Consider the following 56,074-nt stretch of genomic DNA (forward strand, 5'->3'; position numbering starts at 1 on the left):
CAACTTCGTAGCCGAGCTTCGCCTTGCCAAAGAATAGGACTGCCAAATGAACACCACGCAAACACAGATGCGCCGTGAGGTGCTGGAAATCCCAGTGGCTGTAAATAACCTGTTGCAACGGGGCGGCGACGACATTCGCCGCGCGGCCGACGCCATGCGCGCACGCAATCCCAGCTTCATGGTTTCGGTCGCACGAGGCTCCTCCGATCATGTCGCGACCTACCTGAAATACGTATCCGAGTTGCTGACCGGAACCCCGATTGCATCCATCGGCCCGTCCATCGCTTCGATTTACAATCGCAAGCTGAACCTTGACGGCAGCATCTGCCTGTCCGTTTCGCAATCAGGCAAAAGCCCGGATATTGTCGAGATGGCGCGGATGGCGCGGGATGGCGGCGCCTTGTCGATCGCTATGACAAACAATCCGGACAGCCCATTGGCTCAGGTCGCTGACCACACGCTAAACCTACACGCAGGCACGGAAATCAGTGTCGCGGCGACGAAAACCTTTGTAAACTCGGCGGTTGCTGGCATCTGGTTACTGGCTGAATGGGCGGAAGACGACGCGCTTCGTGCCGCCATTCATGACCTGCCAAGCAAGCTGGAAAAAGCGGTGGAAATTGACTGGCCAGAAGCCCGAGCCTCATTGGGGTCGCGCAACTCTATCTTTTGTTTGGGGCGCGGGCCAGCTTACGCCATCTCGAACGAAGCTGCGCTGAAATTCAAAGAGACCTGCCAAATCCATGCGGAATCCTATTCTTCGGCCGAGGTGCTGCATGGGCCGGTATCGATCGTGGACCTCGGATTCCCTGTGATTGCCCTCGCATCGGCGGATGAGGCTGAAACCGCGCTCGCCAGTGTTGCCGACGAGATCGCGGCCAAAGGGGCCACGGTTTTTGCAACAAGCAAAAAAGTGCGGAATGCCACAGAATTGGCAGTTGCCCGAACAGGGCATCCGCTCACCGATCCGATCACGTTGATTGCGAGTTTTTATGCGATGGTAGAACAGGTTGCCGCATCGCGAGGTATCAACCCTGACGCGCCCCGCCACCTGAAGAAAGTGACCGAAACGGTATGAATGGCGTTAGACAAGCCTTTGTCGGAGCGCAGATTCATGACGGGCTAGCCCTGCATGTAGATCACGCGCTTGTCGTCGGAGATGATGGCTACCTTAGCATTCAACCGCTCGGAAGCCTACCTGCCGACTGCCCCACGCAAAAGCTGGGTGGCGGGTTGATCGCACCCGGCTTTGTTGACTTGCAGGTCAATGGCGGCGGTGGGGTCATGTTCAACGACGAACAATCGGTGGCGGTGTTGCGAAAGATTGCCGAAGCCCACGCGACAACCGGAACACAGGCGTTGCTGCCAACATTGATCACAGACACGCCTGAACGCACCCGCGCGGCGATTGATGCGGTGGAGCAAGCAATAGCCGAAAACGTCGCCGGAATTGTCGGCATCCACCTTGAGGGGCCGCATTTGTCGGTTGCGCGCAAAGGGGCGCATGACGCCAAGCTGATCCGCACAATGACGGACGAGGACCTGTCGGTGTTCCGGCACGCGGCTGACAGGCTGCCAAATGTCATGATCACGGTGGCGCCCGAAAGCGCCTCACCGGCGCAAATAAGATCAATGTCGGAGGCTGGCATCATGGTGTCGTTGGGCCATACCGACGCGGATTGCCAAACCTGCCACGCAGCGTTTGACGCAGGTGCGCGCTGTGTAACCCACCTTTTCAACGCGATGAGCCAGTTGGGAAATAGAGAGCCGGGCTTGGTCGGCGCAACCCTGGAGCGTGGGGATATCTATGCGGGCCTCATCGCGGACGGCATCCATGTCCACCCCGCTGCAATCCGCATTGCACTGGCTGCAAAACCGAACTCCGAAAGGGTGTTCCTTGTGACCGACGCGATGGCAACGGCAGGCTCATCCATCAAGAGTTTTCTGCTCAACGGACGTGAGGTATTCAGACAAGACCATCGCCTTACGCTGGCTGATGGAACACTTGCAGGGGCTGATCTGGACATGCCTCAAGCGCTTTCGGTCATGACCGAAACGGTGGGAGATGAGATGGTTTCTGCGGTGGCCCGAGCGACATCAACGCCCGCTGAGCTGCTTCGAGAACGCGGCGATGTCGGACGTCTTGGGCCTTCCTCCCGTTCAGCGCTTTACTTCGAAGACGGGTTTTCGAAGCCGAAGACATTGTCTTCGGCTGGTGCTGTGTAAGTTTTGCAGCATGTGCTTAGGCCACTTTCAGTTTAGTCCTGTTCGGAGCCCCAAGAGCGTCAAAGATCACCCCATTGCCACCTAGGCAGAAACAGGGTGCTCGACTTCGGCAAGCACCTGATCAAGCGTGATCGTAATCATATCCACATCCTCGGCCTCAATGGTCAACGGCGTGCGTATCTTCAGGATATTGTCCTTGGGGCCTTCACTCCCAATCAGGATACGGTGATCGCGCATACGGTTTTTGACATATGAGCAGATCGCCGTGGCCTCGGTGCCGTCGGGATTGATTAGCTCCACCCCCAAAAACAGACCCATCCCGCGCACGTCACCAACGCAAGCGTATTTCCGCTGCAGCGCTTGCAGCCCGCTCAAAAGCCGCCCGCCCATCACGCGAGCATTTTCCTGCAGGCCTTCGTCATCGACAATATCCAACACCTCCTTGCCCACCCGACAAGACAAGGTGGAGCCACCGAAAGTCGAGAAGAATTCGATCCCGTTGTCGAAGCTTTGCGCAATTTCCCTGGTCGTGACCAACACACCCAACGGATGCCCGTTGCCGATTGGTTTTCCCATCACAACGATATCGGGCAGCGCGCCTTGATGCTCGAAACCGAAGTAAAATTCGCCCAGCCGACCAAGCCCTGTTTGCACTTCGTCCGCGATGCAGACACCGCCCGCAGCGCGGATTTTTTCATAGACGGCGGCCAAGTAGCCCTTGGGGGGAATGATCTGTCCGCCGACCGACGGGAAGGTCTCGGCGATGAAGCCTGCCAACCCGTGCCCTTTACGGTGCAACGCAGCAATCGCCGGATCGACCAGATCAGCATATTTCTGCGCGCGATCCGGATCATCGCGCCGGTATGAACCACGGTAATCATCGGCAACTTCCACCAGCTCGACCCAATCAGCCTGCCCTACTCCGCCGGGTTTGTTGAACTTGTAGGCAGAGATACAAATCGCGCCGGTCGTGTTCCCGTGATAGCCATGATCAGGCGTGACCATGCCCTTGGCACCTGTGTGCGCCCGGGCCAAGCGCAGGGCCAACTCGTTGGCTTCGCTGCCGGAATTCACGAAGAAGCAGACCTCAAAACTCTTGGGTAGTTTCGACAGTATCTTGTCTGCAAAGGCAGTTTGCGCAGGATGCAAATAGCGGGTGTTAGAGTTAATTCTTTTCAGCTGGTCAGCGGCGACCTCCTGAATGCGTGGGTGGGCGTGCCCGACATGCGGCACGTTGTTGTAGGCGTCCAAATAAGGACGCCCCCATTCGTCAAACAAGTGATGCTGCCAGCCGCGGACCAGCATCAACGGATCGTCATAAGTAAGGCTGAGATTGCCACCGAAATGCTCTTTGCGATCAGCCAGAACTCCCTGCTTTTCCGTTGGATAGTAGCGAACCTTTTCGTCCGGCAGGTTCAACAGTGCCGCGGGGTTCGGACAGACGGCGCGCCATAGATACATCTCGTCAGGATCACCAACGCCGGGCCAATCGGCTTCGATCCCTTCGGTCGTGAGCGCCAGTTGGAAATGCACATGCGGCGCCCAGCCACCATTCATGCTTGGATCGCCCAACCGGCAGAACTCCTCGCCCTGCTCCACCATTTGACCGGGCTTCAGGCGGTCGAGGAACTCGGGATCAAGATGGCCATACAGGGTGTAGAATGGATCGCCCTCGGGCGTCTCGTGGCGCAAGATGATGACGCCCCCATAGTCCAGATGACCCGAGCGGTATTCTGCAACGAAAACCTCGCCGCGCAAGGGCGCGAACATTGGGGTGCCCGCATGCGTGAAGACATCCACCGCCAGATGCACAGTGCGCCTGTCGCTGGCTTTCCATGGCCCTTTGCGGAAGGCGGGTTCAGCGTAAATCAGGCGCGGTTCGTGATAATAACCCAGCCAGATGCGGCCCATATCCTCGAACTCCGCGCCCACACGGGCGGCTTCTTCCAATGGCAAATGGAACGGGTTTTGCGGCCAAGTAGAGTTTTCAACCGAAAGCGACCCCAATGGCGCGTCAGCAATCCCCTGTCCCATCAAAGGCGCAAAATTTCCGCGTTCCTGCTCCAACCAATCAAGAACCCGGCCGGCTCCCTCGACTACAGGCAACCCGCAGGCTGCCCGTAATCGGGCGTTCAGCAATCCGCGATGAAGTGTGTTGCCCTCTAGAAAGCGCCACGCGGACGCTTGCGAAATGGTTACATAGGGATCATCCGGGTTCTGCACTGCCATCAGTGTGGAATTCACGACACTAACCGCGAGCCGCATGCGCAGCAGCGGCCAAATCAGATCCACCTCTGCTGGCGTCAACGGGTAGACCTCGTGGTAGCCTGCGACAAGCGCGGCAAGAGCCGCCTCAGGGGTGTCATGCTCCAGCACGATATAGGCCGCAGCAATCGCCAGATCGCAGACACGCGGGGTGGCACACAAGTCGCCCAGATCAATCAGGCCGGATACTTGACGGGGTTCACTCAAATCACCCGTCACCATGATGTTGTAGTCATTGGCGTCGTTGTGAACGGCCTGTATGGGAAGCTTGGCGAGGACAGGCTTCATGCTAGAAAATCCCGCACAAATATCGTCGATGATCTGACGCCGAGCCGGGTTGTTGATGCAATCCAGCTTATCGCTGATCCAGTCCCCGCGCATCAGATCCCATTTGAATTCACGGTCTAACCCCGTGTGCTGGAAATCCTCCAAAGCCGATGCGAACCCTCCAAGCACGCGACCAACCTCATGGATCAGCGCGTCACTCTTGGGGGCAGCATTGGCATAGCATCGACCCGGGAGCTGGTTGAGCAGCCAGACAAGACGCTTTTGTCCAGTCTCATCAGGCAACGTTAGCAGAGACTTCCCATCGCCGGATTTGATCACCTGAGGGCAAGGAAGCAACGGATCACGAAGGGCGATATGTTCGAATGCCTTCACCTGCATGTCGACCAGCCAGCTTTCGCAATCAGGACGCATGACTTTCAGAACATATCCTTGGTCACGGTCACCGGTTGCGAGGAAATTCAGGTCATATTCTCCATCCAGACGGCTCAAGTCGCCTTCAATGGCCCAGTGATCTTTGAGCGCGGTTTGCCAATGTCGGAGTTGCTGCATTCCGATTTCCGTTTCTGTCATGATTTTCCGCTCCGACGCTTGAACTGCCCCATCGTGATGATCGTGCCGTTCGTGGCTGTCAAGAAACTAGCTGACCCGCGATGGTGAACGAAATTCATGCCAAAACCGGACCGCCTTGCTACTGTCATTCCCAAGCATCAGGTCGCCAAAAAATAGAAGCCTGCCCCATTTCTGCCACAATGTTTGACACAATTTTGACGAAAATACCTAAAAACAGTCAAATTTGGGCAGAGTAAATGAGCAGAACGTTGATAACGACAGGTATGGCCTTCGCGCTGATAGGCTGCACGACAGTCGGGCCAAACTACGAACAACCAACGATGGATTTGACGCCCCAGTTCGTTCTGGGCGGATCAGCAGCACTTCTGGATGGCAGGGCCGACCCTTGGTGGCAGCGCCTCAATGATCAACTTTTAAATGATCTGGTCGCCCGCGGCGCTTCGCAAAACCTTGATGTCCAATCTGCGATTGAACGCATAGCCGCCGCGAACGCCGCCTTGGGGCAAACCGGATTGAACGCAAAAACCGACGGCTCGATTTCCGCCAATAGTCAGCGGAGGGGCGTCAACGGGACGACTGACTCGACGCAAAACTTAGAGATCAATGCTGGATACGTGATTGATTTGTTTGGAGGAGTTGCGCGTGGCCAAGAGCGGGCTATCGCCACGTTTCATGCCTCACAGCTTGATGCCGGGACAATCCGTCTGGCGTATCTCGCAGATCTGACAAACAGCTATATACAAGCACGCTATTATCAAGAGGCCGCCGCGGTTACCCGTCAAACGATTGCCAGCCGGCGTCAGACCTTGTCCGTCGTGAACCAACGCCGTGCTGTTGAAGAAGCGACGGAGTTGGAGGTGCAGCAAGCGCGCTCGCTTCTGGCTTCGGCCGAAGCGTCGCTTCCAATTCTGGTTGCAAACTTCGAAATCAACGTCTTCCGAGCGGCAACCTTGGTGGCAGAACCGGCCGCTCCGCTGCTTGAACAAATGCAGCATGGCGCGCCGCAACCCCGCCCGTCCGGCGTTACTACGGTGGGTTTACCGGCTGATCTGTTGCGCAATCGTCCGGATGTTCGGGCAGCAGAACGCAACTTCGCGGCGGCGACGGCACAGGTTGGGGTAGCGCAGGCCCAGTTGTATCCGTCAATTGAGCTGGCTGGAACGCTGGGCATCGGAACCGTAGACCGGTGGTCTTTCGGCCCCTACGTATCAATTCCGGTGTTGAACCGTGGACTATTGCGAAGCCGCAAGCGGGTCGCTGAGTCTGCTGCGCGCGAGGCCGAACTGGCATGGCGCAAGTCAGTGTTAAACGCCGTTGAAGAGGTTCAGACAGCGATGACGCTATGTCGAAACTGGAACCTGCAAATTCAGCACCTTAGACGTGCCGCAGCCTCGTCAAAAGCCGTTCTAAATTTATCGCGTGAAACCTACGCGCTAGGATCCGTCACATTTGCAGAGGTCCTGGACGCGGAGCGCGAATATGCAAGGGATCGCTTAACGCTGGCAGATGCCGTTCGAAATTTTTCTGTCAGTTGGATGCAATTGCAAGTCGCGACAGGACGAGGGTGGAGTGTAGAGTCGTTCCGGACAATCAGCGAAATGCAAGCGCCTGACCTGACGTCTGATCCATTGGGCGTCGAAGCGGAGCGATACGCGGGTAACAACTGAAGCCAACACCTGATGCGTTATTCAAGATTGCTCCCGTAGGTTACGATCATGCCGTCAGCACCGATGGCATTGTGGCTTTTAGTCAAAGCCGGCACGACCCGCCAAAAGAGCGCGGCGCAGGCAAGAGACGGCTGGGAAAATGGCCCAGAGCGCTTTGAAATATATGAAAAAAGCTTGGTAACCTAACAATAGAGATAGCATTGTTCGTATAGGACTAGTCCGGGTAATTATAATCCCTGACAGCCTGCCAGACATCGCGGTTGATGGATTTCAGCTCTGCGATTGCCGCCTCAACATCCTCGGCAGCGGCTGCATCAAGTGCGTTAACCTGCCCCATCATAAGCTTATCTTTACGGTCGGCGATCCGCATTAGAATGGATCGCGGGTTCTCGCCGTCGCTGTCAAATGCATAAATACAATGATTATAGCGGTTGCGCAGAGCTGACTGACGTTGAATACGCCCCGTTAACGCGAGAATTCGGCTGCGTTCCTCCGGCTTGATACGCTCGAGCTTGGAAAGCCTCTCTACCATATCGATACGAGCCCGGGTGGTATTCAACGTAAGAAATACAACCGTGGCAATTTCCTTATCCATCCCCGAAAGTCCGGCGATCAGGTGAATCAGCAGGCTTTCCGTATTGGTCCAACTGTAGTTGAGCTTTCCGATCAACAGCAGGAAGGCGTCGAAATCGATAGGGCCGTCCGCCTTCACCATGCGCCTCGCCTCCTTAACCTGCAGGATCCCGGTGATGATACCAATTCGCAGCTTCGGTGCGGTTGTGAACGCCAAGCTTAGCAATGATATGGTGCATGTGTAATTTTACGGTGTGTTGCGAGAGTTGCAGCTCATCCGCGATGATCTTGTTCTGCTTGCCTTTCGCCGCGGCTTCCAGAACCTGCAATTCCCGCGCCGTCAGATGTATCGCGTCAGTTTTTTGGTTATCCTCGACCTCAGGCTGCGACGCTTTATGAGGTGTTGTCACATCCGACAAAGGCTGTTCACGGATAAAAAGTTCCGAGGGGAAATAGCTTTCACCCGACGCCAGAAGCCGGACAACCGACAACCAGAAATCGAGGTTCATATTCATCGGCAGAAAGCCGACTTTTCCCCAAGACGTTTCAATCCGTATACGGTCTGCAAAAGAACGCGCAATTTCAATATCTCTAAATGCTAAAGCGACAGTGGCCATCGGAAACGCCGCACGAAGTTGCGGCATAATCGTGGTTAAGCTCTCCTTCATCGACTCGTCCACAATTATGAGGCGAATAGATTGCGTTCGCGTTTGCCCCATCAAAAGTAAATCATTTACCGCGGCTGTTCGAATGCAACTGATGCAGGGTAATTCAGTTTCAACAAGACTCAATGCTGTATCGGAAAAGCTTAGCGGATTGCCTACGAACGCACATCCAACGGTCTTGGTATTCAGATTTTTTTCAGCGATTTTCATTTTGATTTACTCATATAACTAATAACTGACTGTTCTTATCGCCACCACACATGCGGTGTCGTCGTATCGTATAGCTCTGCTCCCGATTGCGTGTCGCTATTAAGTTTTTTCGCCCGAAGCACAAACCGCTGAGTGAGGCGACGCTAAATAGCTTTTGAGCCGCCCTAAAGCAGCCTCTTGGGTACTTCCAGTCATCGGGTAATTAGAGCTTCCCAGATGCACCCATTATTTGCCCAAAAAGAGGGCTCAATAAAAATTATTTCTTTCAAATGGCAGTCACTCAGCAACCCCCACCAGACTTCTTAACTGAACATTAATCTATCATGGTTTGCGGTAATTGTCCGCCACTTTTTCGCTTATGGGTGGCCTTAACCCCACTTCTGTCACGAATGCAGGCTGCTCTTTGTAGCTATTGAAACTGCGACTTGGATATAAACCCTTTGATACTGGCCGCGTGTTTTCTTTCCAAAAACAACGCAGTGCCATGAGTTGCCGTTCCTAATCCTATGTCCAGCTTTCCGATTACCCTGTCTCGGTAGAAACTTCATTTATCACGAATTCTGCGTGATGCCGAAGTTAGATTCGACGTCGGTTTCGGGCTCATCATCGGGACATTTTCCCGAATCACTACGATGCCGCCCTGCATTTAAAATTAAGCATCGGGGGTACTGCCAACGAGAAACTTTACATCACTGAACGGGTGAACCTTGGATCGAGCTATCGTCTGACGTTCCCAAAACCAAACTTCAAATCCAAACAGCATCTACACGTTGGTCGCATTATATAGAATGGCGGTCCCGTAGATGTCTTTTACGGAGGCACCAAAATGTCAAATAAAAACAACTTCATTTTCCCTTGGGGGCACAACGGCCACCAGGATCAGGACCAGGAACAAGATCAGGACCAGCTGCAAGCACAGGCTGAGCTACAAGCCCAGCTGCAAGGCCAAGGTCAAGGCCAAGGTCAATACCAGTCTTCCAACAGTGATAACGACAATGACAACGGAAATCACAACGGGAATGGTAACGGAAACGGCAACCTGAACGGCAATGGCAACCTGAACGGAAACGGGAATGGCAACCATAACGGCAACTCGAATGCCAGTTCGAACGGGAACGCAAACGGCAATGCCAACGGAAACCTTAACGGCAATCTGAATGGCAACCTCAACGCCAACCACAACTCCTCGGACACCGATGTCGACGTGCATGTCGGCGTTGATCTGGTTGGTTGGGAACCAAGTGACGATGATTTTGCCGATATCGACCTGACCGACTCGACCGCTGGCGACTTTGTTATGGCCAGAGGCGATGTGGACTACAGCCCCGGCGATGACATGAACCTTGAAGACATCCTGAACGATGCTCTGAACGGTGCTGGCAACGATTCAGGCACAATCAACGCGCAGTCCAACAAGTTGGTGGACAACGACACGCTGGACCATGTGTCGAACAATGGCACAATGACCCAAACCAACACCTCCACTGGCGGTCATGCGAGATCTGACGATGGCATCTCTGCTGGCGCAGATGGTGGCAGGGCCAACGGTTCAGCCAATGCTGACGGTGGCGGGGCCCTTGGTGGTCTTGGCGTCGGTGGTGCAGCTGGTGCAACTGGTGGCGCAAGCGGTAACGGCGGTCACGCCGGTGCAACAGGCGGCACAGGTGGCGCAGGTGCAGCTGGTACAGCGGTCGGCCTTGGTGTCGGTCTTGGAGGCGCGTCCTCCGGTGCTGGTGCAACTGGCGGCGAAGGTGGAGCAGCTGCTTCGCTTGCAGCCGGCTTGGGTGCCGGTACAGCATTGTCAGGTGCCAACGCTGAAGGCGGCGACTCTGGTATCGCTGGCGGTGTAGGTGCTGGGATCGGCGCAGCTGGTTCTGCTGCGGACAGCAGCAACACCGGTGACGCTGGTGCGATTGGTGCTGGACTTGGCTTGCTGGGTCTCGGACTTGCTGGTGCTAACAATGGCTCCACAGGCACCGCAGATGCAGATGCTCTGGGTGCCGGTCTTGGTGCTGGTCTAGGAGCAAGCGGTGACGGCGGCGACGCCGGCGCAATCTCCGGTGCAACCGGATTGGGTGCTGGATTGGCCAACGCAGGTGACTCTGCTGGTGGTGCTGGTGGCGACGCCGGTGCAATCTCCGGTGCGATGAACAGCTCAGCTGGCTATGGAGGCAATAATGCCGCCAATGGCGGCGCTGGTGGTGACGGCTATGGCGCTCACGCCTGGGGCGGTGACTCTGGCAATGCGTTCGGTGGTCAAGCACAGGTCGGTGGCGTTCTAGCTGGCGGCGGCTCTGGCGGCAATGGCGGTGACGCCTTCGCTGGCGGTGGCGGCGACGGTGGCAACGCTGGCATGTGGGGCTCGAACAACGGTGATGACGGCTTTGTCACCGGCGAGTCTTTCGCATCAGCGGCCTCGCAGATCGATACATCTGCGTTCAACCAGACCATCGTGCAAGGTGCCAACGTACTCGGCAACACTGTCGATATGACAGTTGTCGGTGGCTCGTTCAGCTCCAGCTACATCGGTGATGATAGCGATGGCGCATAAGCCTAAAAACTGAACCTGAGCCCGAAGAAATTCGGGCTCAGGATTTATAATTTCCAATTTCTCTATTTTTAAGAACGAACATAAAATTTTGCGCAAAAATAATTTCCGAACGACCCGAGGCGCGCACCCATTTTAACTCAAAGCGAGGCTGCGATGTTAATGGATAAAATGACCGAAATGGTCGCCCACATGATCGGTATATTTCATACCACCATGGAAGCTGAACGAATGCGGGAAGCCTATGACAAATTCAAGGCGTTAAAGGCCGCTGATCCAGACAACGACCCCTTGGAGGCGATGGGGATCAAGTTCAAAGCAAAACATGTGCTCGAAGGCTTCACGCCAAGCCTCCGCTATTCGGATGAAGCCCACTCTGCCCCTGCCGACGACATCAACACCCCCTTCTATTCGTCCGCAACCATAGCAACTGCCAAGCTCCCCTCTATCGCGCCAACCCCTTCAGAAACATCATCAATTGTAAATATAGCCATGGGCATCGGCCGTCCGCTGCTTCAGCTTGAGCCCCCTGGCAGCGTTGTCGTCATTACCGCGCAAAGCGCCTATTTAAGCGATAACGACATCATGATGCTGGGGTCTGGTGATACCCTTTTCACTGACACCGCAGAGTTCTTAGACCAGTTAGTACAGTATCAAACCATCGCGACGGCCATCGCCAGCCCGGTGACTGCCGAAATGATTACGCCCGGCGAAAACGCGGCACGCGATGCCATCAAACTGCATGAAAAAGTAACCACGGCTGAGGCCACGATGATGTCAGGCGTTCTGGCAACAATGCTGCACAATACCGATGCAATCGGGATGCACATCAATGGTGAGGTAGTCGAAGAAATTCCAACACTGAACGACCTGTGGCCAGCCTTTAAATCGGCCAATGCCGACGACGCAATAGACGCTTCAGGCGAAGACGGCGAACCGCTTGCAGATCAAGCTGCGACAGAACTTGAACTGAAAGATCCTTTCCAAGGGTTAGACAGTAGCGAGAATGACAATGGCCCTCCTGAAATCGAGGACGGCCATGCCGTTGTCGCCGGTGCCAACACACTGGTCAACGAAGTCCTGATAAATACGGCCTGGCTTGATGCACCGGTAATTTCGGTCATGGGAGACGTGGTAAATCTGAACGTGGTCTCGCAAGTTAACGTCCTTGTGGATCATGATACCGGCGCCTTTGACGACTTAATAACCTCTACATCAATGAACGCGGCGCATGTAGCGGCGACCGCCACCACTCCGGAACCCGAAGAGGGCGAAGAAGCAGACGATACAGCCGATCTGGGATTGCCTTCGAACTGGGCCGTGACAAAGATTGAAGGGGACTTGATCGCCGTCAACCAAGTCAGCCAATACAGTTTCGTCACTGACAACGATTGCGCAGAAATCACGTTTAACAGCGCGAACACGTATATCGGGCTCGGGGATAATTCGGTCATTAACCTGACCGACCTATCCGAACTTGGGTTCGGGTTTGACCTGATCATGATTGGCGGCAGCATGATTTCGGTCAACTGGATCAGCCAGATCAATGTCATGATCGACAACGATACGGTGATTTACTCCGGCGATACTCCCGCAGGGTTTAGTGGCAGTGACAACTTACTGTTTAACGGCGCGGTGATTAATTCCATAGGCATTGACAGCTACGGCGAGATGCAAGCGAATTTCGCAGCAGCAAGCGACAGCCTCGCCAATGGTGGCCTGACGATCGATGAGAGTGTGGCTCATGACAGCGTGTTCGAGGGCACTGAAATCCTCCGCGTTCTCTATATCGAAGGCGACCTGACGACGATCAACTGGATCGAGCAAACAAACGTGTTGGGCGACTCCGATCAGGTTCACCTTGCGATGGAGAATTTTGAGGCCGCGACGGGTGCCTCCGTGACTGTGACAGCAGGGTCAAATTCCACCATCAACGTCGCGACCATCAACGAATATGGCACGGATTCTACCGTTGCCGTGAACGGCGATGTCTATGATGACGCCTTGCTTTACCAAGCCGAGCTGATTGACACCGACGCAGACCCGCTAGGCGTGGAGATGCCCGCCCTGGCAACCGAAGCCGTCGCTTTTCTGGCAGACGACATGATGTCCCCCGACATGACACCCGCTGATGCAGAAATTGTAGCAACCGCGTCTGAAAGCACCGCATCTTCTGATGTGATGCAGTCGATGTTGGCCTGACAGGATATTAAATTTCATGACTTTGACCGAATTAACGAGACCCGCTGAGGCCCTACAAAAGCCAGATGGAAAACAAAAAAAGCGCGCGCCAAGCGGTTCACCTTCCGCGCGCAAACCAGACCCACTGCCTTTGACCGAAAAGCAACGTGTCTTCCCGGATAAACGGGTGGTTTTTGAGAGCAGACGAAAAACGGTGAAGGGCTTGGGTGGCGAACAGATTGACGGGGATACCGGTCCAATCTTGAACCAAGGCGGCGGTAGCAAACCCCCGGGTACGTCCGACGGTGGCAAGGGGGGCGGAGGTGGCGGTGGCGGCGGTTCTTCCGGCTTTCACAAACGCGCGGCACCTGATCAGTTCTTGCAGCAGCTCAACTCTGGAACACGGGTCGTCAAAAGAAACCTGATGTTCGTTATGATTTTGACCTGCGCAACAAATCTGCTGGTCTTGTCGATCCCGATCTACCTGTTCCAGATTTCCGACCGTGTCCTGACCAGCCGGTCGCTGGACACACTTGTCATGCTCACGGCGGTTATCGTTGGCGCAGTCGTCCTACAGGCAATTTTCGATGCCGTGCGCCGCTTCATCCTGATGCGTACCGCAGTTGAGGTAGCCGTAAGACTTGGCGCACCTGTTTTGAGCGCCGCAGCACATGCCTCACTTCACGACAACGGGCGGCAGTATCAAACCTTGGGTGATCTACAACAGCTGCGCGGCTTTCTCACATCCGGCACGCTAATCTCTTTTCTGGACGTGCCCTTCGCGCCGTTGTTTATCTTCGCAATCTTTTTGGTTCATCCACATCTTGGAATGATCGTGATCACCGCATCCGTGGTTCTGATGATTATCGCGCTGATCAACCAGAAGGTAACTGCCAAGCCATTCGCCGAGGCAAACTTGGCCCAGAGCAAAGCCAACATGCATCTGGATTCCATGTCCCGCAACAGCCAGATCATCAACGCATTGGCGATGGTTCCGGAGGCGGTAGCACTTTGGGGCAAGGACACTGCGGACTCGCTGCGTGCGCAGGTGCGCGCGCAAGATCGCAACATTGCATGGGCAGCAGTGTCGCGGGCATCACGACTGCTAACCCAGATTGCCATGCTGGGCTGGGGCGCGTTCTTGGCCATTCAAGGCGAGATCACAGGTGGGATGGTGATCGCGGCGTCCATCATCGCAGGCCGAGCGCTTGCCCCGATTGAAGGGTCGATCGAAGGCTGGAACGGTTTCATCTTGTCACGTTCGGCATATGGCAGGGTCCGTGCCCTAATGCAGAACTCCGTTCAACGGTTCGAAAAGCTGGTGCTGCCAAATCCGGAAGGTCGCCTCAATGTTGAACGTCTGCTGTTCGTGCCCGTTGGCACCAAGCAGGTCATCTTGAACGGGCTCACTTTCAGCCTGAACCCCGGTGAATCTTTGGGTGTTATTGGGAACTCTGGTGCTGGCAAGACAACGCTGGGCAAGATGCTCGTCGGATCAATCCTGCCAACGTCCGGCAACGTGCGGCTCGACCTGATGGACCTGCGCAACTGGGACACACGCCAGTTGGGTGAAAACATTGGCTATCTGCCGCAGGACGTCCAACTTTTCCCCGGCTCCATCAAGGCAAATATCGCGCGCATGCGTGCAGGCGCAAACGACGAGGATGTGCATCGCGCCGCAATGTTGGCCGACGTTCACGACATGATCGCGATGCTCCCGCACGGGTATGAAACGATGGTGCAAGCCGATGGCTCGCCGCTGTCAGGCGGTCAGAAACAACGCATTGCTTTGGCCCGCGCCTTCTTTGGCAATCCACGCCTGCTGGTGCTGGACGAGCCAAACTCGAACCTCGACACCGCAGGAGATCGCGCACTTGCGAATGCAATCAGACATGCAAGTCAAAACGGCATCACAGTGGTGGTCATCACCCAAAAACCATCTCTGTTGAGCGTGGTGGACAAGATCATGCTCATGGCGGATGGCAACATCGGCATGTTCGGTCATCGCCAGCAGGTTCTCGAACAGCTCGCGCAACGCAATAAGCCGGGTGGAAACCTCCCTCCGGCAAGCGGCGGCGCAGGAGGTCTTCCCAATGTCTAATGTGACCGTCTACACAGCCCAACCAGAATGGTATGACAACGTGCCGCGCTCCGTGACAAAACACATTGTCTTCGGCCTGCTGTTATTCGTCATCGCGTTTGGCGGGTTCGGAGTTTGGGCGCTGAAGGCGCCTTTGGCTGCCGCCGTTATCGCACAGGGCAGCTTCGTCGCCACTGGCCGCAACAAAATTGTTCAGCACCTTGAAGGCGGCATTATCAACGAGATCCTAATCGACGAGGGAGATACCGTTGTGAAGGGCGAGCCCATTCTGCTGCTCGATGAAACTGCGGCGCTGGCTACTGAACGCGAGCTTTTTCTGCGGCAAATTCGGCTTGAAGCGATGGAAGCCCGCATATTGGCGGAACATTCAGGAGCCGAGGAGTTGACCTTTCCGGCTCATATCGAGGCATTGCGTTCAGACTTCGACGTGGCCTCGATGCTGGATGGACAGACAATCACCTTCGATGCGGCCTCGCGGCAACTGCGCAACGACATTGCCCTGTTGGAACAAAGCATCGAAGCGCTGACCGTTCGATCATCAGGGTACAACTTCCAACTCGTTGCGACGCAAACGCAACTCGACATCCTCAGAGAGGACTTGGACAGCAAACAAGACCTCCTAGAGAGAGGGCTTATTCGCCGACCGGAAGTAAATGCACTTCGCCGCGCGATTGCAGAAGCTGAAGGGCAGACCGGACGGCTGATCGCAGAGAAGGATGAAATCGTCGAGGTGGTTTCTCGATACAAGGCCCAAATCGCCCAAACAATTAGCGAGCGCCAAAGTGTTGCACTTGATGAGTTGCAGCTTGTCCAATCCGAATTGGAGAGTGTCAGCGAACAAGCTCGCCGTGCCGAAAGCGTTCTAAAACGGTCCGAGGTGCTGGCACCGGTTTCAGGCACTGTCGTCACCCTGCACTATCACACGGCAGGTGGTGTGATCGAGAGCGGCAAACCCATCGCCGAAATTCTGCCCAGCGGGGAGCCATTGATTATTGAAGTGAGCGTCCCGCGCACAGAGGTCGACGTGGTACATCAAGGGCAAATGGCCACTGTGCGATTGACCGGATTGAATGCCCGCACAACCCCGATTTTGGAAGGAAAGGTCTTCTATATTTCGGCCGATGCGATCCTCGATCGCCAGCAGGAAGTCCCGCAAGAAGTCTATGTCGCACGCGTTTCCGTTTCGCCAGAACAATTGAGCCGCGTGAGAGGGTTCTCCCCGACACCGGGGATGCCAGCCGAGATCATGATCCAGACCGAAGCACGGACATTCTTCCAGTATTTGATCAAACCGATCACGGACAGCATGAACCGGGCATTCCGCGAGCAATAAGCTCGGGATGAACTCGACTGTCTGGGATAAAGTGGCGCGCTGGGGAGGATTCGAACCCCCGACCCCTTGATTCGTAGTCAAGTACTCTATCCAACTGAGCTACCAGCGCGCGGGGTGTGGGCGATGTAACCCTGCCCCCCCGCCATTGCAAGCCCATTTTAGCGACTTCCTGAAAGAACATTGGCTGCGGGTCTCGTTTCGTCGTTCCTCGGCACGTATGCTCGATTTTGCCTCTCCGAACCGGAACACTGGTGCAGCGTCTCAGACTATCACGCCGTCCTCACATAGACGCCGCCATAGCTCGAAGTCGTTCACGCCGAGCACGAGATTGCAGCTTTTGAAGTTCGCTTTTGGACGCATCGCTTTTACCGACACTCGCCACTGTCCCACCTCCGAACCATTCGTCTGTTTTATCACGAACAGCATCCCAGAATGTTTTCTCAGGAACGGGTTCGGGCTCCACCGAGCGGAAGCCCGCGACGCGCGCGCCCGGTTTCGCAACCTTGGCCTGCCCCGAGAACGTGTCGTAATTCTTGTCTACGGAATAATCACCCCGACCGACACCCAAGACCAATAGAAGCATAAAAACGCTCAGGCTAAACAGAGCCATCTTCCAAACAACTTTAGCGACCATTCCAGTGCCTTTCTACGATCCGTTATACAACACGCCTTTCGTCCGCGTGTTGTAGGTTTTGTGCCCTTCACGACGCAGCGCCAGTTTGCGTAGCTCGGCCTTTCGGTGCTTTGCTTGCCGCTCCGCTTCCGTGTCGGCCCCGAACCAAGCACGGACGCTCTCCACGAAGCTGACGTCGGTCGCATATGCGCCCTTTGCCGTCATCGAAAAGTTATGAGTACGCTCGCCGATCGTGGTGCTTTTGGTCCCATTGCTGTCGACGGTGGCATAGACCATTGGCGCCTCTTCGGCTTCCGTGATTGCGAAACCTGCCATGATCACCAACATGAAAGCAGCAGCAGTTCCAAGAATGACGTTTCTGTAAAAGTTGCCCATCTGTCGCAATCGTTCCCACATATCTCCTCCCGAGAGTATCACTCCGAAACTGGGCAGAAACGGGGCTGCGAAAGGGAATAGTTTGGGAAACTCTTTATTGGGCGGCTTGCTCGAACACGGCATTCTCTTTTGGCAAGAACAGCTGGAACTCGGTCCCCTGCGCGTCAGATCGTGTCAAAGTAAGCGAGCCGCCGTGCCCGCGCGCCAGCTCCGCTGCAATGGCCAACCCCAAGCCGGTACCACCTTTCCGAACGCCGCCTTCAAAGGCCGTAAACAGATGCTCTCGCGCTTTTGGCGGCAATCCGGGGCCATTGTCTGATACGGTCAGTCGCCACCCGTCGCTGGCCTCGTCAGCAAAAATCTCGATTATTCCGGGCTTGCCCGAGGCTTCCAGCGCCTGTCGCGCATTGCGTACGAGATTTCCAAGAATCCGGTAAATCTGTTCGGCGTCACAGCGCACCATCATATGCGCAGGGACATCCCAATCGAAACTGATGTCGCTGGTGGTGGACAATTGCTCGCTTTTCAAAACATCTTCTACGATATCTTCGACCGCAGTCATGGCGAGCTTGGGCGGTGCCTCGTCGACGCGGCCGAATGCAAGCGTCCCTTCGCACAGATTGACCGCCCTGCTCAAAGAGTTCACCAGTTTCGGGGCCGAGCGTTGCACGGCGGGGTCCTCCGACCGCTCCATCCGGTCGGCCAGTAAAGTGGCCGTTGTCAAAATGTTGCGAAGGTCATGGCTAATTTTGGCCACGGCTCCACCCAGCTGCGCCAAACGTTCTTTTTGTTTGAGTGAGCCAGTCAGACGGTTCTGTAGCTCGGCCAGCGTATCCTCGGCCGCGCGTAACTCGGTGATAGATGACGAAGGCTGTATCACCCGCCGCGCATCCTCTGGCGCCTGCGCATAAGCTTCCATGGACGAGACCACGCGCTTGATCGGGCGCACCATGAAACGGCGCACTGCCAGAAACAACAATGCCGCAGAGATAATCGAGATGACGGCAGACAAAGCCAAAACCCTTAGTCCGTAGTCAATCATCGCCGTTCTAAGTGGCTCTTGCGGCATAGCAACTTCGATCAGCGAGCCTGCAGCACGGGTCGGTGAGCCAATGACACGAATGACCCCTTCGGGCGGGTCAAACAACTGCTTCATCGCGCCTACAATCAGATACAATGCTGACGGATCGCGCAAATCCACCATGGTTGTCACTGGTCCAGGGACAGGTGAAGACAACACCAACTGGCTGGCTGCGTCGCGACGCAGCACGACGTTATAGACGCCGGCATTGTCTAACAGCTCTTTCGCCAGATCGGTCGTAATACCCTGATTTTGCGACGCCAGCACCGAGAGCGAAGCAATTTGAGACTTCTCCAACCTCGCCAAAAGGTAGTCCTGCCGGAACCGCGCCACGGAAGGCACGAAAATTAAAACCTCCGCGATCATCACAAAGATGATCGTCAGCAAAAGAAACCGACCTGAGAGCGAATTAATCAAACACTTGCCTCCACCGGGCGGGGTCTAGGGAATAAACTTTTGCACAAACCCAACAACTGTCTTCACCATATCGCTTTCAAATAGCCTTGGCGAGAAATAGGCACCCGCAGCCCGTTTGTTAACTTCTCCAAGCGTCGGATATGGGGCGACCATCCCCGCGATCTGGCTCATCTTCAGGTTATTGACCAGCGCGAGCGCCCAAACGCCAATCAAGTCGCCCGCGCTCGCCCCGACAATCGAGGCCCCGACGGGACGCCCCTTAACCACCATTACCTTTATCAAACCCGTGGTCTTTCCCTCGGCAATCGCGCGGTCGTTCTCGTGGAACGGAAAGCGGTAGACCTCGGCTTTATTGCCATGCTCTTCGCGCGCCTGCGCCTCTGTCAGGCCCACCTGCGCCAGTTCAGGATCGGTGTAGGTCGCCCAAGGGAGATGCCCTTGCTTGGCCTTCGATGGCAGTCCGAACAGGATGGAGCGGATCACCACACCGGCGTGATATCCGGCGACATGGGTGAATTGCAGCTGACCCGCAACATCACCAATCGCATAAATCTTCTTGTTGCTGGTCTTCATCGAGGCATCGACGTCGATCCCACGTCGGGAATACGCAACACCCGCCTTTTCCAGATCCATGTCATTGACATTCGCGGCGCGGCCGACGGCCATCAGCAGGTGTGTGCCTTTGAACACGCGGCCATCCTTGGCCTTTACAGTTATGTCACCGGCCTTGCCTGAAATCTCTTCGGCCAGCGCGTCTTCTTCAATAACCATGCCCTCTTCGCGCATCCGGTCTAATACGATGGCCGCCAGCTCAGGGTCATCCTTCCCCATCGCCTTCATACCTTCGATCACCGTCACCTTGGACCCGAGACGCAAATGCGCTTGCGCCATTTCAATACCGATAGGGCCACCTCCCACGATCAACAGGTGCTCTGGCAGCTCGCGCAGGTCCCATAAGCTTTCATTGGTCAGGTAAGGCACGTTCTCCAGCCCCGGTATAGGCGGCACGAAGGGGGAGGAACCGGTGGCAATAACGATGCGGCGGGCCGTGATCTCGTTATCGCCCGCCTGTACAGTATTTTCTCCGGTGAAGCGCCCGCGCTCGCGGATCACAGTCACGCCCAGCCCCTCAAAACGCTCTTCACTATCCACCGGAGCAATCGTCGCGATGACGTTGTTCACGTGGTCCTTTGCCGCAGCATAGTCGACCTTGGGCTTTACATCCGCGACACCAAACTTCGCACCGTTCCGCAACGCATGGGCCTGCTTGCCCGCCGCGATCAGCGCTTTGGACGGCACACAGCCATAATTAAGACAGTCGCCCCCCATCTTATGATCTTCCAACAGCACTACTTTGGCACCCATTTGCACGGCCCCTGCCGCGACGGACAACCCGCCAGACCCCGCGCCGATAACCAACAGGTCAGTTTTGATCTTTTTCATGTTCAAATACCTTCTTTGCCACGCAGGGCTTTCAAAGCGACCGGCAGCAGCGCCAACGCGCATAGCCCGAGGATTGGCAGTAGAATGTGGGGCTCGAAGATAATGCCCAGATTCGGGGTTTCACCCCGCTCGAAGACTTCACCCAAGCCCGCCCCCACGGAAGTGTAGACGATCGAGCCAGGAATGATCCCGAAGAAAGTTGAAATCACGAAGCGGCGCAGTGGTACATCCACCAGTGCCGGCACCAGATTGGCCACGAAAAACGGGACAGCAGGCACCAGCCGGATCAAAAACAAGACAGACCACTGGTTTTCGTCAATGCCATCCTTGATCCGCTTGACCATGCCATCGCTGCTTTCCATCTTGGCCGCGAGCTTGTCCCCAAAGCCCATGCGCGCAGCCGAGAAGATCATCGTCGCACCGATCGTCGCACCGATAATATTGTATAGAAAGCCCGGGAAAGTCGCGAACAAGAAGCCCCCGGTCAGGGTGGCAATCGCTGCGCCGGGAAGGGAAAACGCGACGATAACCACATAAATGGCGATGAAGCCGAGCACCGCCAGAAGGTAGTTGGCGTCGCGAAAGGCTATCAGCGCCTCCCGGTTGTCGCGCAACGCGTCAAAGCTGAGGTAATCGCGCAGTGTTATCGCCCCCAGCGCGGCGACGGCGACGATAATTAGAATCGGCAGCTTCTTTCGAAGGCCCGACATTTCGGTATGTGTCATCATGTCCGCCATGTGTTCCGGATTTCTGAAGTGTAAGTTGCTATGGTATTGGGCGAAAAGCGGCGAATAGGATACTCCTGCTCACGGGTGCTTGATCAAGGGTGATGAAAATACACCCCTGATGGCTATTTAACGCGACGTAGGTTACAACTTGGTCCTGAATTGTTGCAAAAAGGGGCAGGTTTGCCCGTTGACGCAGAACGCAGGGCTGTCTATGACGCAGGCTCTGAACACAAAAGGGTTCGAATCCATAGAGGATTTGCCCCCGATCCGCAGGAGCCTCGCTCATGAGCAAACGTACATTCCAACCGTCGAACCTGGTTCGCAAGCACCGCCACGGCTTCCGTGCGCGTATGGCAACCAAAGCTGGCCGTAAAATCCTGAACGCGCGTCGCGCGAAAGGCCGGACGAAGCTGAGCGCGTAAGCGCCCTCCTTCTTCCTTTTGACCTAGATGCCGCCGGAGGCCCACGTGACAGGACAAGACGTCCGCGTCGCGGACACGCCACCGGCGGCTTCCGTTCGTCTGGAGGTCATGCGCAAACGCGCCGACTTCCTGCGCGCCGCCCGTGCCAAACGCTCAGGCCAGCCGGGGTTTCTGCTGCAAGCCCGTGCTCGCGACGATGATAGCGCGCCCCGCGTTGGCTACACCTGCTCCAAGAAAATCGGCAATGCCGTCGCACGCAATCGCGCAAAACGACGCCTTCGCGAAGTCGCGCGATTGGTCTTGGGTGCGGAGGCCAAGCAGGGCTGGGACTATGTTCTTGTTGGCCGCCCGAACGAAACGATCACGCGCCCCTTTGGTCAACTGGTTGCCGACCTGAAGCGCGCTGTCGCCAAGGTTCACGCATGACCCCGCTGGCGTGGATTTGCGCACTTCCAGTGCGTGGCTACCGCGCGGTGTTCAGCCCATGGGTCGGCCATAACTGTCGCTACGACCCCACCTGTTCCGCCTATGCCCTCGAAGCGCTTAAGAAACACGGCGGCATCAAAGGGTCGTGGATGGCGGCAAAACGGATTGCCCGCTGCAACCCTTGGGGTGGCATGGGTGTGGACGACGTGCCCGACTAGGGCTTCAAGGCAAGCGTCCCAAGATTAGTGCGCGTTCTGGTGGGCAGCCCGTCTGCGGCGCCCCCTGCTATCGTCAAGGACGCGTCTTCAAAAAACCGCGTGTCCTCGAACCACCACCGGTGCGAATAGAGTTGTTCCGCTGTGTTGTTCGGAAAACCCGGTTTTATATGCCGATACCGCTCGGTGGCATACACATCAATATGCTCTCCAAAGACCAGATCAGGCATCCCGCTCAAGCCAACCCTCGGCTTGCCGTGGTAGGCCACTGCCAAGGTCAGAACTTCGTCATCATTCGAGTAATAGTTCGTGAGCCTTTTCGCGTGGTGACGCAGCACCAAAGCTCCGGCGGTCCCCTTCTCGAAATCCCGCCGATGGGCATCACCCGACGCCAGTAGTATCTGGTCCACTTTCCACGCCCCTGTGCCTGGACCATTCGTATCCCCGAAGCGCGCAAATCCATCTAGCGTTATGAAAGCACCCATCGAGTGGCACATAAGGTGCACGCGTGGTTTCCACGTCGATTCCAGCATGGGCAATATGCCACCCTCCACCAGATATTTCCCCACCTTGCCCGCCATCCGCAAGTCTCTGCCGTATGCGCTGGTCTTCCCGCGGCTTGGCCAGTCAAAGGAAATCACAGCCCCGCTGTAGCCCTGCCCCCGCAATCCGTCTTCAATCAACTTGTGTCGCGCAAGCATATCGCGCTGCTTGGTGTTGAAGCCATGCACATAAATCAACACGTCGTCACTCTGGGGCTCGGCCCGCGCGGCAGCTACGAAGGCATCGCGATCCAGCAGATGAGACGACCACTTGCCGTCCGGTCGCTGGCCTTGCACCGAAACGTAGCGGGTCAAACTGGACATGTTGTTGGTGAAGGTGTTGGTCTTTGTATTCAACGCGCGGCGAGAGAAAAATAAAGTCATTGCGCCCTCCAAATCTCAGCCAAGCTTAGCATCACAGGCGGCAAACTCAAAAAACTCTGCCCCTTCAGTCATACAGATGCATCTTCCTTTGGCTTCGCCCTCGCCCTATAAGCACGCCATGCTGGACAAACCTGACACCCCCGCCGAGCCGTTGGACGACATTCACGCGCTGTTTCACGGCGCGCCATCGACCACCGAGTTCAAAAAGTTGCGCAAGCGCATCATCCGCGACACGCGTCAGGCCATCAACGATTTTGGCATGGTTGAACGCGGCGCCAAATGGCTGGTCTGCCTGTCCGGCGGCAAGGACAGCTACACCCTACTTGCCGCGTTGACCGAGCTGCAATGGCGCGGACTTCTTCCTGTCGAGATTCTCGCCTGCAATCTGGATCAGGGACAGCCCAACTTCCCAGCAACCGTACTGCCTGAATTCCTTGAAAAGATGGGTGTTCCGCACCGCATCGAATATCAAGACACCTACTCCATCGTGAAGGACAAGGTGCCGGCGGGCCGAACTTACTGCGCCCTTTGCTCTCGGCTGCGTCGCGGTAATCTCTACCGTATCGCACGGGAGGAAGGCTGCTCCGCTGTGGTCCTCGGCCACCATCGCGACGACATACTGGAGACCTTCTTTCTCAACCTGTTTCACGGCTCACGCTTGTCAGCGATGCCGCCGAAATTATTGAACGAGGAAGGCGACGTCTTCGTCTACCGCCCGCTCGCTTATATCTCCGAGGCCGACTGCGAACGGTTTGCGCGCGACATGAACTACCCGATCATCCCGTGCGATTTATGTGGCTCACAAGACGGCTTGCAGCGTCAGAACATCAAGCAAATGCTGGATGCTTGGGAGCAGAAATCACCTGGTCGTCGACAAAAAATGTTCCGCGCGCTGACCAATACAAACCCTTCTCACTTGCTGGACCCAAGCCTGTTCGACTTTGCAGGTCTTATCCGCGATCCGGTAAAACTTGAGCAAAACCCTCCGGACTTGCTGTCCGACAGTTAACACGCTGAAAAGTATGCGTGCCTAGGCTCCCCTTGTTCGAATGCGAAAGGGTGAGCGATGGATCGCGTATGGGTACGGCAATTATTTAAATCTGGGGCACGGATACGGATCGGCCTTGCGAGCCTGCCAGTGCTGGCGGGATTACTTTACGCAACAGAGCAGTGGCACATGCTCGTGCTTGTCTGCTTCGCCCTTCCTGTTGTGCTTCTTGGGTTTCAATCCAGGCCTGTCGGCCCCTACCGGACCCAATTGCGAGCGGGAGGAGAGGCCGATATCGACGCGGCTCTCGAAGCGGCACTTGCCCAATCTGACAGCAATTACCGCTGCGCATCGGTCATGCTGGAATTGGACGAGGTGGAGACCTTGCGGGACACATGGGGCCTCGAGGGTGTCGAAGTCATCATGTCCACGGTGACCGACAGGCTATGCTCGGTACTGCGCACCTCTGATGTCATCGTTCAATTGGACACCAACCGATTTGCGATTTCATTGCCCAGTATCCGCGCGCCGGAACTCGGGGCTGTAATCTCTTTGATAGAACGTCTTCAGAAAACTGCGCGCGCAGCCATATCAATTGATCATGCGCATGCCTACGTCACTTTAAGCGCAGGGTTTTGCCTGGAAACGCGCGCGCCGGATCGCTCGGCGCGTTCCCTACGCCATTCAGCCCACATGGCGCTGTTTGAGGCAAAGTCCCAAGGCGTTGAAAACTCAAGAGGGTTTTCAGCAAACACACCTGACCTCAGAGAGGGAAAAAACGGGCAAAGTGAGGTGGTCAAAGCGCTGCAAAACGGCCAGATCGTTGCATGGTTCCAGCCACAACTGTCCACTGACACCGGCTTGGTCACTGGCTTTGAGGCTTTGGCGCGGTGGGAGCATCCAACACGCGGTGTGGTCGCACCCATCGAATTTCTATCCGACCTGGAAGCGGCTCATGCAATGGAGCTGCTGAGCGAAACCATGCTTCAGCACGCCTTGCGCGCGCTACGTGCTTGGGATGTCGCCGGGCACAAAGTGCCTTCGGTCGCGGTAAATTTCTCGACACAGGACTTACGAAATCCCAGCTTGATTGAGCGGATCAAATGGGATGTGGACCGGTTTGAAATGGACCCTGCCCGCTTGGTCATTGAAATCTTGGAAACCGTGGTGTCTGAGAGTGACGATGACATTATCACACGCAACATCAGGGCGTTAGGCGACCAAGGATATCGCATTGATCTGGATGATTTCGGCACCGGACACGCGTCACTCGCCAATATCCGGCGCTTTGCAGTGGACCGCATCAAAATCGACCGTTCTTTCATCACACACGCAGACGATGATCCAGAACAGCAACGCATGATCAACGCTATCATCAGCATGGCAGAACAGATGGGAATCGACACACTGGCCGAAGGCGTAGAAACCATAGGAGAGAAAAGCATTCTGTCACAGCTTGGCTGTACGCATATGCAGGGTTACGCAATCGCCCGCCCGATGCCGTTTGATCAAACACTGATTTGGCTCGCCGAGCACAAATCCCATCTATCCAAAACCAGCTACTTTCCCCGCCGCACAGGGTAGCAATGCCGATATATCAACCGCGATTATAAGTCCAAAAACACGGCATTTAGGCCAATACCGCTTGACCTTTCGGTTCCCAGCCTATTGAACCGGCCTGACTTAAAATGACAGGTGGCGGCCCCCTAATGGACGATCAAAACAAGAACCTCATTCTTGCAACTGCGCTCAGCTTTTTGGTGATCCTAGGGTGGTTTTTCTTCTTCCCGCCGGAAGAGGCCACGGTTGATCCAAATGCGACGCCTACCGCCGTTGTGCAATCCGACGGCTCGGCGGTGCTTCCGCCCGCGTCCACCGCGCCCGCGGTTGCCCCTGTTTCTGTGGCTGCGACCCGCGCGACCACGTTGGCCGAAAACACCCGCCTGAAAATCGAATCCCCAAGTCTAAGCGGCTCCATCTCGCTCACCGGCGGTCGCCTTGATGATTTGTCGCTGTCGACCTATCGCGAGACGCTGGAGGCTGATTCCGAGAACGTAACTCTGCTATCGCCCGTCGGAACAGAAAACGCCTATTACGCGCTCTATGGATGGGCGCCTTCCGGCGCGCTGACCTACGAGCAAGTGCCTGGCGCCAACACACAATGGGCCCTTACCGAAGGTGAAACCCTCGCCCCCGGCGCCCCCGTCACCCTGACATGGGATAACGGCGCAGGCTTGATTTTCAGCCGTGTCTTCTCTGTTGATGAAAACTTCATGTTCACCGTCACCCAGAAGGTCGAAAACGCCACTGGCACCGCGCAACGCATCCAGCCTTATGGCATCGTTGCCCGCCACGGCGAGCCCGACATCCAGCCGTTCTTCATCGCGCACGAGGGCGTGGTTGTAATGGCGGACGGTGTGTTGGCTGAAATCGACTACGATGACATGCCGGAGTTCCCGACCATCGCCCGCGAAGCCGCGAACGCGGAAGTGACCGAAGTCGGTGCAAATGGCTGGGTTGGATTTGCCGATAAATACTGGATGACAACGCTCATTCCGGACGGCACAACGCCGTTCACATCGGTGGTTAAATATGTTCCCGGTGCGGATATCTACCAAACCGAAGCCCGCCTTCAGCCGGTCGACATCGCTGCAGGTGCCACTGCTGAAGTGACGACCCGCCTGTTCGCTGGTGCGAAGGAATGGGAAGAAATCAAGGCGTATGAGGCCGACGGAGTATATAACTTTATCGACAGTATCGACTGGGGTTGGTTCTTCTTCCTTACCAAGCCGATTTTCGCGGTGCTGCACTGGCTCAATACCATCATCGGCAACATGGGCTGGTCAATCATCGCCCTGACGCTGCTGATCAAGGCCCTGCTCTTCCCGCTGGCTTATAAATCCTACGTCTCGATGGCGAAGATGAAAGAACTTCAGCCGCAAATGGAGAAAATCAAGGAGAAGGCCGGCGACGATCGCCAGAAACTCCAGCAGGAGATGATGGAGCTTTACAAAAAGGAGAAGGTAAACCCGGCCGCCGGTTGTTTGCCGATCTTGCTGCAAATCCCGATCTTTTTCTCACTCTACAAGGTGATCTTCAACACAATCGAACTGCGCCATGCTCCATGGATCGGCTGGATCCGCGACTTGTCCGCTCCCGATCCTTCATCGATCCTGAACCTTTTCGGCGCGCTGCCTTACGCGACACCAGAGCCGGGTTCGATCTTCTTCATCTTCTCGCTAGGTGTGCTGCCGATCATCCTCGGCATCTCCATGTGGCTACAACAGAAACTGAACCCAGCTCCCGCTGACGCAACACAAGCAATGATCTTTGCTTGGATGCCTTGGGTGTTCATGTTCATGCTGGGCAGCTTTGCGTCCGGTCTGGTCATCTACTGGATCGCAAACAACGTGATCACATTCACCCAGCAATATACCATCATGCGCACGCAGGGGTATAAGCCGGATGTGTTCGGAAATATTATCTCTGGCTTCAAGCGGGACAAAAAACCGACGAGTGAGAAAAAGTGACCGTAACCCTCGCCCATATCTGGCGGCACCCCGTCAAATCGCATGGGCGGGAACCGCTGTCAGAGGTATCACTCAACGCCGGCCAGACCATGCCATGGGACCGCACTTGGGCGGTCGCCCATGAGGGTGCGCGTACCGACGGTAGCGAGTGGGCTCCGTGTGCGAACTTTTCACGCGGATCAAAAGCCCCCAAGCTGATGGCTATCAATTGCAAATTGGATGAGGCAACGGAGATTGTGACCTTGTCTCACCCCAATTGCGAGACGATATCCTTGCATCCTGAACGGGACGCAGCACAGCTCGTCGCTTGGGTTCGCCCCTTGATGCCCGAAGATCGCGCGCAATCGTCTCATGTTGTGCGTGTCAAAGATCGCGGCATGACAGACACCCCCTTCCCGTCCATCTCCATCGCAAACATCGCCACTCACCGCGCAGTTGAGGCCAAACTGGACACGTCGCTGTCCATGCAACGCTGGCGTGCCAACCTATGGTTGGACGGTTTGGAAGCCTGGGACGAGTTTGACTGGATCGGGAAAACCCTCCGCATCGGCGAAGTTGAATTTGCCATCGAGGAACGTATCACCCGCTGTCTCGCCACCACCGCCAACACGGAAACCGGTGAGCGAGACGCAGATACCCTCGGCGCGCTCAAATCATGGGGTCACCAAGATTTTGGCATATACGGCGTGGTCAAGAACTCCGGCACGATCCGCCAAGGCGACAAGGCAGAACTCATATGACCAACTTCACCTTCCAAGTTGCCGAAGATCCTACACCCGAAGAAGCTGAAAAAGGCCGTGTCCTTTTCGCAGGGGAAACCGATTTCCTCAAGGGCGTCGTCGCGATGGACGGAATGCCACCGGCTGACCGTCTCGAAGTCTGCTTTGCAGGCCGTTCCAATGTGGGGAAATCCAGCCTGATCAACGCGCTAACAGGCCGAAAATCGTTGGCACGGACGTCCAATACTCCCGGTCGCACGCAAGAGATCAACTTCTTCACGCTCGCCGAAAGCCACTACCTGGTAGACCTTCCTGGCTATGGATTTGCGGAAGCCCCGGTCGCTATTGTGCAAAAATGGCAGCGCTTGTTGAAGGCATACCTGTCCGGTCGCCAAACTTTGCGCCGTGCTTTCGTGCTGATCGACTCGCGTCACGGCGTGAAACCGGTCGACGAAGAAATCCTGTCTTTGCTGAACAAATCCGCGGTGACCTTTCAAGTTGTGCTGACAAAGACCGACAAGCTCAAAAAGGGTGAGCTCGACAAAGTCATCACCCAAGTTAGCACTGCGTTGCAAAAGCATCCTGCCGCCTTCCCCGAGATCGTTTTGACCTCGTCCGAGAAGGGCATTGGCATCCCGACCCTACGCCACATTATCGGCACGTTGGTTTAACGCGCCACCGCTTGGCAGCAACAACGTCACACGGTAAACTTATCGAAATTCGCAACCGACCGGCTCAACATGAAAAAGCAGACTGCAATGAACAGTAACTGGATTGAAACCGCACAAACCCTGTCGGCCGCATTGCCGTATTTGCAGCGATATGACGGGGCTATTGTGGTGATCAAACTAGGTGGTCATGCCATGGGCAGCGATGAGGCGATGGACCTGTTTGCGCGCGATGTGGTGCTGATGCAGCAGGTCGGGGTGAACCCTGTGATCGTCCATGGCGGTGGTCCGATGATCAACGACATGCTGGCGCGGCTTGGTGTTCAATCCGAGTTTGTGAACGGCAAACGCGTCACTGATGCCGCGACAGTTGAAGTTGTCGAAATGGTACTTTCCGGATCCGTCAACAAACGCATCGTGCAGGCGATCAACCGTCAAGGCGGGCGCGGCATTGGTCTTTCGGGCAAGGACGCGGGCATGATCCGCTGTGAGGCCGCCAAACCCGAGCTGGGATTTGTTGGCGAACCCATTGAGGTAAAACCCGATGTGCTGCGCCAGTTGTTCGAGGCCGAGATTATTCCCGTCATCGCCCCGATCGGCTTTGGCGACGAGGGCGAGACGTTTAACATCAATGGCGACACCGCAGCCGGTGCCGTCGCCGCAGCACTCAAGGCCGACCGCCTGTTGCTGCTAACAGATGTGGCCGGCGTCAAGGACGCCACCGGTGAAGTGGTGACCGAACTGACCGCGTCCTACATTCGCAAGCTGACTGCTGACGGTATCATTGCGGGTGGCATGATCCCCAAAACCGAAACAGCGCTGGCGGCACTTGACGGCGGGGTCCGCGCGGCGGTCATCCTCGACGGGCGTGCACCCAATGCGTGTTTGTTGGAATTGTTCACTCCACACGGCGCTGGCTCGATGATCCGGCAGGACAGTTAACCCTTACTTATCTGAATATTGCGCCCATGTTACCCTAGCGTCAGCTTAGGTTAATTTTGGATGTATCTATTATGAGTGATGCGACCTCCCAAGACCCGCCTCAAAAGGCGGAAAAAAAGACATTTCTTGCCCACTTCCTCTCCTTCATTCGCCGCCCGATCGAGTACGGGTTAATTGGCGCTGCCGCCGTATTGGTGATTTGGCTCGCAGATTCACTTCATGTTTTACCGTTGAAATTCAAAGGCCTGGGAACAGAGGTGGAGTTTGGTAAGAAAGAAAAGACCGTACTCAACAGCAGTGCCGATCAAGTGGCCGCACTTGAAAATCGGGTGCATAAAATGCAGGGCGAGCTTGCCAAAGTCGTAGATGCAGTACGGGACCAACGCAGGTTGGATGTCACCGCTGCAGCCGTCGTTGCACTGCCTGAGGACGCCGGAAACGTGTCAAAGGCGACCCTGAGCAATGAGAAAATCGTGCAAGGCACAGGGACTGTTTGGCTCGGCGCTTTCGATCCCATTATCGGGCGTTGGACCGAACGCTCTGTCACCGAACCCGGTGGCAATCTAGCTGCTCCCGAAGCCTTAAACGGGATAGAAGTGACCTTCGAGATTGACGTGAACGTGCGCGATGGATTGCCCGAAGCAAACCCGAGTTACTATGGCGCAATCGCGAAAAAGGGTGTCGCCAAGAAGGGATTTACCGCCACGATCGTTGGCGATCCCGTGCGCTACGTTCGCCCCACCGGCATACAATATTGGGCAGTCGTCGCGCTCAGCTATGTCGAGGCGTCCGAAGTTTAGTGATTATCACGCAGATTTGCCCACTCTGCGGCACGGCACCCCTTGTCAGTTGAAGCCAGCGCCGTAGGTTGAGCCTCATGGAAAACGAAGCTCTCATTCGCCTCGCAGTTTTTGCAGGCTTGTTCATGTTGTTTGCGGCACTGGAAAGCGTAGCGCCTCGTCGTGACCGCACCCAGACGCGCAAGGCGCGCTGGACGACCAACTGGGCAATCATCATCATCGACACTGTCACCTTGCGCGCGATGGCAATCTTCCTGCCGCTGCTCGCGGTGGGGGCCGCGTATGACGCCGCGAACAATGGTTGGGGCTTCTTTAATGCCGTCGATTGGCCCGCTTGGCTGGAGGTTACACTCGCCATTCTGATTCTCGACTTTGCCATCTGGGCCCAGCATCTCATAACCCACAAGGTGCCGCTGCTGTGGCGGCTGCATCAGGTCCATCACGCCGATGTCGATATCGATGTGACCACAGCCATCCGCTTCCACCCTGTTGAAATCGCATTGTCGATGTTGCTGAAAATTGGTCTCGTCTACCTCATGGGCCCTGCGGGTCTTGCCGTGATCCTGTTCGAGATTATTCTAAACGGCACTGCCATGTTCAACCACGCCAATATCAAGCTGCCCCTGTGGCTCGACGCAATCATGCGCACGGTGCTGGTGACGCCGGATATGCACCGCGTTCACCACTCTGTTCACCGCACCGAGCATGACAGCAATTATGGCTTCTCCCTTTCGATCTGGGACCGCATGTTCCGCACCTATATTGCTCAACCGGCCGAAGGGCATGATGAGATGAAAATTGGCCTGCGTTGGCAAGATGATCGTCCCTCCAAAATCGGCTGGTCGCTTGCCCTGCCGTTTCGAAACAAGTGACACTGGATGGCCTTCAGGCCCAGTGTTCTGCCGTAAATCTCGACATTCTAGGGGCGTTCCACCCCGAATTGGAGGACCTTGCCCCTGAGAGATGCGGCACACTTGTCCTTCTTGGCCCCAAAGAACCGGGTTTCTGGAACGCCTTCACCAACAGCCCCGAGTGGCAGGACAAATCGCCTGATCCAATGGACCGCTGGTCCACACGTATCGTCACCACACTTGCAAAGCAAACCGGCGCAACTGCGCTATTCCCCTTTGGCGGCCCACCCTATCAGCCATTTTTCCGCTGGGCTCTCGCCTCTGGTCACGCATGGCAAAGCCCCGTCTCCCTACTTGTGCACGCTCAGGCGGGGTTAATGGTTTCCTACCGCGGTGCGCTGGCCTTCCGAGAGCGGTTGGAGTTACCGCCCGCCCCCTCCAAGCCATGCGACACCTGCACCGATCAGCCCTGCCTAACCGCCTGCCCGTCACACGCGCTGACCGGCGCAGGCTATGACGTTCCCAAATGCCACGCCTTCCTCGACACCGACGCAGGCCGCGAACACCTAACCAACGGCTGCAACGTGCGACGTGCTTGCCCGCTGTCACAAAGCTATGGCAGGGTGGAGGAACAGTCGGCGTATCACATGTCGATCTTTCATAAGGGGGCCACTGCTTGAAACTCATCCTCACCCGCCACGCCAAATCCAGTTGGGACGATCTGTCACTGGACGATCATGACCGACCCTTGAACGAAAGGGGCCAGTCAGCAGCGCAGCGGATGGGCAAGTGGATCGAAAGCCGCCGCCACGTGCCGTCACAAGTTATTTCCTCCGACGCCTCCCGCGCTCGGGAAACTGCCGAACTGATGATTGATGCAATGGGTGGAGCTCCGAGCCTGACATTGGATGAGGGCCTTTACCACGCCTCCCCCGACACTGTGTTGGCCCGCATCCAGCGCGCACCCAAGGGCGACCTGATGATCGTCGGTCACAATCCCGGTATCGCGGCGCTTGCGGCGCTGATCGTCGATGTGCGCCCAGCGCATGAGCGCTTCGGCGTCTATCCGACCACCGCCACTCTGATCATGGAGGTTCCCGTGGAGGATTGGGCGGACCTGAAATACGGCATGGCGCGTGTTGTCCAATTCATTGTTCCGCGGGAGTTGAAAGAACTCAACACCGCCTGAAAAGGCCTGCTCGAACGAAAAAAGGCCCCGAACATCGTCGGGGCCTTTTTTGTGTCTTGTGTGAAGTGTGTGAAGTTTAGTGGCCGAGGATCTGGCTCAGGAACAGCTGGGTCCGTTCGCTCTTCGGGTTGTTGAAGAATTCCTCCGGCTCGTTCTGCTCCACAATCTGGCCCGCATCCATGAAGATCACGCGGTTAGCAACCTGACGGGCAAAGCCCATCTCGTGAGTCACGCAAAGCATGGTCATGCCCTCTTCCGCGAGCTCGATCATGGTGTCGAGCACCTCCTTGATCATCTCGGGGTCAAGCGCCGAAGTCGGCTCGTCAAACAGCATGATGCGCGGCCGCATGCACAGCGAACGGGCAATCGCCACGCGTTGCTGCTGACCGCCGGAAAGCTGGCCGGGATACTTGTCGGCCTGCTCCGGAATCTTCACTTTTTCAAGGAAGTGCATTGCCGTTTCCTCGGCTTCCTTCTTGGGCGTTTTACGCACCCAAATCGGGGCCAGCGTGCAGTTCTCCAGAATGGTCAGGTGCGGGAACAGGTTGAAGTGCTGGAAGCACATGCCAACCTCCGACCGGATCTTGTCGATGTTTTTCAGGTCCGATGACAGCACGGTCCCGTCCACAACGATTTTGCCTTTCTGGTGCTCTTCCAGTGCGTTGATGCAGCGGATCAGCGTTGATTTACCCGAGCCCGAAGGCCCGCAAATCACGATCCGTTCGCCACGCTGCACCGTCAAGTCAATGTCGCGCAGCACATGGAAGGTGCCGTACCACTTGTTCATGTTGGTGATCTCGATCGCGACTTCGTCCGAGACCGTCATTTGAGATGTTTGAGCCATTGTTCAGGTCTCCTTAATGGTGGCTGGTGTTGAGCTGACGCTCGAGCCACTGGGAATATTGCGAGATCGAGTAGCAGACGACGAAGAAGAGCAGGGCACCGAAGCCGTACACTTCCCAATAGACACTGGTCCACTCGGTCGAGTTCTGGATGGGGCCACGGATCATGCCCACAAGGTCAAACATCGAAATGATTGAAATCAGCGTGGTGTCCTTAAACAGCCCCACTGCGATGTTCACGATGCCCGGGATCGAGATCTTCAAAGCCTGTGGCAGGATGATCAGGCGCGTGGCCTGCCCATAGTCCAACCCAAGGCTGTCTGCCGCCTCATACTGCCCTTTTGGCAGGGCTGCGAGGCCACCGCGGATCACCTCGGCAATGTAGGCCGCCGAGAAGAGCGTGATCATGATGATCACCCGCAAGATCAAGTCGAAGTTGGAGCTTGGTGGTAGGAAATATGCCAGCATCACGTTCGCCACGAACAGCAAGGTAATCAGCGGCACGCCACGGATAAACTCGATGAACACCACACAGACGCCTTTGATCAGCGGCATCGGTGACTGACGGCCAAGGGCCAGCAAAATGCCCAGCGGGATCGACAGCGAAACACAAATCGTACCGAGCAGCATGTTGAGCATGAAGCCCCCCATGTCACGCGATGCGACTGCTTGCAGCTCAATCGGAATGATCGAGTTCAATGCCATCCAAATCGGGCTTAGCAGGTAAACGAAGGCCAGATATCCGAACAGCAGCGAGGCCACGATCGAAACCAACCCGCCATCCTCATAGCTGTTGTAGATTGCATAGCCCACGAAGATTCCCATAGGCACGCAGAACACAAAGGTGAAGATTGCCATGATCCAGAACACGCCATAGGCGACTTGTGAGATCACCCCCTCGGTTCCGACAGAGTTCGCGATGAACACCAGCTCCTGCGCCCCGATGAACAGCAGGTAAGCCAAGCCGGCCCCACAGATCACACCGATAACGCCTGAAACGATCTGACGGTTGTTCACCGGAATTTGGGACGAGATCAGGCGGAAGACCAACATGGTTGCAATAATCAGCCCAAGGATGGTCAGCGGCAGCCATAGCGAGCCACCCCAGATCAACCAGAAAGCCAGGAAGGGGTAGAAAGCGGTAAACATCAGCAACTTGCGTGGCAGCGAGCTAAACAGCGCAGGCGCGGCGGCCACCAACAACAGCAGAAATGCCAACAAAATACGCCAATAACCCTCTGGTGGATATTTGAAGCCGAAGACCAGGTGGTCCCATCGATCAACCAGAACCGCGAAACATGCACCGGTTCCTTTTCCGGCTTCACGTAGAATATCAATACATTCCTTGCGGCTACTGGCCTCCCAGACCCCGTTGTAAAACCACGGGAACACGAAGATGGCAAACCGCACCACGACATACAGCGCAAGCAAGGTCAGGACCGTATTGAAGACACCGGAGAACAGGTTCTCCCGAACCCATTTGACCGCGCCGGCTTCCAGCGCCGGTGGCGGCGATTGCGGGATTTCCGTTTCACGAACGAAGGCGACGGATTGAGCGTGTGTATCAGACATCTCAGCGCTCCTGCAATTTCATGGTGTTGTTGTAGATGTTCATGATGAACGAGATCGACAGCGAGATGATGAGATAGAACAGCATCAGCAACAGCACTGACTCAATGGCGCGGCCGGTTTGCAGCAAGGTGATGCCACCCAGCGTACCCGTCAGGTCCATATAGCCCACCGCAATCGCGAGCGAGGAGTTCTTGGTGATGTTGAGATATTGCGAAATCAACGGTGGAATGATGACGCGCAAGGCTTGTGGCAGAACGACAAGGTTCATGATCCGGCCCGGACGAAGTCCCAATGCCGCTGCAGCTTCGGTTTGGCCTTTGGATACCGCAAGGATACCCGCTCGCACGTTCTCGGCAATGAAAGCCCCCGTGTAGATCGACAGTGCGAACCACAGGGCAATCAAGGAGCCCAGAATGGTGATGCCACCCCGGAAGTTGAACCCTTTCAAGGCCGGATATTCCAGCGAGATAGGCGTACCCAAAACAAGCTGCGCCAGGATCACCGGAATGAAGAGAAGCGCCAGCGATGGCCAGAATGTCGGGATCAGCCTGCCGTGGTCAAACAACTGTTTGCGCGCGTAGCGGCGGAACAGAAATATGCCGATAATCGAGGCAATGAAGACCCCAACCACCAGCAACGACCCCGAACCCCAAATCGGTTTGGGCAAGTAGACACCTCGGTTGGTGACTGCAATGGAGTCAAAAAGCCACATGGAGGCCGTTGGTTCGTCCCCACGAAATGCATTCGGAGCCGGTGCGGCGTTGATCATGATCGAGAAGATGATCAGGATCCAGATCAGAACGGGCACGTTACGGAAAATCTCGACGTAGAATGCCATGATCTTGCGCACCAGCCAGTTCGGCGACAAGCGCAGCACGCCCGCAACCACCCCGATGATGGTGGCCGTGATACAGCCCAGAAACGCAACAATAAGCGTATTCAGCAGCCCAACCATCGCGGCACGGCCGTGGGTATCTTGACTGTCATAGGAAATCGGGCGCTGGTTGATGTCGTATCCGGCCTGCGCGCCGAGGAAGTCGTAAGAGATGTTCAAACCGGCTTCCGCCAGGTTGCGCACGAGGTTGCCACCAATGAAGGCCATGGTGGCGATGATGGCCACGAGCGCGATGAACTGAAATGTGAGAGAGCGGTAGCGCGTGTCGTTCAACAGCATCGAAAGCCGGAACGACTCCTTGTGGGGGTCGGCTAATGTCGTCATCTGGGACGTTCCCTGTCTTGGCCGGCGCTTTAGAATTGCACGTCATTTGCGCGTGCGGCGCTGCCAGCTCTTTTTTAGTTGGTCTGTTGTCGCAAGATAGGAAAAGGGCGCGAACTATGCCGCGCCCTTCCCCAAATGTTTTTACCGGAACGGTGGCGAGTAGATCAGGCCGCCGTCGGTCCACTGTGCGTTCAAGCCACGGGCCAGACCGATTGGGGTCGCAGCACCGATGTTTTGCTCGAAGATTTCGCCGTAGTTACCAGCAACACCCAGCGCAGCTTTTGCCCAGCCAGCGTCCAGACCCAACATGGAGCCCAGTTCGCCTTCGGTACCCAGCAGACGGTTGATTTCCGGGTTCTCGGTGCCAGCAGACAGCTCTTCGAGGTTCACAGACGTCACGCCCAGCTCTTCAGCTGCGATAAGTGCGTTCAGTGTCCAACGCGAGATATCAGCCCATTCGTTGTCGCCGTGACGGACCAGTGGGCCCAGCGGCTCTTTCGAGATGATTTCTGGCAGCAGAACATGTGCCGATGGATCTTCGAAGTTTGCACGCTGAGCAGCCAAAGCAGATGCGTCAGTGGTGTAAACGTCACAAGCGCCAGCGATGTACTGCTGAACAGCTTCTGCACCGGTTTCGATTGGAACTGGCTCATAGGAGATGCTGTTCGCGCGGAAGAAATCCGCCAGGTTCAGCTCGGTAGTCGTACCGGTCTGGATACAAACAGTCGCGCCGTCCAAGTCTTTTGCGGATGCAACGCCCAGCTCTTTTGGAACCATGAAGCCTTGGCCATCATAGTAGTTAACGCCAATGAATTCGAACTTCAGGTCGACGTCACGGGAGAAAGTCCAAGTGGTGTTGCGAGCCAGCAGATCGATCTCGCCAGAAGCCAGCGCGGTAAAGCGTGTCTTGCCAGTTGTCGGAACAAATTCCACTGCATTGCCGTCACCCAGAACAGCAGCTGCTACAGCGCGGCATACAGCCACGTCGAAACCTTGCCATACGCCGGATGCGTCTGGCTCCGCGAAACCTGGAACGCCAGTCGTCACACCGCAGTTCAGCTTGCCGCGTGCTTTAACTTCGTCAAGCGTGGCTGCCGATGCGCCGCCAGCAATGATGCCAGCAACGGTCAGGGCGCCAAGAAAAACGGATTTTTTCATGTTTACCTCTTCCTGATGGTCCACTCCTTTGCGGAGTGGTTTTTCCGACCGAGTGAAGGTCGGGAGCGATACTAAAGGAAGCAAGTTCCTTCGGTGAGCGTGAATAAGGCCAAATCAGCGCTAGAACGTCAAGTTAATATGCCAAGGTGACCCTTGGTAAGGCACAGCAATTCCACGAGAAAACAGAGCGTTTCCGCAAAAAGTCGCGCAAAGCGTCAGATTAAGGGCCAATTCGGCCCTATCTTACGCACATAACAGATAAAAGGCCTCAGCACGCATCAGGTCCCGTTTTTTCAACGCCGCCTGTGCTTCGGCCTCATCATCGGCACCCCATTGCGCAATTTGCCACTGCTCATCGATTCGGCTGACATCCCAAGCCTGCGTTGAATCCAGGCGTCCACGGATCACCGCCAGCCCAAGAACCAGCGATCCGGTTATCGCCACCAAATCGTGGAATGCCGTCAGACGGAACGCATCCAGTTCCGAGACGTGTCCATGCAGCGTTTCAAGCGCTTTGGAGTTTTGCGGCTTGTGCATAACCCCCGTGCGCAATTGAAGCGGTGCACGTAATTCTGTCGCCGACCAGTCAACCAACGGATCCCAACTCTCGGCTTGTTTGGCGACCAACTCCGCAGGGCTTTCCGCGCGGTAGCATAACAAATCGCTATCACCATAGGCTGCCAGCATGTCGACCACCTCTGCATGCTGCGTCGCTACTTTATCAAGCGCTGCGTTCGCCGCGCGGGTCACCGGCATCGACAACGGGTCTATCTTGTCGACCTGCGCCTCCCATTCCGTCTTCATCGCCTCGGCCATCGCCCGCGTCGGCACGACCACAGGCGTCTTGAGCGGTGTGCGCACCGGACGCCCGTCCAGGTGCACGGCAAAGCCGCCCTCCACCGCATCAGCAGTGACAGATTTCCAAAAGCGTTTCGCGGCCCATTCGCTCATGGCGTCTCACTCCAAATTCCGGTTAGGGCGGCATCTAAATCCGCGTAATCTTCAATGACCACATTTGCGCGTTTGCGCAGCGTCTCGGGCGTATGATAGCCCCAGCTCACGCCCACCGACGCCATTGCCGCATTGGCTGCCATATCCATGTCATAGCTTGTGTCGCCGATCATTACCGCATACGCGGCCTCGACGCCGGCGTCATACATGCAGCGCTCCAGCATTGACGGATGCGGCTTCGACGGGTGGTCATCCGCCACCTGCGTCGTCACGAAAAAGCGGCGCAGGTCATGGGCATCCAGCAGGTGGTCCAAGCCCCGACGAGACTTGCCCGTAGCGATCCCCAGCAGCACGTTATCCTGCGCATACAGCCGCTCGATCGCCTCCAAAGCACCTGAGTAAAGCGGGCTGCTTTGGGTGCTGTCACGCAGCTTGCGCGAGGTCATGAACGACGTCTTATACCCCTCCACCAGCGCGTCGCCATGGGTGGGATAGAGCGCGGGCGTCAGCTTCTCGAACGCCGCGTGCAGCGACAGCCCGACAATGCCCAGAATATCCGCCCGAGACGGCACCGCTTCGCCAATTGCCTCGAACGTGGTGGTCATGGCCGAGACGATGTCGTCCTGACTATCCACCAACGTCCCGTCTACATCGAAGACAACCAGCTTCAGCTCTGCCATTGCTCATCCGCGTCGAAAGGATCATTTGGCACGTCATTCTCGGACCAGCCGAGGAAATCCCACGACCGCTGCATATGATCCGGCAACTCCGCCTCAATGCGGATCATTTTGCCCGTCACCGGATGCTCGAATTCCAACGATCGCGCGTGCAGGTGCAGCTTTTTGCTGATCTCGTCGCCCAGCTGCGCCCCCCAGCCGTCGCCCATATTCTCCTGCCCCGAGCCGCCATATTTGCCATCGCCAACAATCGGATGCCCCATCTCGGCCATATGCGCGCGCAGCTGGTGCGTGCGGCCGGTAATCGGCACCAAGGCCATCCACGCCGCCCGCTGCCCCAGAAAACACAGCGTCGCATAGTCGGTCTGCGCGCGTTTCGCGCCGGGCGTATTCGCCACTTCGCGCGGGTGGACGCAGTGCATCTTCTCGCCCTCGCCGCCCTTGCCATGGCCCGGAGCCTTCACCAGCCCGTATTTGATCGTCCCGATCTTTGGATAGGGAACCCCTGCGACCATCGCCCAGTAAATCTTGCGCGTGCCGTGATGCCTGAACGCCGCCGTCAACGCCGTGGCCATTGCAGGTGTGCGCGCCAGCACCAAAACGCCCGACGTGTCCTTGTCCAACCGATGCACCAGTTTCGGCGTGTCATGGCGATCAAAGCTCAGCGCCGCCGCCATGCCGTCCACATGCCGCGTGGTTTTAGAGCCGCCCTGCACTGCCAAACCGGCAGGCTTGTTCAGCGCGATGATGTGGTCGTCCTTGTAAATCACGCAGCCGCGGATCATCTCCGCGTCGGCCTTGGAGACATGCGGCATGCGCGTTTGCGCTTCCATATCCTCCTCGCTCGGCAGCGGCGGAATCCGCACCTCTTGGCCCGGCCCGACGCGGGTGTTCGATTTCACCCGACCGCCATCGACGCGGATTTCGCCCTTGCGGCACATCTTCTCGATACGGCCCTGCGGCACATGCGGGAATTGTTTGCGGAACCAGCGGTCCAGCCGCTGCTCTGCCTCGTCGGGGCCAACTCTAAGGGTCTGAACCTTGCTCATGCGAATAGTCCTCTGGCGATCATCACGCCTGCGATCAGTCCGGCGATGGACAGGATTACGGAAGCCAGCACGTATAGACCGGCAGCGCCCGTCTGGCCACGCTCAAAAAGGGTGTATGCCTCTAGGGAAAAGGCGGAAAACGTGGTGAACCCGCCCAAAATGCCCGTCATCACGAAGGGGCTGAGATGCGTGTTCGATGTCTTGGCTGCAAACACCACAAACAGACCCATGGCAAAGCTGCCGACGATGTTCACCGTTAGCACGCCCACCGGAAACCCCGGACCCGTCAGCTTGAAAATGCCAACGCCCGCGAGGAACCGCAAAGCGGCCCCGATGGCCCCGCCAAGGGCGACCTGAAGAGTGGTATAAAACATGCGCGTTCTCTCTGCCCTGTGCCGCGCAGAGTCAAGTTCAGCGTTTCGCCCGAAGCTTGGTGAAGTAATCTAGCCGCCGCTTCAACTCCCGCTCGAACCCGCGCTCCACAGGGGTGTAATACACCCCGCGCTTCATCGTCTCGGGGAAGTAGTTTTGCCCTGAAAACCCATCCTCCGCGTCGTGGTCATAAGCGTAGCCGTCGCCATAGCCCTGATCCTTCATCAGCTTCGTCGGCGCGTTCAGGATATGCTTCGGCGGCGGTTCCGAGCCGGTCTTCTTCGCCGCCGCCATAGCATTCTTATACGCCGCATAGCCCGCGTTCGACTTCGGCGCGAGCGCCAGATAGGTGACCGCCTGCGCCAGCGCCAACTCCCCTTCGGGCGAGCCTAGCCGTTCATAGGTCTCCCAAGCATCAAGACAAACGCGATGCGCGTGCGTGTCCGCCAGCCCGATATCCTCCACCGCCATCCGCGTGATCCGTCGCGCCAGATAACGCGGGTCTTCGCCCCCCGTCAGCATCCGCGCGAACCAGTACAAGGCCGCATCCGGATCCGAGCCACGCACCGACTTATGCAGGGCCGAGATCAGGTTGTAGTGGCTATCTCCCGACTTGTCGTATTGCGCCGCGCGGCGCATCAGCCGCTTGCCCAGACTTTCGGTGTCCAGCTTGCCGTCGATTTTCCACGCGCTCACCTGCTCGATCAGGTTCAAAAGCGACCGCCCGTCGCCATCCGCCATTTCCAGCAAAGCGGCCCGCGCGTCAGGGCCCAAAGGCAGCCCGCGCCCAAGGTCTTTCTCCGCCCGCTGCGCCAGCCGTTCCAGATCAACCAACGACAGACGCGTCAGCACCAACACCTGCGCCCGTGACAGCACAGCGGCGTTCAACTCGAACGAGGGGTTCTCGGTCGTGGCCCCCACCAGAAGGATCGTGCCGTCCTCCATGTAGGGCAAAAAACCGTCCTGCTGCGCCTTGTTGAAACGGTGTATCTCGTCGACGAACAGCAGCGTGCCCTTCCCGTTGTCGCGGCGCATACGCGCGGCATCGAATATCTTCTTCAGGTCCGGCACACCGGTGAAAATCGCGCTGATCTGCACGAAATGCAGATCGGTTTCATCCGCCAGCAGCCGCGCGATGGTGGTCTTGCCCACCCCCGGCGGCCCCCAGAAAATCAGCGATGACAAAGCGCCGGAGGCCAGCATCACCCCAAGCGGGCTGTCCGGCCCCAGCACCTGTTCCTGTCCGATCACCTCGCCCAGCGTTTTAGGCCGCAAACGATCCGCCAAGGGCTGCATCTTCGACGGCTCTTTCGCGCCCGTATCGAACAGGTCCGGCATCAGATACGGAACCTGTAGGAAAACCGCTGCCCGCCGCGCAGGCCGTCAATCCGCCAGTTGCGCGACCGCATGTCCGACACATCCTCCACATCCGCCGTCGACATGATCGCCTCGCCGTTGATTTCCAGCAGAACGTCGCCCGCACGCAATCCCACACGAGCCAGCGGGCCGGACACGTCCGTCACCACCACACCCTCGGACAGCGCCGTGGGCAGGTTCAACTCCGACTGCACCGCCGGATTGATATTGGCCACGGCCAGACCCACCAACGTGCCACCCTGCACCACCCGCGCATCACGCGGCGGTGTGTCAGGCGCTTCGATCAAAGCGACCTCCGCCTCCCTGACCTCGCCATCCGATAAATACTCCACCGTGATCGTGTCGCCAACCGGCCGCACCGACATGCGAAACAGCATTTCCGGCGGCGAGTTCACCGGCTGCCCGTCGACAGACAACACAATGTCGCCCAAGGCCAACCCAGCCTCCGCAAACGGGCTGACCGGATGCATGGAGGAAATCACCACGCCTTCCGGCACGCTCAGCCCGAACCCTTCGGCCAGCGAGTAGTCCACCGCTTGACCGAAGATCCCCGCCCAGGCTTGGGTAAAGCTGTCATTTCCAGCCCGCGCCTGCTCGACATACCGCGCCACCAGATTGGCAGGGATGGCAAAACCCACTCCGTTCGACCCGCCGGAACGTGTCAGAATCGACGTGTTGATCCCGATCAGACGCCCGCTCACGTCGACCAGTGCACCGCCAGAGTTGCCCGGATTGATCGCCGCATCCGTCTGCAGATAATACCCGCGCGCGTTGCCGGTCGCCGTACCCGACCGCGCCAGCCCCGACACGATGCCGGACGTCACGGTCTGCCCGATCCCGAACGGGTTGCCGATCGCCAGCGCCAACTCTCCCACCTCGACCTCGTCGCTGTCGCGAAAACTCAGATGCGGCAGCGGGGTATCCGCGTTGATCTTCAATATCGCCAAATCGCTGTCGCGGTCCGCCAGCAAAATCTCAGCCTCGAACTCGCGCCGGTCGGTCAAAACCACGCGGATTTCCGTCGCCATGCCGACCACATGGTAGTTCGACACCACGATACCGTCTTCCGAAACAATCACACCGGACCCCAGTGAGTTCTGCACCCGTGGCTGCGATTGCCCGAACCCTCGAAACAGCTCCTCGAATAGTGGATTGCCCCGAAACGGGCTTTCCGATTGCTGTACGATACGGTTGGCGAAGATGTTAACCACCGCAGGAGCTGCCTCTTTGACCAGCGGGGCAAAGCTCAGGCTAATTTCGGTCTGACTTTGAGGTACCTTGACCTCGGCGGTCGCAGGCATCGCAAGAACAAGGCTCAGTAGCACGGGTAAAAACAGTCGCATGGGGTTTCCCTATCTGGTGCGCCTCTCTGATATGCCGTCGCAGCCGTGGGAATTCAATGCGCGGTCTGCGTTACAACTCACCCTCGTAGGCAAGGCGACGTCTGCGGCGTTCCGTCAGTATCTCCAAACGCGGGTACCAATCATAGCGCTTATCTTCCAACGTCTTGCTCCAGAACAGCTTTCCGCCAAAGCGCCACGGGTCGAGTACAATCGCGTCATACATGTCGTCGCCCTTGGCCGAGATCAACGCCGTGCTGTGAGAAATCAGGATCGGGTTTAGGCCATTGGCAATCGCGCGATGCACTTCGAGCGTGCGGAAGCCTTCGCTGTTCAGCTTGGCCTGCAAATCCTCGGCCCAATGCCAGCAGAGCCCGCGCGGACGGTCGCCTCTGTTCACCTTGCGGTTGTGCGCCAGTGGCGTGTCCGTGATGCCATATTGTTCTGCCAATTCAAGCGGATAGTCGTAGGCGATGCGGGCGGCTCGGGCGGCTTCTGCGGGGTCGATGTCGTCGCGCAAGGCAGCGATGCTTGCGGCCAGCGCATTGATTTGAGCGTCCGTTGCCTTTGGCGGACCACCCTCGGGTGCCGCGCATGCTGACAGGAATAATGCCACCAGAGGGGCGACTAGAAATGCACGTCTAAAAATGGGCTCGCCTCGTCGATTGTCGTTTTGTCAAAAGCTATGCGGCGCGCCACAGCTTGTCGACCCGATGACCAAAAAGTGAAAAACCCCGCCGGTTAAGGCAGGGTTTTTCGGGTGCTACATATGTAGCGAATTATTCGGCGTCTTCGGCCTCAAGGCGGGCTTTGTCGGCTGCGCCCTTGGCGGAGACGTCGCGGTCGACGAACTCGATGATCGCCATTGGCGCCATGTCACCGTAACGGAATCCGGCTTTCATAACACGCACATAGCCACCTTGGCGGTCTTTGTAGCGTGGGCCCAGAACTGCGAACAGCTTCTCGACGTCTTTGTCTTGAACCAGCTTGGAAGCGGCTTGACGGCGGGCGTGCAGATCGCCGCGTTTCGCCAAAGTGATCATCTTCTCGATGATCGGGCGAAGCTCTTTGGCTTTCGGCAGAGTTGTTTTGATTTGCTCATGCTCGATGAGCGAGCCGCACATGTTGATGAACAGCGCTTTGCGGTGTTCATGTGTACGGTTCAGGCGGCGGTAGCCTCGTGAGTGGCGCATTTTATCGTTCCTTCAGTCTATACTTTGTACGGGTCGCCGATGCGTGTCGGTGCCTCTGTTGGGGCAGAATTGCCCATGTTTTCCCGGTCATTTCGCCGGCATTTTCGTGGTCTGCTAAGCGTCGGCATTGCGTCGGACTTTTGTCGGGCACGCCGGGCGGAGCGGTAAGGCGGGGTGTTTCCCCCGCCCTACAGTATTTTTTAGAACGCGTCTTCGAATTTCTTGGCAAGATCTTCGATGTTCTCTGGTGGCCAGTCCACAATGTCCATCCCGAGATGCAAGCCCATGCCAGACAGCACTTCCTTGATCTCGTTGAGGGATTTGCGACCAAAGTTCGGGGTGCGGAGCATCTCGGCTTCGGTCTTCTGGATCAGGTCGCCAATGTAGACGATGTTGTCGTTCTTCAGGCAGTTTGCAGAGCGCACGGACAGTTCCAGCTCGTCCACTTTCTTCAAAAGAAGCGGGTTGAACTCTAGCTCGTCTTCGTCGTCCTGCGCACGGGCCGATTCCGGCTCGTCGAAGTTGACGAAGATGCCCAGCTGGTCCTGAAGAATGCGCGCGGCGTAAGCCACTGCATCGTCAGGTGTCAGGGAGCCGTCGGTTTCGATCTTCATTGTCAGCTTGTCATAGTCGAGCACCTGACCTTCGCGGGTCGGCTGTACGTCATAGGACACTTTTTTGACGGGCGAGAAGATTGCATCAATCGGGATCAAACCGATTGGCGCGTCTTCCGGCTTGTTTTTGTCTGCAGAGACATAGCCTTTACCGGTGTTCACCGTCAGCTCCATGAACAGCTCGGCGCCGTCATCGAGGTGGCAGATCACGTGGTCGCGGTTCAGAATCTCGATCCCAGCGGAATCGGAGATGTCACCAGCGGTTACGATCGCAGGGCCCTTCGCGGAAACCGACAGGCGCTTTGGCCCTTCGACTTCCATACGGATTGCCACGCCTTTGAGGTTCAGGATCACGTCCGTCACGTCTTCGCGCACACCAGCAATCGAGGAGAACTCGTGCAGTACGTTGTCGATTTGAACCGAAGTGATCGCCGCACCTTGCAGCGAGCTCATCAGCACGCGGCGCAGGGCGTTGCCCATGGTCAAACCAAAGCCACGCTCCAGCGGCTCGGCAATCACGGTTGCTTTGCGTGCAGGGTCGTTGCCGGGCTTTACGTCCAGTTGGGTTGGCTTAATCAGCTCTTGCCAATTTTTATGGATCATGTGTGTCGCCTCCATGCTCGACCGCGGATCATGTCCAAATCCGGGGCCACTCGAGGTTGAAATGACAAACACGGACCCCGCCCAAAATAAGGACGGGGACCGCGCGATAGAATACGTAGCTTAGACGCGGCGGCGCTTTGGTGGGCGGCAGCCGTTGTGGGCCATAGGTGTCACGTCGCGGATGGACGAGATCTGGAAGCCAGCGGCAGCCAGCGCGCGTAGCGCGGACTCACGGCCAGAGCCTGGGCCCTGAACTTCGACTTCCAGCGTCTTCACGCCGTGTTCCTGAGCCTTGCGGCCTGCGTCTTCGGCAGCCATCTGTGCAGCATAAGGCGTCGATTTACGCGAGCCTTTGAAGCCACATGTCCCGGCGGAGGACCAAGAGATAGCATTGCCCTGAACGTCAGAGATCAGGATTTTGGTGTTGTTGAACGAAGAGTTCACGTGTGCAACGCCAGCGGCGATGTTCTTACGGACCTTCTTCTTCGTGCGTACTTTTTCACGTGCCATGGATCAGATCTCCCCTTACTTCTTCTTGCCAGCAATGGCCTTAGCAGGGCCTTTGCGGGTGCGTGCGTTCGTATGGGTCCGTTGACCGCGAACAGGGAGGTTACGACGGTGGCGCAGGCCACGGTAGCAACCCAGATCCATCAGACGTTTGATGTTCATGGTGGTCTCGCGACGCAGGTCGCCTTCGACGTCATAGTTTTCGTCGATATGCTCACGAATTTTCAAAATCTCGGCGTCCGAGAGATCGTTCATACGACGAGCAGCGTCGATACCGATAGCTTCACAAATCGCTTTCGCGGAAGTGTGGCCGATGCCGGTAATGTAAGTCAGTGCGATGGGGACGCGCTTCGCGTCGGGCAGGTTAACGCCGGAAATACGTGCCAAGAGGCAATTCCTTTTTCAGTCGCGGTTCCGTAGCTCCGGAACCTTTTTTCACAACGTAAGCCCGAAGGTTTTTCATAACCTGCGGGCTTGGCTTAGATATGGTCAACACCGTGTCAGCTAGCTAGGCCGTGGTGCGATTCCCGTTAGGGATGCTGCGGCTTAGGAGGTTTTTAACATATGGTCAAGAGCCCCCCGCCCTGCCGTGGGGTCTAGCTGTCTAAAACCCCCGAAATGGCCTTCGCCACCACGTCGATTTCACCCAAGCCGTCGATCGAACTCAGGTCGCCCTTGGCGTAGTAATAGCCAATCAGCGGGGACGTCTTTTTGTAGTATTCCATCAGCCGCGTGCGCAGGCTTTCTTCGTTGTCGTCGGCGCGGCGCTTGAATTCTGTGCCGCCGCAGTTGGAGCATTTGCCATCGCTTGGGATCGGCTTGGTCTGGTCGTTATAGACCTCGCCACAATCCCCGCATGTGGACCGTGCGGTGATCCGTGCGACCAGCGCATCGTCATCCACCCGCATCTCGATCACAGCGTCCAGCGTCGTGCCGTGCTTTTCCAGCAAAGCGCCCAATGCATCCGCCTGAGGCAACGTGCGCGGGAACCCGTCAAAGATGAAACCGCCCGCGTGGTCGCCTTCCAGCTTTTCCTCGATCAGGCCGATAACGATGTCATCGGTGACCAGCTGGCCCGCATCCATGATCGCGGCAACCTTGTTGCCCATCGCAGTGCCGGAGCTTTTCGCCTCGCGCAGCATGTCGCCGGTTGAGAGCTGCACCATGCCGCGTTCCGCGACCAGTTTACGGGCTTGTGTGCCCTTCCCCGCGCCAGGCGGCCCAAGCAGAATGATGTTCATCGACGCGACGGCCCTTTCGACTTGGTCTTCCCGCCGCGCTTCTTGCCGCGCAGCTGGGACTTCTCGATCAGGCCTTCATACTGGTGCGCCAGCATATGCGACTGAACCTGTTGAATGGTGTCCATGGTCACCGACACGACGATCAGCACCGAGGTGCCCCCGAAGTAGAACGGGATCGCAAGCTGGCTTCGCAGGATTTCCGGCAGCAGACACACGGCGGCCAGATAGGCGGCACCGACAACCAGAACGCGGTTTACCACATATTCCAGATATTCGGCGGTACGCTCGCCCGGACGGATGCCGGGGATAAAGCCGTTTTGGGACTTCAGGTTTTCGGCCACTTCCTCGGGCTTGAAGGCCACGTTGAAGGTGTAGAAATACGCGAAGAACACGATCATCGAGGTGAAAAACAGCAGATACAGCGGCTGACCGGGGCCGAAGTAAGCCAAGAGCGTCGCCATGAATTCGCCGGTTTGCGCACCCGAGAAGGTCGACACGGTCGTCGGCAGCAGCAGCAGCGACGAGGCGAAAATCGCAGGGATAACGCCCGCGGGGTTTACCTTGACCGGCAGGTGCGAGGAGCCGCCGTCATAAACCTTCATGCCGACTTGGCGGCGCGGATATTGGATATGGATTTTGCGCAGGGCGCGTTCCATGAAGACCACGAACATGATCGTCGCAATGACCACCAGCAGCACGCCCACGATGACCGCAGGGCTGATCGAGCCGGAGCGGCCTTGCGCGAAGAACTGCGCCAAAGCGGCAGGGATTTCGGCGATGATGCCGACGAAGATGATCAGCGAGATGCCGTTGCCGATGCCGCGTTGGGTGATCTGCTCGCCCAGCCACATCAGGAACATGGTGCCGCCGACCAGCGTAATCACCGCACCGACGCGGAAATACAGGCCCGGCTCGGTCGCAAGGCCGGAGCCCTCAAGCCCTGCTGAAAGCCCGTAGGCCTGCAACGTGGCAAGGAACACGGTGCCGTAGCGCGTGTATTGGTTGATCTTCTTGCGGCCCTGCTCGCCCTCTTTCTTCAACTGTTCCAGCTGCGGGACCATGGCGGTCATCAGCTGCACGATGATCGAGGCCGAAATGTAGGGCATGATCCCGAGGGCAAACAGGCCCATGCGGCCAATCGCGCCGCCGGTGAACATGTTCAACACGCCACCGATGCCTTGCTGCGCTTGCTCGACGAACTGACGCAAGGCGTCGGCGTCGATGCCGGGAACCGGAATGTAGGTGCCCAAACGGTAGACGATCAGCAGACCGATGGTGAAGAGGATGCGTTGGCGTAACTCGGTGGCCTTCCCGAAGGCGGACCAGCTCATGTTTTGTGCCATTTGCTCGGCGGCTGAAGCCATGTGCTTGGGTATCCCTGTCTAGATATGCACAGCGCCGCGAGCGGGAATTCCCGTCGCGGCGCTGGAAAACTTGTCAGTTATGTAAGAGGCGCAATGGCCTCTCACAAGGCTTATTCAGCAGCCGCTGCGGTGTTGAGCTTGCCGCCGGCCTTTTCAACAGCATCTACAGCCGTTTTGGAAGCGCCAGTAACAGTCAAAGTCACTTTGGATGTGATGTCACCTTTGGCCAGAATGCGAACGCCATCCAGCTTGCGACGCACCAGACCGGCTTCAAGCAGCGTGTCTTCGGTGATGTCGCCTTTGGCGTCGAGTTTCTTGGCGTCGATGAATTTCTGGATCATGCCGAGGTTCACAACTGCGAAGGATTTCTTGTTCCGCGAGTTGAAGCCGCGTTTTGGCAAACGCATGTAAAGTGGCATTTGGCCACCTTCGTAGCCGTTCAGGGCAACGCCCGAACGGGACTTTTGACCTTTGATACCACGGCCAGCCATTTTACCTTTGCCAGAGCCGGGGCCACGGCCCACGCGCTTTTTGGTTTTGGTGGCACCTGGATTGTCGTGCAATTCGTGCAGTTTCATATCGCTTCTCCTATTGCCGGAAGGGTCCTCGAAGCGAAATGGACCAAACGCGGCGTTTCTTGTTGATTCTATGGGCCGTATGCCCACCGGGGGTGTTTAGGGGAGAGCGTGTTGTGTGGCAAGGGCCGCCTTATGCCTTTTGTTTTATACCATCCTCGGACTTATATGAAGCTCGGACTTATATGAAGTACGTCCACGCGTGCTTTAGCGCAGTCGATGCACTCATGTCTCAACGCTCAATAGGTATTAGTTGGAAGAGTTGAGAAGCACATTAAACCTTCTGCCGTATTAGTTCTGCAAACGGCACCGTTCAGACATCGCCTCTAACTCAGATATAGAGGTTACGATCACGTGCACAATGTCTCGAATGCAAGATGGCTGATACTCTTTCGATATCTGGTCTGAATTGACTAAGAAGGCCTGCCGAAAGTGAATGTAAAACGGGAACAAGCCCAGTTGGAAGCCGGACGAATAGCTAAATAGTTTCACTGTGCCCCCCTCCATCACCCTCTCGATGTTTTTGTCTGACATCCCAAAGTGATCGCGAAGTGATTGAGGTGGCCCTTCTTGCTCATCAGAGAGCAGAAATAAATAGTACGCTCCCTCAGAAGGTGAACGATCAAAGTCTTCACTAAAAAATTCTCCGGTAACAAGCGGCTCACCATTCAATGTGACGTCTTGAAGAAATTCTTCACCGGAAGACGACCAAACGAACAGATCAGGTTTTTGCCCAAAGTTGATCACCTTTTGAACTGCCGGATTGTCGTGCCAAACGTAAGCCACCGATACGTGCACCACGCTAAATGTCAGATATGCAGCTAATGCCACAAACATCCACTTCAGTGCTCTCATGATCGCTTCCGTTCTATAAGCCCAATTTGCAAACAAAAAACCGCCTCGCATTTCAGCGAAACGGTTTCCATTTTTAAACTAAGCGCACACCAAATCACAAGGTGTAAAGGAGCTTAGCCCTTCTCCTCAATGATCTCGACCATGTGCGAGATTTTCGCGACCATGCCACGAATGGAAGGTGTGTCTTCCAGCTCACGGGTTTTGTGCATCTTGTTCAGACCCAAACCGACCAGCGTAGCACGCTGTTTGGCGGGGCGACGGATTGGCGAGCCAATCTGTTTTACAACGATAGTTTTAGCCATGTCTTAGGCCTCCGTTACAACTGGGGCTTGCTCGCCATCGACCTTGGGGCCGTCGTCGGAGCGCAGGATGTCGGCAACTTTCTTACCACGACGCTGCGCCACCATACGTGGGGAAGCTTCGTTCACGAGACCGTTCAAAGTAGCACGGATCATGTTGTAAGGGTTTTGCGAGCCAATCGACTTTGCAACAACGTCTTGAACGCCGAGCATTTCGAACACAGCACGCATTGGACCACCGGCGATGATACCGGTACCTTGTGGTGCAGTGCGCATAACGACTTTACCAGCGCCATGACGGCCAGCGACATCGTGGTGCAGCGTGCGGCCTTCGCGCAGGGGCACGCGGATCATTTGGCGCTTGGCTTGCTCGGTGGCTTTGCGGATGGCCTCTGGGACCTCTTTCGCTTTACCTTTACCGAAGCCGACGCGGCCTTTTTGGTCGCCAACAACAACAAGTGCGGCGAAGCCAAAGCGCTTACCACCCTTAACGGTCTTGGACACGCGGTTGATCGCAACTAGGCGATCTGCAAATTCGGGGGTCTCGTCCCGATCGCGGCGACCGCGATTTCCTGGTTCTCTTGCCATTGGGCAAATCCTTTAATTTCTGCGCCTTAGCGCCGTTTATTCTCAATCGCAGTGGGCGTGAGCCCCCCGATCATCGAGGCCATAAGGCCTGCAAAAATGGGCGCCCCTGATGGAGCGCCCAAAGACTTAGATTTTCAAACCGCCTTCACGGGCAGCTTCGGCCAAGGCCTTCACTTTACCGTGGAAGAGGAAACCGCCGCGGTCAAAGTAGGCAGTCGTCACGCCAGCTTTTTTGGCGCGTTCCGCGATTGCGGCACCGACTTTGGTTGCAGCTTCGATGTTGTTCTTGCCAACGATGCCCAGATCCTTCTCGAGAGAAGAAGCCGAAGCCAGCGTCACGCCATTCACATCATCAATCAGCTGAACGCTGATGTTTTTGTTGGAGCGGTGAACCGACAGACGCGCGCGTCCGGCGTTTACCTTGCGAAGTTTGTTCCGAACGCGCAGGCGGCGTTTGATGAACAGATCACGTTTGCTATTAGCCATTACTTCTTCTTCCCTTCTTTGCGGAAGACGAACTCGCCTTTGTAGCGGATGCCCTTGCCTTTATAAGGCTCCGGCTTGCGCCACGCGCGGATGTTGGCAGCCACTTGGCCGACAACCTGCTCGTCAATCCCCTCGATGGTGATCTCGGTGGGCTTTGGAGCCGCAACCGTCACACCCTCAGGCACTTCATAGACAACGTCATGCGACAAACCGAGGTTCAGCTTCAGGTTGTTGCCTTCCATCGCGGCGCGGTAACCCACACCTTGAATTTCAAGCTCTTTCTTGAAGCCGTCGGTCACACCGGTGATCAAGTTCGCGACCATCGTGCGGCTCATGCCCCACTGCTGGCGCGCGCGCTTGGACGACCCGCGTGGCGTGATCGTAACGATGTTATCCTCAACCGAGAGGGTCACGTCGTCAGTTGCTTTGAAGGAACGGACGCCCTTAGGGCCCTTTACTTCGATGGTCTGGCCAGAGACGGACGCGGTTACGCCGGATGGCAGATCGACTGGTTTTTTACCAATACGAGACATACTAGGCGCTCCTTAGAATACCGTGCAAAGCACTTCGCCGCCAACATTCTGGCTGCGCGCGTTTGCGTCCGACATCACACCGCGAGGTGTGCTGACAATCGACACGCCCAGGCCCTGACGGACCACCGGGATGTCTTTGGAACCCATGTAAACGCGACGACCGGGTTTAGAGACCCGCTTCAATTCGCGAATGACAGGAGTGCCTTCGTAATATTTCAGCTCAATGTTCAAAGCCGGGTGACCGTCTTTGCCCGTCGTCGCTTCGTAGCCACGGATGTAGCCCTCGTCGGCCAACACGTCCAAAACCCAAGCACGGATTTTAGAAGCGGGGGTCTCGACGGTTGCTTTGCCGCGCAGCTGCGAGTTGCGAATGCGTGTGAGCATATCTGCGATAGGATCGTTCATAATCTAATGCCCTCCTTACCAGCTGGACTTAACCATGCCGGGGATCAGGCCAGCAGAGCCCAAGTCCCGCAACATGATCCGGGAAATCTTCAGCTTACGGTAGTAAGCGTGAGGACGGCCCGTCAGTTGGCAGCGGTTGTGCAAACGAGTAGCCGAGCTGTTGCGCGGCAGTTCCGCCAGTTTCAGACGCGCTTTGAAACGCTCTTCCATTGGTTTCTCTTTGTCGTTTGCGATTGCAAGCAGAGCTGCACGTTTAGCGGCGTATTTCTTCACCAGCTTTTCGCGCTTCTTCTCGCGTTCGATCATTGCTTTTTTAGCCATGTTCTATTCCTTCCCGCGGATCAGCTGTTGAAAGGCATGTTGAAAGCTTTCAACAGGCTCTTTGCTTCAGCATCGGTGTCGGCGGTCGTGCAGATTACGATATCCATGCCCCAGGCTTCATCGATCTTGTCAAAGTCGATCTCTGGGAACACAATGTGCTCCTTCATGCCCATGGCGTAGTTGCCACGGCCATCAAACGACTTGCCAGATACGCCGCGGAAGTCACGGATACGAGGCATTGCGATGGTGATCAGGCGATCAAGGAATTCGTACATACGCTCGCCGCGCAGGGTTACCTTGGCACCGACAGGCATATCTTCACGCAGGCGGAAGCCGGCGATGGATTGCTTGGCACGGGTGACCATGGCTTTTTGACCTGCGATTGCGGTCAGATCGGCAGCAGCGCCCGCAGGCTTCTTGCTGTCTTTCACGGCCGCACGACCAGCCCCGATGTTCAGGACGATTTTGTCCAGACGCGGGATCTGCATGTCATTTTTGTAGCCGAACTCTTCTTTCATGGCGGCACGGATCGTGTCGACATAAACAGACTTCAGGCGCGGGGTGTATTTTGCGTCGTCAAGCATCAGATCACGTCCCCTGTTGTCTTGGCAAAGCGCACTTTCTTGTCGCCGTCCATTTTGAAACCTACGCGGGTAGGTTTGCCATTGGAGTCGATCAAGGACAGGTTGCTCAATTGGATCGGCATCGCCTGTGGCACGCGGCCACCTTGGTTGTTCTGGCTTTGCTTCACGTGACGGATGGCGACGTTGACGCCTTCCACGATGGCTTTACCGGACTTGGGGTCAACGGAGGCAATGGTGCCTTCTTTGCCTTTGTCTTTGCCAGCCAGCACGACGATCTTGTCGCCTTTTTTCAGTTTAGCAGCCATATCACAGCACCTCCGGGGCGAGCGAGATGATTTTCATAAAGTTCTTTGCGCGCAGTTCACGAACAACCGGGCCGAAGATACGGGTGCCGATAGGCTCGTTGTTGTTATTCAGAATAACAGCTGCGTTGCGGTCGAAGCGAATGGCGGTGCCATCGTCGCGACGAACTTCTTTGGCGGTGCGTACAACGACAGCCTTACGGACGTCGCCTTTTTTCACGCGGCCGCGCGGGATGGCTTCCTTGACCGACACGACAATAATGTCGCCGACGGATGCGTATTTACGCTTGGAACCACCCAGAACCTTGATGCACTGAACACGGCGAGCGCCGCTGTTGTCAGCTACATCCAGGTTGGTCTGCATCTGGATCATTTGATGTCTCCCGACCTTTGGGGACCTAACCTTAGGCCCCAGGGTTTCGAATTAATTAGAAAAGCTTCACGCGTCAGCGAGAATAACTTCCCAACGCTTGGTTTTGGATTTCGGAGCACATTCTTGAATGCGAACCAGATCACCCACGTTAAACGTGTTCTTCTCGTCGTGAGCCCGGTACTTCTTGGACTTACGGATCGTCTTCTTCAGAACAGGGTGGCGGAAGCGGCGTTCAACGGAAACCGTTACAGTTTGCTCGTTTTGGTTGCTGGTGACGACACCGTTCAGGATACGCTTAGGCATTAGGAGGCCTCCCCAGCTGCAGCTTTCGCTTTTTCGTTCAGAATTGTTTTTACACGTGCGGCACCGCGTTTGACGTCGCGCATGCGTGCAGTGTTTTCAAGTTGGCCGGTGGCCTGTTGGAAGCGCAAGTTAAAGGCTTCCTTTTTCAGTGCGACAAGCTCTTCGTTGAGCTGGTCAGCAGTCTTCTCGCGAAGCTCGCTGGCGTTCATAGCCGTTTCCTTTTTTCATACATCGGAGGGCCCCCAAGAGGGTCACCCTGATTCCAATGGAGTTCATGATGAAACGTGGCTTTAGACCCCTGCCCGACTTATTGCAACCCCCGTGGCTGTCCAGCCGCATATATCTGTAAAATAGGGGCCAACTTGCGTGTTAGCCTTCGGGTTCAAGGCGTCATGACACCGATTCATTCTCTCTTCGTGACCGGTCTTTACCACGCTCGCCATGCCGATCACCACAAAGCCATCGACTCGAAGGAGTTGTTGAAGGACTGGTGCGAGGAGAACGGCTATGCGGGCTACACCAGCTACGCGTCTCTGACGGATAGGACATTTCCACGACACCCCACTCTCGCCGAAAACTCCTTGATTTGCGGCCTCTGACTGCCCAAACTTGGCGCATTATCAAAATCATTGTCACAGAGAGGGTTAATTATGCGCTCCTTTATATGCGTCGGTGCGGCACTTCTATTGGCCGGATGCACCCCGGGCGGCGGGCCGGTCAAGGTCACCGCCAATCTCGATTACGCCAATACCAGCCTTGGCTACCGCAACTCTGGCGTGCTGTCGTCGGGGCAGCTGATGTTCTGGGATCTCCAGACCAACCAGCTGGTCACGGTGCCTGCCGACATCAAGCTGCAGTCGAAACGTCCGACACGAAGGCGCGACCTGGAGGCCAGTCAGGTCCGGGGCTTTGACTTCAAGGCCGATGCCTCGCTCACGAGCCAAGACGAGGCCACACTGAGAGCCGCCGTGCAAAACAAGGTCAAGTTCACCGTCAAGGACGCCCAAAGGGTCGACCGGCGGCAGATTTTCACTGCCGTCAGCACCGCCTACACCGATGCAAAAACCCGCGGCGAAAACCCGTTCTCCAGTTGGCGGGTCGATGACGCCACCGCAAATCCGGCGCGGTTCAAATTCGTGCTGCTCGACGACGAGGTCCGCGCCAGCTCCGAGAGCATCGAGTTGATCGGGGAGCGCACGGCGTCGGGTAGTCTGATCGTGGGTGGCGGCGACAAGGGCGGCATCTCGGTGTCCTTCCCCAACTCCACCACGGCGAAATGCTCGGGCGATCAGGTGAGTTGCTATATCAACGCCTCGGTGTTCACGGTGTTTTTGAACCAAAGCGGCGGTCTGGATTACAAGCCCACGGGCTTTGACCGCGAAGCCTTGGC

The 56,074-nt window shown here is 56.7% G+C and carries 62 protein-coding genes and 1 tRNA gene (2 of these 63 only partly in view); 23 read left to right on the top strand and 40 right to left on the bottom strand.

The window, feature by feature from the left end; all coding sequences use genetic code 11:
- The 3 genes in view from BDE40_RS10340 to nagA are tightly spaced (at most 9 nt apart) and all read left to right on the top strand, a layout consistent with a single transcriptional unit that may run on beyond the window.
- A protein-coding gene (locus BDE40_RS10340; protein ID WP_134014476.1) for a GntR family transcriptional regulator crosses the window boundary here: on the top strand, positions 1-37 show its final stretch. Its footprint begins 722 nt before the window's first position; only the last 37 of its 759 coding nucleotides appear in the window; the start codon falls outside the window, past its left edge; it ends in the stop codon at positions 35-37.
- A 9-nt stretch (positions 38-46) separates the two neighbouring features.
- The gene (locus tag BDE40_RS10345; RefSeq protein ID WP_134014477.1) at positions 47-1,078 is read left to right on the top strand and encodes an SIS domain-containing protein; all 1,032 of its coding nucleotides are present in this window, start codon (positions 47-49) and stop codon (positions 1,076-1,078) included.
- On the top strand, positions 1,075-2,226 hold the full coding sequence (nagA, locus tag BDE40_RS10350; RefSeq protein ID WP_134014478.1) for an N-acetylglucosamine-6-phosphate deacetylase: 1,152 nt from the start codon (positions 1,075-1,077) through the stop codon (positions 2,224-2,226). Before BDE40_RS10345 ends, nagA begins: the two co-directional genes overlap by 4 nt.
- A gap of 81 nt (positions 2,227-2,307) precedes the next feature.
- Here the strand turns inward: nagA and BDE40_RS10355 are convergent, their stop codons facing one another.
- A complete protein-coding gene (locus BDE40_RS10355; RefSeq protein ID WP_134014479.1) occupies positions 2,308-5,349 on the bottom strand; it encodes an aminotransferase class III-fold pyridoxal phosphate-dependent enzyme in 3,042 nt (1,013 codons plus the stop codon).
- 236 nt (positions 5,350-5,585) lie between these two features.
- On the opposite strand from BDE40_RS10355, the gene BDE40_RS10360 reads away from it, so the two are divergent.
- Positions 5,586-7,016, top strand: coding sequence for an efflux transporter outer membrane subunit (locus BDE40_RS10360; RefSeq protein ID WP_134014480.1), 1,431 nt, complete (start codon positions 5,586-5,588; stop codon positions 7,014-7,016).
- Between the two features lie 214 nt (positions 7,017-7,230).
- On the opposite strand, the gene BDE40_RS10365 is transcribed toward BDE40_RS10360, so the two are convergent.
- Both BDE40_RS10365 and BDE40_RS18385 read right to left on the bottom strand, forming a co-directional pair.
- A complete protein-coding gene (locus BDE40_RS10365) occupies positions 7,231-7,731 on the bottom strand; it encodes a hypothetical protein (protein ID WP_134014481.1) in 501 nt (166 codons plus the stop codon).
- Positions 7,732-7,744: 13 nt separating this feature from the next.
- Positions 7,745-8,464, bottom strand: coding sequence for a helix-turn-helix transcriptional regulator (locus BDE40_RS18385; RefSeq protein ID WP_246030412.1), 720 nt, complete (start codon positions 8,462-8,464; stop codon positions 7,745-7,747).
- Between the two features lie 826 nt (positions 8,465-9,290).
- On the opposite strand from BDE40_RS18385, the gene BDE40_RS10375 reads away from it, so the two are divergent.
- The 4 genes from BDE40_RS10375 to BDE40_RS10390 all read left to right on the top strand — a co-directional run bounded on the left by BDE40_RS10375 (position 9,291) and on the right by BDE40_RS10390 (position 16,627).
- The gene (locus BDE40_RS10375; RefSeq protein WP_134014482.1) at positions 9,291-11,015 is read left to right on the top strand and encodes a hypothetical protein; all 1,725 of its coding nucleotides are present in this window, start codon (positions 9,291-9,293) and stop codon (positions 11,013-11,015) included.
- 168 nt (positions 11,016-11,183) lie between these two features.
- A complete protein-coding gene (locus BDE40_RS10380) occupies positions 11,184-13,214 on the top strand; it encodes a type I secretion protein ATPase (RefSeq protein ID WP_246030413.1) in 2,031 nt (676 codons plus the stop codon).
- A gap of 16 nt (positions 13,215-13,230) precedes the next feature.
- The gene (locus BDE40_RS10385; protein ID WP_134014484.1) at positions 13,231-15,294 is read left to right on the top strand and encodes a type I secretion system permease/ATPase; all 2,064 of its coding nucleotides are present in this window, start codon (positions 13,231-13,233) and stop codon (positions 15,292-15,294) included.
- A complete protein-coding gene (locus BDE40_RS10390) occupies positions 15,287-16,627 on the top strand; it encodes an HlyD family type I secretion periplasmic adaptor subunit (RefSeq protein ID WP_134014485.1) in 1,341 nt (446 codons plus the stop codon). Before BDE40_RS10385 ends, BDE40_RS10390 begins: the two co-directional genes overlap by 8 nt.
- Positions 16,628-16,659: 32 nt before the next feature.
- Here the strand turns inward: BDE40_RS10390 and BDE40_RS10395 are convergent.
- The 6 genes from BDE40_RS10395 to BDE40_RS10420 all read right to left on the bottom strand — a co-directional run bounded on the left by BDE40_RS10395 (position 16,660) and on the right by BDE40_RS10420 (position 21,302).
- Positions 16,660-16,736: transfer RNA gene (locus tag BDE40_RS10395), tRNA-Arg, on the bottom strand.
- A gap of 171 nt (positions 16,737-16,907) precedes the next feature.
- A complete protein-coding gene (locus BDE40_RS10400) occupies positions 16,908-17,210 on the bottom strand; it encodes a hypothetical protein (RefSeq protein WP_134014486.1) in 303 nt (100 codons plus the stop codon).
- A gap of 63 nt (positions 17,211-17,273) precedes the next feature.
- A complete protein-coding gene (locus tag BDE40_RS10405; RefSeq protein ID WP_134014487.1) occupies positions 17,274-17,657 on the bottom strand; it encodes a hypothetical protein in 384 nt (127 codons plus the stop codon).
- A 73-nt stretch (positions 17,658-17,730) separates the two neighbouring features.
- Positions 17,731-19,134 carry a sensor histidine kinase gene (locus tag BDE40_RS10410; RefSeq protein ID WP_246030415.1) on the bottom strand — a complete coding sequence of 468 codons (1,404 nt, stop codon included), beginning with the start codon at positions 19,132-19,134 and terminating at the stop codon, positions 17,731-17,733.
- A 24-nt stretch (positions 19,135-19,158) separates the two neighbouring features.
- The gene (locus tag BDE40_RS10415) at positions 19,159-20,577 is read right to left on the bottom strand and encodes a dihydrolipoyl dehydrogenase family protein (RefSeq protein ID WP_134014488.1); all 1,419 of its coding nucleotides are present in this window, start codon (positions 20,575-20,577) and stop codon (positions 19,159-19,161) included.
- Between the two features lie 2 nt (positions 20,578-20,579).
- A complete protein-coding gene (locus BDE40_RS10420) occupies positions 20,580-21,302 on the bottom strand; it encodes a TVP38/TMEM64 family protein (protein ID WP_246030416.1) in 723 nt (240 codons plus the stop codon).
- A gap of 287 nt (positions 21,303-21,589) precedes the next feature.
- Between BDE40_RS10420 and rpmH the strand changes: the two genes are divergently transcribed.
- The 3 genes from rpmH to yidD are packed head-to-tail and all read left to right on the top strand — an operon-like array spanning position 21,590 to position 22,371.
- Positions 21,590-21,727 (top strand): 50S ribosomal protein L34, encoded by a 138-nt coding sequence (rpmH, locus tag BDE40_RS10425; protein WP_073142323.1) that lies wholly within the window; start codon positions 21,590-21,592, stop codon positions 21,725-21,727.
- 27 nt (positions 21,728-21,754) lie between these two features.
- Positions 21,755-22,153 carry a ribonuclease P protein component gene (rnpA, locus tag BDE40_RS10430; RefSeq protein WP_134014490.1) on the top strand — a complete coding sequence of 133 codons (399 nt, stop codon included), beginning with the start codon at positions 21,755-21,757 and terminating at the stop codon, positions 22,151-22,153.
- Positions 22,150-22,371 carry a membrane protein insertion efficiency factor YidD gene (gene yidD, locus BDE40_RS10435; protein ID WP_134014491.1) on the top strand — a complete coding sequence of 74 codons (222 nt, stop codon included), beginning with the start codon at positions 22,150-22,152 and terminating at the stop codon, positions 22,369-22,371. Before rnpA ends, yidD begins: the two co-directional genes overlap by 4 nt.
- Here yidD and BDE40_RS10440 read toward each other — a convergent pair.
- A complete protein-coding gene (locus BDE40_RS10440) occupies positions 22,368-23,294 on the bottom strand; it encodes an alpha/beta hydrolase (protein WP_134014492.1) in 927 nt (308 codons plus the stop codon). The genes yidD and BDE40_RS10440 overlap by 4 nt on opposite strands.
- A gap of 118 nt (positions 23,295-23,412) precedes the next feature.
- Here BDE40_RS10440 and ttcA point away from each other — a divergent pair, with 118 nt between their 5' ends.
- From ttcA to BDE40_RS10490, 10 genes are all read left to right on the top strand, one after another.
- Complete coding sequence (gene ttcA / locus BDE40_RS10445) at positions 23,413-24,303, top strand: tRNA 2-thiocytidine(32) synthetase TtcA (RefSeq protein WP_134014493.1); 891 nt, start codon at positions 23,413-23,415, stop codon at positions 24,301-24,303.
- Positions 24,304-24,471: 168 nt separating this feature from the next.
- Complete coding sequence (locus BDE40_RS10450) at positions 24,472-25,866, top strand: putative bifunctional diguanylate cyclase/phosphodiesterase (protein WP_162848070.1); 1,395 nt, start codon at positions 24,472-24,474, stop codon at positions 25,864-25,866.
- A gap of 125 nt (positions 25,867-25,991) precedes the next feature.
- Complete coding sequence (yidC, locus tag BDE40_RS10455; protein ID WP_134014495.1) at positions 25,992-27,812, top strand: membrane protein insertase YidC; 1,821 nt, start codon at positions 25,992-25,994, stop codon at positions 27,810-27,812.
- The gene (locus BDE40_RS10460) at positions 27,809-28,552 is read left to right on the top strand and encodes an MOSC domain-containing protein (protein WP_134014496.1); all 744 of its coding nucleotides are present in this window, start codon (positions 27,809-27,811) and stop codon (positions 28,550-28,552) included. The genes yidC and BDE40_RS10460 overlap by 4 nt, the downstream gene beginning before the upstream one ends.
- A complete protein-coding gene (gene yihA, locus BDE40_RS10465; protein ID WP_134014497.1) occupies positions 28,549-29,202 on the top strand; it encodes a ribosome biogenesis GTP-binding protein YihA/YsxC in 654 nt (217 codons plus the stop codon). Before BDE40_RS10460 ends, yihA begins: the two co-directional genes overlap by 4 nt.
- Positions 29,203-29,289: 87 nt before the next feature.
- Positions 29,290-30,141, top strand: coding sequence for an acetylglutamate kinase (gene argB, locus BDE40_RS10470; protein ID WP_246030417.1), 852 nt, complete (start codon positions 29,290-29,292; stop codon positions 30,139-30,141).
- Positions 30,142-30,212: 71 nt separating this feature from the next.
- Positions 30,213-30,941, top strand: coding sequence for a hypothetical protein (locus BDE40_RS10475; protein WP_134014498.1), 729 nt, complete (start codon positions 30,213-30,215; stop codon positions 30,939-30,941).
- 77 nt (positions 30,942-31,018) lie between these two features.
- Complete coding sequence (locus BDE40_RS10480) at positions 31,019-31,813, top strand: sterol desaturase family protein (protein ID WP_134014499.1); 795 nt, start codon at positions 31,019-31,021, stop codon at positions 31,811-31,813.
- Entirely contained in the window at positions 31,810-32,472 is a 663-nt protein-coding gene (locus BDE40_RS10485; RefSeq protein ID WP_162848071.1) for a ferredoxin, read from the top strand. The genes BDE40_RS10480 and BDE40_RS10485 overlap by 4 nt, the downstream gene beginning before the upstream one ends.
- Positions 32,469-32,981 (top strand): SixA phosphatase family protein, encoded by a 513-nt coding sequence (locus tag BDE40_RS10490; RefSeq protein ID WP_134014500.1) that lies wholly within the window; start codon positions 32,469-32,471, stop codon positions 32,979-32,981. The genes BDE40_RS10485 and BDE40_RS10490 overlap by 4 nt, the downstream gene beginning before the upstream one ends.
- A 76-nt stretch (positions 32,982-33,057) precedes the next feature.
- Here BDE40_RS10490 and BDE40_RS10495 read toward each other — a convergent pair whose 3' ends face one another.
- The 30 genes from BDE40_RS10495 to rpmC form a co-directional block, all read right to left on the bottom strand.
- The gene (locus BDE40_RS10495) at positions 33,058-33,825 is read right to left on the bottom strand and encodes an amino acid ABC transporter ATP-binding protein (RefSeq protein WP_134014501.1); all 768 of its coding nucleotides are present in this window, start codon (positions 33,823-33,825) and stop codon (positions 33,058-33,060) included.
- Between the two features lie 13 nt (positions 33,826-33,838).
- Positions 33,839-35,395 (bottom strand): amino acid ABC transporter permease, encoded by a 1,557-nt coding sequence (locus tag BDE40_RS10500; protein ID WP_134014502.1) that lies wholly within the window; start codon positions 35,393-35,395, stop codon positions 33,839-33,841.
- Position 35,396: 1 nt separating this feature from the next.
- Entirely contained in the window at positions 35,397-36,614 is a 1,218-nt protein-coding gene (locus BDE40_RS10505) for an amino acid ABC transporter permease (protein WP_134014503.1), read from the bottom strand.
- A 141-nt stretch (positions 36,615-36,755) separates the two neighbouring features.
- Positions 36,756-37,772 (bottom strand): amino acid ABC transporter substrate-binding protein, encoded by a 1,017-nt coding sequence (locus BDE40_RS10510; protein WP_073142289.1) that lies wholly within the window; start codon positions 37,770-37,772, stop codon positions 36,756-36,758.
- Positions 37,773-38,015: 243 nt separating this feature from the next.
- Complete coding sequence (locus tag BDE40_RS10515) at positions 38,016-38,723, bottom strand: ATP12 family chaperone protein (protein WP_134014504.1); 708 nt, start codon at positions 38,721-38,723, stop codon at positions 38,016-38,018.
- Positions 38,720-39,403 carry an HAD-IA family hydrolase gene (locus BDE40_RS10520; protein WP_134014505.1) on the bottom strand — a complete coding sequence of 228 codons (684 nt, stop codon included), beginning with the start codon at positions 39,401-39,403 and terminating at the stop codon, positions 38,720-38,722. The genes BDE40_RS10515 and BDE40_RS10520 overlap by 4 nt, the downstream gene beginning before the upstream one ends.
- Positions 39,391-40,449 (bottom strand): RluA family pseudouridine synthase, encoded by a 1,059-nt coding sequence (locus tag BDE40_RS10525; protein WP_134014506.1) that lies wholly within the window; start codon positions 40,447-40,449, stop codon positions 39,391-39,393. The genes BDE40_RS10520 and BDE40_RS10525 overlap by 13 nt, the downstream gene beginning before the upstream one ends.
- Positions 40,446-40,823 carry a fluoride efflux transporter CrcB gene (crcB, locus tag BDE40_RS10530; RefSeq protein WP_134014507.1) on the bottom strand — a complete coding sequence of 126 codons (378 nt, stop codon included), beginning with the start codon at positions 40,821-40,823 and terminating at the stop codon, positions 40,446-40,448. The genes BDE40_RS10525 and crcB overlap by 4 nt, the downstream gene beginning before the upstream one ends.
- A 37-nt stretch (positions 40,824-40,860) precedes the next feature.
- The gene (locus BDE40_RS10535) at positions 40,861-42,159 is read right to left on the bottom strand and encodes a replication-associated recombination protein A (RefSeq protein WP_134014508.1); all 1,299 of its coding nucleotides are present in this window, start codon (positions 42,157-42,159) and stop codon (positions 40,861-40,863) included.
- Positions 42,159-43,541 (bottom strand): trypsin-like peptidase domain-containing protein, encoded by a 1,383-nt coding sequence (locus BDE40_RS10540; RefSeq protein WP_134014509.1) that lies wholly within the window; start codon positions 43,539-43,541, stop codon positions 42,159-42,161. Before BDE40_RS10540 ends, BDE40_RS10535 begins: the two co-directional genes overlap by 1 nt.
- Positions 43,542-43,611: 70 nt before the next feature.
- Positions 43,612-44,154, bottom strand: a complete 543-nt coding sequence (locus BDE40_RS10545; protein WP_246030418.1) for a hypothetical protein — start codon at positions 44,152-44,154, stop codon at positions 43,612-43,614.
- Between the two features lie 163 nt (positions 44,155-44,317).
- Positions 44,318-44,731 (bottom strand): 50S ribosomal protein L17, encoded by a 414-nt coding sequence (gene rplQ / locus BDE40_RS10550; RefSeq protein ID WP_073142273.1) that lies wholly within the window; start codon positions 44,729-44,731, stop codon positions 44,318-44,320.
- A 200-nt stretch (positions 44,732-44,931) separates the two neighbouring features.
- A complete protein-coding gene (locus BDE40_RS10555) occupies positions 44,932-45,948 on the bottom strand; it encodes a DNA-directed RNA polymerase subunit alpha (RefSeq protein WP_073142271.1) in 1,017 nt (338 codons plus the stop codon).
- 120 nt (positions 45,949-46,068) lie between these two features.
- Positions 46,069-46,458, bottom strand: coding sequence for a 30S ribosomal protein S11 (gene rpsK / locus BDE40_RS10560; protein ID WP_073142268.1), 390 nt, complete (start codon positions 46,456-46,458; stop codon positions 46,069-46,071).
- Between the two features lie 15 nt (positions 46,459-46,473).
- Positions 46,474-46,842 carry a 30S ribosomal protein S13 gene (gene rpsM, locus BDE40_RS10565; protein WP_134014511.1) on the bottom strand — a complete coding sequence of 123 codons (369 nt, stop codon included), beginning with the start codon at positions 46,840-46,842 and terminating at the stop codon, positions 46,474-46,476.
- A 209-nt stretch (positions 46,843-47,051) separates the two neighbouring features.
- Complete coding sequence (locus BDE40_RS10570; protein ID WP_134014512.1) at positions 47,052-47,696, bottom strand: adenylate kinase; 645 nt, start codon at positions 47,694-47,696, stop codon at positions 47,052-47,054.
- Positions 47,693-49,060, bottom strand: coding sequence for a preprotein translocase subunit SecY (secY, locus tag BDE40_RS10575; protein WP_134014513.1), 1,368 nt, complete (start codon positions 49,058-49,060; stop codon positions 47,693-47,695). Before secY ends, BDE40_RS10570 begins: the two co-directional genes overlap by 4 nt.
- A gap of 110 nt (positions 49,061-49,170) precedes the next feature.
- Positions 49,171-49,638, bottom strand: coding sequence for a 50S ribosomal protein L15 (gene rplO / locus BDE40_RS10580; protein ID WP_134014514.1), 468 nt, complete (start codon positions 49,636-49,638; stop codon positions 49,171-49,173).
- A 288-nt stretch (positions 49,639-49,926) separates the two neighbouring features.
- Positions 49,927-50,490 (bottom strand): hypothetical protein, encoded by a 564-nt coding sequence (locus tag BDE40_RS10585; RefSeq protein ID WP_134014515.1) that lies wholly within the window; start codon positions 50,488-50,490, stop codon positions 49,927-49,929.
- A 113-nt stretch (positions 50,491-50,603) separates the two neighbouring features.
- Entirely contained in the window at positions 50,604-50,792 is a 189-nt protein-coding gene (gene rpmD / locus BDE40_RS10590) for a 50S ribosomal protein L30 (RefSeq protein ID WP_121026793.1), read from the bottom strand.
- A 3-nt stretch (positions 50,793-50,795) separates the two neighbouring features.
- Entirely contained in the window at positions 50,796-51,377 is a 582-nt protein-coding gene (gene rpsE / locus BDE40_RS10595; RefSeq protein ID WP_121026796.1) for a 30S ribosomal protein S5, read from the bottom strand.
- A 126-nt stretch (positions 51,378-51,503) separates the two neighbouring features.
- Positions 51,504-51,863 carry a 50S ribosomal protein L18 gene (gene rplR / locus BDE40_RS10600; protein ID WP_073142252.1) on the bottom strand — a complete coding sequence of 120 codons (360 nt, stop codon included), beginning with the start codon at positions 51,861-51,863 and terminating at the stop codon, positions 51,504-51,506.
- Complete coding sequence (gene rplF / locus BDE40_RS10605; RefSeq protein WP_134014516.1) at positions 51,863-52,396, bottom strand: 50S ribosomal protein L6; 534 nt, start codon at positions 52,394-52,396, stop codon at positions 51,863-51,865. Before rplF ends, rplR begins: the two co-directional genes overlap by 1 nt.
- A 12-nt stretch (positions 52,397-52,408) precedes the next feature.
- The gene (gene rpsH / locus BDE40_RS10610) at positions 52,409-52,801 is read right to left on the bottom strand and encodes a 30S ribosomal protein S8 (protein ID WP_134014517.1); all 393 of its coding nucleotides are present in this window, start codon (positions 52,799-52,801) and stop codon (positions 52,409-52,411) included.
- A 15-nt stretch (positions 52,802-52,816) separates the two neighbouring features.
- Positions 52,817-53,122: a 30S ribosomal protein S14 gene (rpsN, locus tag BDE40_RS10615; RefSeq protein WP_021101952.1), complete on the bottom strand. Its 306-nt coding sequence runs from the start codon at positions 53,120-53,122 to the stop codon at positions 52,817-52,819.
- 20 nt (positions 53,123-53,142) lie between these two features.
- Complete coding sequence (gene rplE / locus BDE40_RS10620; protein ID WP_073142242.1) at positions 53,143-53,706, bottom strand: 50S ribosomal protein L5; 564 nt, start codon at positions 53,704-53,706, stop codon at positions 53,143-53,145.
- On the bottom strand, positions 53,706-54,011 hold the full coding sequence (gene rplX / locus BDE40_RS10625) for a 50S ribosomal protein L24 (protein WP_134014518.1): 306 nt from the start codon (positions 54,009-54,011) through the stop codon (positions 53,706-53,708). Before rplX ends, rplE begins: the two co-directional genes overlap by 1 nt.
- Position 54,012: 1 nt before the next feature.
- Positions 54,013-54,381 (bottom strand): 50S ribosomal protein L14, encoded by a 369-nt coding sequence (gene rplN, locus BDE40_RS10630; RefSeq protein WP_013963207.1) that lies wholly within the window; start codon positions 54,379-54,381, stop codon positions 54,013-54,015.
- A gap of 66 nt (positions 54,382-54,447) precedes the next feature.
- A complete protein-coding gene (gene rpsQ / locus BDE40_RS10635; protein ID WP_073142238.1) occupies positions 54,448-54,684 on the bottom strand; it encodes a 30S ribosomal protein S17 in 237 nt (78 codons plus the stop codon).
- Positions 54,684-54,893 carry a 50S ribosomal protein L29 gene (rpmC, locus tag BDE40_RS10640; protein WP_134014519.1) on the bottom strand — a complete coding sequence of 70 codons (210 nt, stop codon included), beginning with the start codon at positions 54,891-54,893 and terminating at the stop codon, positions 54,684-54,686. Before rpmC ends, rpsQ begins: the two co-directional genes overlap by 1 nt.
- A gap of 183 nt (positions 54,894-55,076) precedes the next feature.
- Between rpmC and BDE40_RS10645 the strand changes: the two genes are divergently transcribed.
- Both BDE40_RS10645 and BDE40_RS10650 read left to right on the top strand, forming a co-directional pair.
- On the top strand, positions 55,077-55,283 hold the full coding sequence (locus BDE40_RS10645; protein WP_134014520.1) for a 2OG-Fe(II) oxygenase family protein: 207 nt from the start codon (positions 55,077-55,079) through the stop codon (positions 55,281-55,283).
- A gap of 51 nt (positions 55,284-55,334) precedes the next feature.
- A protein-coding gene (locus BDE40_RS10650; protein WP_134014521.1) for a hypothetical protein crosses the window boundary here: on the top strand, positions 55,335-56,074 show its 5' portion. The gene runs 25 nt beyond the window's last position; the window shows 740 of its 765 coding nt (coding positions 1-740); it begins with the start codon at positions 55,335-55,337; its stop codon lies off the right edge, out of view.

Source organism: Litoreibacter halocynthiae, assembly GCF_004365635.1.
Classification (GTDB): domain Bacteria; phylum Pseudomonadota; class Alphaproteobacteria; order Rhodobacterales; family Rhodobacteraceae; genus Litoreibacter; species Litoreibacter halocynthiae.

Coding starts and splice junctions, on each gene's coding strand:
- BDE40_RS10535 (WP_134014508.1), bottom strand. CDS start 42,159: ATGCCGGACCTGTTCGATACGGGCGCGAAAGAGCCGTCGAAGATGCAG.
- BDE40_RS10540 (WP_134014509.1), bottom strand. CDS start 43,541: ATGCGACTGTTTTTACCCGTGCTACTGAGCCTTGTTCTTGCGATGCCT.
- BDE40_RS10500 (WP_134014502.1), bottom strand. CDS start 35,395: ATGTCTGATACACACGCTCAATCCGTCGCCTTCGTTCGTGAAACGGAA.
- argB (WP_246030417.1), top strand. CDS start 29,290: ATGAACAGTAACTGGATTGAAACCGCACAAACCCTGTCGGCCGCATTG.
- yihA (WP_134014497.1), top strand. CDS start 28,549: ATGACCAACTTCACCTTCCAAGTTGCCGAAGATCCTACACCCGAAGAA.
- BDE40_RS10380 (WP_246030413.1), top strand. CDS start 11,184: ATGACCGAAATGGTCGCCCACATGATCGGTATATTTCATACCACCATG.
- BDE40_RS10585 (WP_134014515.1), bottom strand. CDS start 50,490: ATGAGAGCACTGAAGTGGATGTTTGTGGCATTAGCTGCATATCTGACA.
- BDE40_RS10480 (WP_134014499.1), top strand. CDS start 31,019: ATGGAAAACGAAGCTCTCATTCGCCTCGCAGTTTTTGCAGGCTTGTTC.
- yidD (WP_134014491.1), top strand. CDS start 22,150: ATGACCCCGCTGGCGTGGATTTGCGCACTTCCAGTGCGTGGCTACCGC.
- BDE40_RS10365 (WP_134014481.1), bottom strand. CDS start 7,731: ATGGTGAAGGCGGACGGCCCTATCGATTTCGACGCCTTCCTGCTGTTG.
- BDE40_RS10505 (WP_134014503.1), bottom strand. CDS start 36,614: ATGACGACATTAGCCGACCCCCACAAGGAGTCGTTCCGGCTTTCGATG.
- rpsQ (WP_073142238.1), bottom strand. CDS start 54,684: ATGCCTAAGCGTATCCTGAACGGTGTCGTCACCAGCAACCAAAACGAG.
- BDE40_RS10415 (WP_134014488.1), bottom strand. CDS start 20,577: ATGAAAAAGATCAAAACTGACCTGTTGGTTATCGGCGCGGGGTCTGGC.
- crcB (WP_134014507.1), bottom strand. CDS start 40,823: ATGTTTTATACCACTCTTCAGGTCGCCCTTGGCGGGGCCATCGGGGCC.
- rpmC (WP_134014519.1), bottom strand. CDS start 54,893: ATGAACGCCAGCGAGCTTCGCGAGAAGACTGCTGACCAGCTCAACGAA.
- BDE40_RS10405 (WP_134014487.1), bottom strand. CDS start 17,657: ATGTGGGAACGATTGCGACAGATGGGCAACTTTTACAGAAACGTCATT.
- BDE40_RS10475 (WP_134014498.1), top strand. CDS start 30,213: ATGAGTGATGCGACCTCCCAAGACCCGCCTCAAAAGGCGGAAAAAAAG.
- BDE40_RS10450 (WP_162848070.1), top strand. CDS start 24,472: ATGCTCGTGCTTGTCTGCTTCGCCCTTCCTGTTGTGCTTCTTGGGTTT.
- rplQ (WP_073142273.1), bottom strand. CDS start 44,731: ATGCGCCACTCACGAGGCTACCGCCGCCTGAACCGTACACATGAACAC.
- rplR (WP_073142252.1), bottom strand. CDS start 51,863: ATGGCTAATAGCAAACGTGATCTGTTCATCAAACGCCGCCTGCGCGTT.
- BDE40_RS10525 (WP_134014506.1), bottom strand. CDS start 40,449: ATGAGCAAGGTTCAGACCCTTAGAGTTGGCCCCGACGAGGCAGAGCAG.
- BDE40_RS10440 (WP_134014492.1), bottom strand. CDS start 23,294: ATGACTTTATTTTTCTCTCGCCGCGCGTTGAATACAAAGACCAACACC.
- rplX (WP_134014518.1), bottom strand. CDS start 54,011: ATGGCTGCTAAACTGAAAAAAGGCGACAAGATCGTCGTGCTGGCTGGC.
- rpmD (WP_121026793.1), bottom strand. CDS start 50,792: ATGGCTAAAACTATCGTTGTAAAACAGATTGGCTCGCCAATCCGTCGC.
- rpsN (WP_021101952.1), bottom strand. CDS start 53,122: ATGGCTAAAAAAGCAATGATCGAACGCGAGAAGAAGCGCGAAAAGCTG.
- rnpA (WP_134014490.1), top strand. CDS start 21,755: ATGCCGCCGGAGGCCCACGTGACAGGACAAGACGTCCGCGTCGCGGAC.
- BDE40_RS10645 (WP_134014520.1), top strand. CDS start 55,077: ATGACACCGATTCATTCTCTCTTCGTGACCGGTCTTTACCACGCTCGC.
- rpsH (WP_134014517.1), bottom strand. CDS start 52,801: ATGAACGATCCTATCGCAGATATGCTCACACGCATTCGCAACTCGCAG.
- BDE40_RS10510 (WP_073142289.1), bottom strand. CDS start 37,772: ATGAAAAAATCCGTTTTTCTTGGCGCCCTGACCGTTGCTGGCATCATT.
- BDE40_RS10570 (WP_134014512.1), bottom strand. CDS start 47,696: ATGAACATCATTCTGCTTGGGCCGCCTGGCGCGGGGAAGGGCACACAA.
- ttcA (WP_134014493.1), top strand. CDS start 23,413: ATGCTGGACAAACCTGACACCCCCGCCGAGCCGTTGGACGACATTCAC.
- rpsK (WP_073142268.1), bottom strand. CDS start 46,458: ATGGCACGTGAAAAAGTACGCACGAAGAAGAAGGTCCGTAAGAACATC.
- BDE40_RS18385 (WP_246030412.1), bottom strand. CDS start 8,464: ATGAAAATCGCTGAAAAAAATCTGAATACCAAGACCGTTGGATGTGCG.
- BDE40_RS10555 (WP_073142271.1), bottom strand. CDS start 45,948: ATGATCCATAAAAATTGGCAAGAGCTGATTAAGCCAACCCAACTGGAC.
- BDE40_RS10495 (WP_134014501.1), bottom strand. CDS start 33,825: ATGGCTCAAACATCTCAAATGACGGTCTCGGACGAAGTCGCGATCGAG.
- rplO (WP_134014514.1), bottom strand. CDS start 49,638: ATGAAACTGCACGAATTGCACGACAATCCAGGTGCCACCAAAACCAAA.
- rplE (WP_073142242.1), bottom strand. CDS start 53,706: ATGCTTGACGACGCAAAATACACCCCGCGCCTGAAGTCTGTTTATGTC.
- rpsE (WP_121026796.1), bottom strand. CDS start 51,377: ATGGCAAGAGAACCAGGAAATCGCGGTCGCCGCGATCGGGACGAGACC.
- BDE40_RS10385 (WP_134014484.1), top strand. CDS start 13,231: ATGACTTTGACCGAATTAACGAGACCCGCTGAGGCCCTACAAAAGCCA.
- secY (WP_134014513.1), bottom strand. CDS start 49,060: ATGGCTTCAGCCGCCGAGCAAATGGCACAAAACATGAGCTGGTCCGCC.
- BDE40_RS10390 (WP_134014485.1), top strand. CDS start 15,287: ATGTCTAATGTGACCGTCTACACAGCCCAACCAGAATGGTATGACAAC.
- BDE40_RS10400 (WP_134014486.1), bottom strand. CDS start 17,210: ATGCTTCTATTGGTCTTGGGTGTCGGTCGGGGTGATTATTCCGTAGAC.
- BDE40_RS10375 (WP_134014482.1), top strand. CDS start 9,291: ATGTCAAATAAAAACAACTTCATTTTCCCTTGGGGGCACAACGGCCAC.
- nagA (WP_134014478.1), top strand. CDS start 1,075: ATGAATGGCGTTAGACAAGCCTTTGTCGGAGCGCAGATTCATGACGGG.
- BDE40_RS10420 (WP_246030416.1), bottom strand. CDS start 21,302: ATGACACATACCGAAATGTCGGGCCTTCGAAAGAAGCTGCCGATTCTA.
- BDE40_RS10345 (WP_134014477.1), top strand. CDS start 47: ATGAACACCACGCAAACACAGATGCGCCGTGAGGTGCTGGAAATCCCA.
- BDE40_RS10355 (WP_134014479.1), bottom strand. CDS start 5,349: ATGACAGAAACGGAAATCGGAATGCAGCAACTCCGACATTGGCAAACC.
- yidC (WP_134014495.1), top strand. CDS start 25,992: ATGGACGATCAAAACAAGAACCTCATTCTTGCAACTGCGCTCAGCTTT.
- BDE40_RS10515 (WP_134014504.1), bottom strand. CDS start 38,723: ATGAGCGAATGGGCCGCGAAACGCTTTTGGAAATCTGTCACTGCTGAT.
- rplF (WP_134014516.1), bottom strand. CDS start 52,396: ATGTCTCGTATTGGTAAAAAACCAGTCGATCTGCCATCCGGCGTAACC.
- BDE40_RS10520 (WP_134014505.1), bottom strand. CDS start 39,403: ATGGCAGAGCTGAAGCTGGTTGTCTTCGATGTAGACGGGACGTTGGTG.
- BDE40_RS10360 (WP_134014480.1), top strand. CDS start 5,586: ATGAGCAGAACGTTGATAACGACAGGTATGGCCTTCGCGCTGATAGGC.
- rpmH (WP_073142323.1), top strand. CDS start 21,590: ATGAGCAAACGTACATTCCAACCGTCGAACCTGGTTCGCAAGCACCGC.
- rplN (WP_013963207.1), bottom strand. CDS start 54,381: ATGATCCAGATGCAGACCAACCTGGATGTAGCTGACAACAGCGGCGCT.